This window comes from Bombilactobacillus apium, from assembly GCF_013385145.1.
Taxonomy (GTDB): domain Bacteria; phylum Bacillota; class Bacilli; order Lactobacillales; family Lactobacillaceae; genus Bombilactobacillus; species Bombilactobacillus apium.
The window spans coordinates 115,344-173,014 of record NZ_JABZEC010000001.1; the positions used below are offsets into that span (position 1 = coordinate 115,344).

The 57,671-nt window shown below is 40.8% G+C and carries 51 protein-coding genes, 1 pseudogene and 1 riboswitch (2 of these 53 cut by a window edge); of the genes and pseudogenes, 43 read left to right on the plus strand and 9 right to left on the minus strand.

From position 1 onward, the window contains the following. The 11 genes from lpdA to holA all read left to right on the plus strand — a co-directional run. Positions 1-1,094 carry the 3' portion of a dihydrolipoyl dehydrogenase gene (gene lpdA, locus HU830_RS00585; RefSeq protein WP_176941877.1) on the plus strand. Its footprint begins 328 nt before the window's first position, so the window shows 1,094 of its 1,422 coding nt (coding positions 329-1,422); the start codon falls outside the window, past its left edge; its stop codon occupies positions 1,092-1,094. Positions 1,095-1,262: 168 nt separating this feature from the next. Next, positions 1,263-2,045: an inositol monophosphatase family protein gene (locus HU830_RS00590; RefSeq protein WP_176941878.1), complete on the plus strand. Its 783-nt coding sequence runs from the start codon at positions 1,263-1,265 to the stop codon at positions 2,043-2,045. 65 nt (positions 2,046-2,110) lie between these two features. Beyond that, entirely contained in the window at positions 2,111-3,949 is a 1,839-nt protein-coding gene (typA, locus tag HU830_RS00595; RefSeq protein ID WP_176941879.1) for a translational GTPase TypA, read from the plus strand. A gap of 153 nt (positions 3,950-4,102) precedes the next feature. Then, positions 4,103-5,281 (plus strand): FtsW/RodA/SpoVE family cell cycle protein, encoded by a 1,179-nt coding sequence (locus HU830_RS00600; protein WP_176941880.1) that lies wholly within the window; start codon positions 4,103-4,105, stop codon positions 5,279-5,281. Continuing rightward, the gene (locus tag HU830_RS00605) at positions 5,282-5,569 is read left to right on the plus strand and encodes a YlbG family protein (RefSeq protein WP_176941881.1); all 288 of its coding nucleotides are present in this window, start codon (positions 5,282-5,284) and stop codon (positions 5,567-5,569) included. Continuing rightward, positions 5,560-6,126 carry a 16S rRNA (guanine(966)-N(2))-methyltransferase RsmD gene (rsmD, locus tag HU830_RS00610; protein WP_176941882.1) on the plus strand — a complete coding sequence of 189 codons (567 nt, stop codon included), beginning with the start codon at positions 5,560-5,562 and terminating at the stop codon, positions 6,124-6,126. Before HU830_RS00605 ends, rsmD begins: the two co-directional genes overlap by 10 nt. After that, positions 6,119-6,613 (plus strand): pantetheine-phosphate adenylyltransferase, encoded by a 495-nt coding sequence (coaD, locus tag HU830_RS00615; RefSeq protein WP_176941883.1) that lies wholly within the window; start codon positions 6,119-6,121, stop codon positions 6,611-6,613. Before rsmD ends, coaD begins: the two co-directional genes overlap by 8 nt. Then, a complete protein-coding gene (locus tag HU830_RS00620) occupies positions 6,610-7,635 on the plus strand; it encodes a SepM family pheromone-processing serine protease (RefSeq protein WP_176941884.1) in 1,026 nt (341 codons plus the stop codon). The genes coaD and HU830_RS00620 overlap by 4 nt, the downstream gene beginning before the upstream one ends. A gap of 40 nt (positions 7,636-7,675) precedes the next feature. After that, positions 7,676-8,305, plus strand: a complete 630-nt coding sequence (locus HU830_RS00625; protein ID WP_176941885.1) for a helix-hairpin-helix domain-containing protein — start codon at positions 7,676-7,678, stop codon at positions 8,303-8,305. Beyond that, positions 8,298-10,499, plus strand: a complete 2,202-nt coding sequence (locus HU830_RS00630) for a DNA internalization-related competence protein ComEC/Rec2 (protein ID WP_176941886.1) — start codon at positions 8,298-8,300, stop codon at positions 10,497-10,499. Before HU830_RS00625 ends, HU830_RS00630 begins: the two co-directional genes overlap by 8 nt. Next, on the plus strand, positions 10,496-11,521 hold the full coding sequence (gene holA / locus HU830_RS00635) for a DNA polymerase III subunit delta (protein ID WP_176941887.1): 1,026 nt from the start codon (positions 10,496-10,498) through the stop codon (positions 11,519-11,521). Before HU830_RS00630 ends, holA begins: the two co-directional genes overlap by 4 nt. A 13-nt stretch (positions 11,522-11,534) precedes the next feature. On the opposite strand, the gene rpsT is transcribed toward holA, so the two are convergent. Then, entirely contained in the window at positions 11,535-11,789 is a 255-nt protein-coding gene (gene rpsT, locus HU830_RS00640; protein ID WP_176941888.1) for a 30S ribosomal protein S20, read from the minus strand. A gap of 200 nt (positions 11,790-11,989) precedes the next feature. On the opposite strand from rpsT, the gene rpsO reads away from it, so the two are divergent. The 5 genes from rpsO to tig all read left to right on the plus strand — a co-directional run bounded on the left by rpsO (position 11,990) and on the right by tig (position 17,879). After that, positions 11,990-12,259 (plus strand): 30S ribosomal protein S15, encoded by a 270-nt coding sequence (gene rpsO / locus HU830_RS00645; protein ID WP_176941889.1) that lies wholly within the window; start codon positions 11,990-11,992, stop codon positions 12,257-12,259. 178 nt (positions 12,260-12,437) lie between these two features. Next, a complete protein-coding gene (locus tag HU830_RS00650) occupies positions 12,438-14,141 on the plus strand; it encodes a ribonuclease J (RefSeq protein WP_176941890.1) in 1,704 nt (567 codons plus the stop codon). Positions 14,142-14,146: 5 nt separating this feature from the next. Beyond that, a complete protein-coding gene (locus tag HU830_RS00655) occupies positions 14,147-15,067 on the plus strand; it encodes a hypothetical protein (RefSeq protein WP_176941891.1) in 921 nt (306 codons plus the stop codon). 179 nt (positions 15,068-15,246) lie between these two features. Then, positions 15,247-16,437: an elongation factor Tu gene (gene tuf / locus HU830_RS00660; RefSeq protein ID WP_176941892.1), complete on the plus strand. Its 1,191-nt coding sequence runs from the start codon at positions 15,247-15,249 to the stop codon at positions 16,435-16,437. A gap of 152 nt (positions 16,438-16,589) precedes the next feature. Then, positions 16,590-17,879 carry a trigger factor gene (gene tig, locus HU830_RS00665; protein WP_176941893.1) on the plus strand — a complete coding sequence of 430 codons (1,290 nt, stop codon included), beginning with the start codon at positions 16,590-16,592 and terminating at the stop codon, positions 17,877-17,879. 86 nt (positions 17,880-17,965) lie between these two features. Here the strand turns inward: tig and HU830_RS00670 are convergent, their stop codons facing one another. Further along, entirely contained in the window at positions 17,966-18,886 is a 921-nt protein-coding gene (locus HU830_RS00670) for a lactate/malate family dehydrogenase (RefSeq protein WP_176941894.1), read from the minus strand. Between the two features lie 131 nt (positions 18,887-19,017). Here HU830_RS00670 and clpX point away from each other — a divergent pair, with 131 nt between their 5' ends. Then, complete coding sequence (clpX, locus tag HU830_RS00675; RefSeq protein WP_176941895.1) at positions 19,018-20,298, plus strand: ATP-dependent Clp protease ATP-binding subunit ClpX; 1,281 nt, start codon at positions 19,018-19,020, stop codon at positions 20,296-20,298. After that, positions 20,295-20,882: a ribosome biogenesis GTP-binding protein YihA/YsxC gene (yihA, locus tag HU830_RS00680; RefSeq protein WP_176941896.1), complete on the plus strand. Its 588-nt coding sequence runs from the start codon at positions 20,295-20,297 to the stop codon at positions 20,880-20,882. Before clpX ends, yihA begins: the two co-directional genes overlap by 4 nt. A 45-nt stretch (positions 20,883-20,927) precedes the next feature. Here yihA and HU830_RS00685 read toward each other — a convergent pair whose 3' ends face one another. After that, complete coding sequence (locus HU830_RS00685; protein WP_176941897.1) at positions 20,928-21,080, minus strand: SPJ_0845 family protein; 153 nt, start codon at positions 21,078-21,080, stop codon at positions 20,928-20,930. Positions 21,081-21,200: 120 nt separating this feature from the next. On the opposite strand from HU830_RS00685, the gene uvrC reads away from it, so the two are divergent. The 6 genes from uvrC (at position 21,201) to HU830_RS00715 (ending at position 30,633) form a co-directional block, all read left to right on the plus strand. Beyond that, entirely contained in the window at positions 21,201-23,006 is a 1,806-nt protein-coding gene (gene uvrC, locus HU830_RS00690; RefSeq protein ID WP_176941898.1) for an excinuclease ABC subunit UvrC, read from the plus strand. Positions 23,007-23,214: 208 nt separating this feature from the next. Further along, complete coding sequence (locus HU830_RS00695) at positions 23,215-24,150, plus strand: aspartate carbamoyltransferase catalytic subunit (protein WP_176941899.1); 936 nt, start codon at positions 23,215-23,217, stop codon at positions 24,148-24,150. After that, a complete protein-coding gene (locus HU830_RS00700; protein ID WP_176941900.1) occupies positions 24,150-25,427 on the plus strand; it encodes a dihydroorotase in 1,278 nt (425 codons plus the stop codon). The genes HU830_RS00695 and HU830_RS00700 overlap by 1 nt, the downstream gene beginning before the upstream one ends. 3 nt (positions 25,428-25,430) lie before the next feature. Continuing rightward, on the plus strand, positions 25,431-26,507 hold the full coding sequence (locus HU830_RS00705; RefSeq protein WP_176941901.1) for a carbamoyl phosphate synthase small subunit: 1,077 nt from the start codon (positions 25,431-25,433) through the stop codon (positions 26,505-26,507). 2 nt (positions 26,508-26,509) lie between these two features. Beyond that, positions 26,510-29,683 carry a carbamoyl-phosphate synthase large subunit gene (gene carB, locus HU830_RS00710; RefSeq protein WP_176941902.1) on the plus strand — a complete coding sequence of 1,058 codons (3,174 nt, stop codon included), beginning with the start codon at positions 26,510-26,512 and terminating at the stop codon, positions 29,681-29,683. Between the two features lie 14 nt (positions 29,684-29,697). Beyond that, positions 29,698-30,633 carry a dihydroorotate dehydrogenase gene (locus HU830_RS00715; protein WP_176941903.1) on the plus strand — a complete coding sequence of 312 codons (936 nt, stop codon included), beginning with the start codon at positions 29,698-29,700 and terminating at the stop codon, positions 30,631-30,633. Between the two features lie 80 nt (positions 30,634-30,713). On the opposite strand, the gene HU830_RS00720 is transcribed toward HU830_RS00715, so the two are convergent. Continuing rightward, on the minus strand, positions 30,714-31,775 hold the full coding sequence (locus HU830_RS00720) for a lipoate--protein ligase (protein ID WP_176941904.1): 1,062 nt from the start codon (positions 31,773-31,775) through the stop codon (positions 30,714-30,716). Positions 31,776-31,860: 85 nt separating this feature from the next. Here HU830_RS00720 and HU830_RS00725 point away from each other — a divergent pair, with 85 nt between their 5' ends. Continuing rightward, positions 31,861-32,163 (plus strand): CHY zinc finger protein, encoded by a 303-nt coding sequence (locus tag HU830_RS00725; protein WP_176941905.1) that lies wholly within the window; start codon positions 31,861-31,863, stop codon positions 32,161-32,163. Positions 32,164-32,622: 459 nt separating this feature from the next. On the opposite strand, the pseudogene HU830_RS00730 reads toward HU830_RS00725, so the two are convergent. Further along, positions 32,623-34,169, minus strand: a pseudogene (locus HU830_RS00730) (chloride channel protein). A gap of 492 nt (positions 34,170-34,661) precedes the next feature. On the opposite strand from HU830_RS00730, the gene HU830_RS00735 reads away from it, so the two are divergent. After that, positions 34,662-36,074: an NAD-dependent succinate-semialdehyde dehydrogenase gene (locus HU830_RS00735; RefSeq protein WP_176941906.1), complete on the plus strand. Its 1,413-nt coding sequence runs from the start codon at positions 34,662-34,664 to the stop codon at positions 36,072-36,074. Between the two features lie 150 nt (positions 36,075-36,224). Here HU830_RS00735 and HU830_RS00740 read toward each other — a convergent pair whose 3' ends face one another. Genes HU830_RS00740 through HU830_RS00750 form a run of 3 tightly spaced genes read right to left on the minus strand, consistent with a single transcriptional unit; the run spans position 36,225 to position 39,869 of the window. After that, positions 36,225-38,162, minus strand: a complete 1,938-nt coding sequence (locus tag HU830_RS00740; RefSeq protein ID WP_176941907.1) for a PTS fructose transporter subunit IIABC — start codon at positions 38,160-38,162, stop codon at positions 36,225-36,227. Between the two features lie 32 nt (positions 38,163-38,194). Continuing rightward, complete coding sequence (gene pfkB, locus HU830_RS00745) at positions 38,195-39,115, minus strand: 1-phosphofructokinase (protein WP_176941908.1); 921 nt, start codon at positions 39,113-39,115, stop codon at positions 38,195-38,197. 1 nt (position 39,116) lies between these two features. Beyond that, positions 39,117-39,869: a DeoR/GlpR family DNA-binding transcription regulator gene (locus HU830_RS00750; RefSeq protein WP_176941909.1), complete on the minus strand. Its 753-nt coding sequence runs from the start codon at positions 39,867-39,869 to the stop codon at positions 39,117-39,119. A 175-nt stretch (positions 39,870-40,044) separates the two neighbouring features. Between HU830_RS00750 and obgE the strand changes: the two genes are divergently transcribed. From obgE to rpmF, 5 genes are all read left to right on the plus strand, one after another. Then, a complete protein-coding gene (gene obgE / locus HU830_RS00755) occupies positions 40,045-41,334 on the plus strand; it encodes a GTPase ObgE (protein ID WP_176941910.1) in 1,290 nt (429 codons plus the stop codon). A gap of 17 nt (positions 41,335-41,351) precedes the next feature. Then, complete coding sequence (locus HU830_RS00760; RefSeq protein WP_176941911.1) at positions 41,352-43,262, plus strand: acyltransferase family protein; 1,911 nt, start codon at positions 41,352-41,354, stop codon at positions 43,260-43,262. A 16-nt stretch (positions 43,263-43,278) separates the two neighbouring features. Continuing rightward, positions 43,279-44,220 carry a ribonuclease Z gene (gene rnz, locus HU830_RS00765; protein ID WP_176941912.1) on the plus strand — a complete coding sequence of 314 codons (942 nt, stop codon included), beginning with the start codon at positions 43,279-43,281 and terminating at the stop codon, positions 44,218-44,220. Positions 44,221-44,223: 3 nt separating this feature from the next. Further along, complete coding sequence (locus HU830_RS00770) at positions 44,224-45,030, plus strand: SDR family NAD(P)-dependent oxidoreductase (RefSeq protein ID WP_176941913.1); 807 nt, start codon at positions 44,224-44,226, stop codon at positions 45,028-45,030. A gap of 104 nt (positions 45,031-45,134) precedes the next feature. Further along, on the plus strand, positions 45,135-45,320 hold the full coding sequence (gene rpmF / locus HU830_RS00775; RefSeq protein WP_176941914.1) for a 50S ribosomal protein L32: 186 nt from the start codon (positions 45,135-45,137) through the stop codon (positions 45,318-45,320). A gap of 99 nt (positions 45,321-45,419) precedes the next feature. Here rpmF and HU830_RS00780 read toward each other — a convergent pair whose 3' ends face one another. Continuing rightward, the gene (locus HU830_RS00780) at positions 45,420-45,602 is read right to left on the minus strand and encodes a YjzD family protein (RefSeq protein WP_176941915.1); all 183 of its coding nucleotides are present in this window, start codon (positions 45,600-45,602) and stop codon (positions 45,420-45,422) included. 104 nt (positions 45,603-45,706) lie between these two features. Here HU830_RS00780 and dnaE point away from each other — a divergent pair, with 104 nt between their 5' ends. The 12 genes from dnaE to cmk all read left to right on the plus strand — a co-directional run. After that, a complete protein-coding gene (dnaE, locus tag HU830_RS00785) occupies positions 45,707-49,006 on the plus strand; it encodes a DNA polymerase III subunit alpha (protein WP_176941916.1) in 3,300 nt (1,099 codons plus the stop codon). 101 nt (positions 49,007-49,107) lie between these two features. Beyond that, positions 49,108-50,067 (plus strand): 6-phosphofructokinase, encoded by a 960-nt coding sequence (gene pfkA, locus HU830_RS00790; protein ID WP_176941917.1) that lies wholly within the window; start codon positions 49,108-49,110, stop codon positions 50,065-50,067. A 59-nt stretch (positions 50,068-50,126) separates the two neighbouring features. After that, on the plus strand, positions 50,127-51,896 hold the full coding sequence (gene pyk, locus HU830_RS00795) for a pyruvate kinase (protein ID WP_176941918.1): 1,770 nt from the start codon (positions 50,127-50,129) through the stop codon (positions 51,894-51,896). 95 nt (positions 51,897-51,991) lie between these two features. Beyond that, positions 51,992-52,453: a DUF441 domain-containing protein gene (locus HU830_RS00800; RefSeq protein WP_176941919.1), complete on the plus strand. Its 462-nt coding sequence runs from the start codon at positions 51,992-51,994 to the stop codon at positions 52,451-52,453. Between the two features lie 13 nt (positions 52,454-52,466). Continuing rightward, on the plus strand, positions 52,467-53,336 hold the full coding sequence (locus HU830_RS00805; protein ID WP_176941920.1) for a S1-like domain-containing RNA-binding protein: 870 nt from the start codon (positions 52,467-52,469) through the stop codon (positions 53,334-53,336). A 16-nt stretch (positions 53,337-53,352) separates the two neighbouring features. Next, a complete protein-coding gene (locus HU830_RS00810) occupies positions 53,353-53,721 on the plus strand; it encodes an N-acetyltransferase (RefSeq protein ID WP_176941921.1) in 369 nt (122 codons plus the stop codon). Continuing rightward, positions 53,721-54,461, plus strand: coding sequence for a segregation and condensation protein A (locus tag HU830_RS00815; protein ID WP_176941922.1), 741 nt, complete (start codon positions 53,721-53,723; stop codon positions 54,459-54,461). The genes HU830_RS00810 and HU830_RS00815 overlap by 1 nt, the downstream gene beginning before the upstream one ends. Beyond that, on the plus strand, positions 54,440-54,988 hold the full coding sequence (gene scpB / locus HU830_RS00820; protein WP_176941923.1) for an SMC-Scp complex subunit ScpB: 549 nt from the start codon (positions 54,440-54,442) through the stop codon (positions 54,986-54,988). Before HU830_RS00815 ends, scpB begins: the two co-directional genes overlap by 22 nt. Positions 54,989-54,990: 2 nt before the next feature. Beyond that, positions 54,991-55,716 (plus strand): pseudouridine synthase, encoded by a 726-nt coding sequence (locus tag HU830_RS00825; RefSeq protein WP_176941924.1) that lies wholly within the window; start codon positions 54,991-54,993, stop codon positions 55,714-55,716. Then, positions 55,716-55,837, plus strand: a riboswitch (FMN riboswitch). Its footprint overlaps the gene before it by 1 nt. Positions 55,838-55,917: 80 nt before the next feature. Next, positions 55,918-56,457: an ECF transporter S component gene (locus tag HU830_RS00830; RefSeq protein ID WP_176941925.1), complete on the plus strand. Its 540-nt coding sequence runs from the start codon at positions 55,918-55,920 to the stop codon at positions 56,455-56,457. An 82-nt stretch (positions 56,458-56,539) separates the two neighbouring features. Further along, positions 56,540-57,256: a LysM peptidoglycan-binding domain-containing protein gene (locus tag HU830_RS00835; protein ID WP_176941926.1), complete on the plus strand. Its 717-nt coding sequence runs from the start codon at positions 56,540-56,542 to the stop codon at positions 57,254-57,256. Positions 57,257-57,316: 60 nt separating this feature from the next. Continuing rightward, positions 57,317-57,671, plus strand: partial view of a (d)CMP kinase gene (gene cmk, locus HU830_RS00840; protein WP_176941927.1) — the 5' portion only. The gene runs 311 nt beyond the window's last position; only the first 355 of its 666 coding nucleotides appear in the window; the start codon lies at positions 57,317-57,319; its stop codon lies beyond the right edge, outside the window.

Consider the following 57,671-nt stretch of genomic DNA (forward strand, 5'->3'; position numbering starts at 1 on the left):
TTGAAATTATTGATGGTGAAGCGTTCCTTGATAATAACAATCAATTGCGGGTAATGGCTGTTGGTCCACGTCAATTTATGGATAACGGTGGTGGTCAAACCATTAAATTTAAGAATTTAATTTTGGCTACTGGAAGTCGTCCAATTGAAATTAAAGGTTTCAAGTTTGGCGGTCGAGTTTTAGATTCGACAGGCTTATTGAATGTTAAAGACTTGCCGAAGAAGTTAGTTGTTGTCGGTGGTGGTTATATCGGAACCGAACTAGCAGGAGCCTTTGCTAACTTGGGTACAGAAGTAACGATTTTGGAAGGTACTAAACAAATTGTTGCCAACTTCGAAAAGGCCATGGTCTCAGTTGTTGAGAAGAACCTGAAGAAGAAGGGTGTCAAGATTGTTACTAATGCGATGGCTCAAAATGCCAAAGACAATGGTGATAGTGTAGATGTAACCTATGAAGTTGATGGTAAAGCTACTACTGTTAACGCAGATTATGTCATGGTTTCCGTAGGTCGGAAGCCAAATACCGATAACTTTGGTTTGGAGATGACCGATGTCAAGTTGACTGATCGTGGTTTGGTAGAAACTGACAAACAAGGTCGGACTTCTGTTGATAATATCTTTGCCATTGGTGATATTACTGCTGGACCTGCTTTAGCTCACAAGGCCTTCTTCCAAGCTAAGACTGCTGCTGGCGCAATTTCTGGTGAAAAAACTGAGAATGACTATTTAGGTGTTCCGGCAGTTTGCTTTACTGATCCAGAAATGGCTAGCGTCGGGATTACGGAAGCTGAAGCTAAGGAAGAAAAGCGAGAAATTAAAGTGGCTAAATTCCCATTTGCCGGCAATGCGCGGGCTGTCTCTTTAGATAGTATGGATGGATTTGTCAAATTGATTTCGGACAAGAATACTGGAACTATCTTGGGAGGCCAAGTAGTTGGACCAAGTGCCAGCGACTTAATTTCTGAAATTAGTATTTTGGTTAATTGCCAACTGAATGCGGAAGATGTCGCTTTGACAATTCATCCACATCCAACCTTAGGTGAACCAATTCAAGAAGCTGCTGATATGTTAATTGGTTACCCAACTCATATCTAAAAGTTAAACTCTGAAAAGTCGACGTCCAAAGGCGTCGACTTTTTTGGATTTAACTTTTTAATTATTCATAAGCTTAGCTTTAACTTTGCGTTAGGAAGTTATTAGTTCAAAAGCGATATTTGCTATAATAGTTAAAAAAGGACCGTTCTTGTAGGAGGAATTAATAAAATGATGGATCTCGAATTTATTCAAAACCAGGTCTTAATGATTTTAACTCGGGTTAAGAATCAGTTGCGGCAAGATCCGAGTTTTGAAACCGTTCAAACTAAAAGTAATCGTAATGACTTGGTAACTAATCGAGATCAAGGAATTGAACGGCAGATAGTTGACTTTCTCCGAGAAAAATTTCCGACGGCAAGAATTATTAGCGAAGAAAGTTGGCACCAGCAAGTTAATGATAGTCGGGGATTAATCTTTTTAGTGGACCCGATTGATGGAACCATGAATTTTGTCAAGTGTCGGGATCAATTTGCCTCAATGATTGGTGTTTACGTTAATGGGATCCCACTTTTTGGAGCCATTGTTGATGTGATGCAAAATCAAGTCTACTATGGTGGACCACAAATGGGTGCCTTTTGTGATCAACAGCCCTTAGCTGGACTGCCTGACCCGTCTTTAGCCCAATCCTTAGTAACTATTGGTCAACATCTCTTAATAGACCCCCAGGCACCCTATTGGCCGCTAATTCGCCAAAGTAGTGGTCTACGAGTTTATGGCAGTGCTGGAATCGTGTGGACCCGCTTGTTACAAGGAAAGCAACAAATTTATATTTCCCAATTGCAACCGTGGGATTTAGCAGCAGGGCGAGCAATTGCTGCGGCTTTGGGAATTGTCGTTCGAGCCATTGACGCCCACCCGTTAAATATGTTAAAATCACAACTTGTAATTATTGGGACGAAGTGCGCGACAACCGAGGCTCTTAAAGTAATTTCCAGAGCTCAGGAGCTGTGATTCCAGCTAATCACAGTTTTTTTATACACTTGACCGAGAAGAACTGCACGGAAGGAAGCAAAACTTTGAAAAGAAGAGAAGATATTCGTAACATCGCTATTATTGCCCACGTTGACCACGGGAAAACAACCCTGGTGAATGAGCTTTTAAAACAGTCAGATACTCTTCCTGAGCATATGGAGATCGGTGATCGAGCCTTAGATTCCAATGCAATTGAAAAAGAACGTGGTATCACTATTCTCTCTAAGAATACCGCTGTCGAATACCAAGGTACGAAGATTAATATTTTAGATACCCCAGGACACGCCGATTTTGGTGGTGAAGTAGAGCGGATCATGAAAATGGTCGATGGAGTTTTACTGATTGTTGATGCCTATGAAGGAACAATGCCCCAAACTCGTTTTGTTTTGAAGAAGGCCTTAGAACAACATTTAATTCCTATTGTGGTTATTAATAAAATTGACCGTCCAGGCGCTCGCCCGGAAGAAGTCGTTGATGAAGTGTTGTCCTTGTTTATTGACTTGGGTGCTGACGAAGATCAATTAGAATTCCCTGTCTTGTATGCATCAGCTATTAACGGAACTTCTAGTTATGAATCTGAAGTTGAAACGCAAAAAAACACCATGAATCCAATCTTTGATACTATTTTAAAGACGATTCCGGCTCCAATTGATAATAGTGAAGAACCACTTCAATTCCAAGTGGCAATGTTAGATTACAATGATTACGTTGGGCGAATTGGAATTGGCCGAGTTTTCCGAGGGAAAATTAAGTTGGGCGATCAAGTTTCGGTTTTGAAATTAGATGGTTCGGCCCAAAACTTCCGAGTTACGAAGATCTTTGGTTTCTTTGGTTTGAAACGTGAAGAAATTGAATCTGCCCAAGCAGGTGACTTAATCGGACTATCTGGGATGGAAGATATCTTTATTGGGGAAACTGTAACTCCAGTTGACCATCCAGAAGCCTTGCCAATTTTACGGATTGATGAACCAACCTTGCGGATGACTTTCTTAGCTAATGATTCACCTTTTGCTGGTCGTGAAGGCGATTTAGTGACGGCGCGGAAAATTCAAGATCGCTTGGAACAACAACTGCAAACTGATGTTTCTTTGCGGGTTGAAAATGCCGATCAAGCTGGCGCTTGGGTAGTTTCTGGCCGTGGTGAGTTACATCTTTCAATTTTAGTCGAAGAGATGCGGCGTGAAGGCTTTGAATTACAACTTTCTCGTCCCGAAGTTATCTATCAAGAAATTGATGGGACTGTCTGTGAACCGTTTGAAAATGTCCAGATTGATACGCCTGACGAATATGTAGGTTCTGTGATTGACGCTATGGCTCAACGTAAAGGTGAGATGCAGAACATGGAAAGTAACGGTAACGGCCAAACTCGTTTGACTTTCTTAACTCCTTCTCGCGGATTAATTGGTTATAATTCTGAGTTTATGTCTCAAACTGGTGGTTATGGAATCATGAACCATACTTTTGAAAAGTATTTGCCAGTTATTAAAAATTGGGAACCGGGTCGGCGAAGTGGCGCTTTGGTATCAATTAATCAAGGCCCATCTACGACTTACAGTCTTCAATCGGTTGAAGATCGGGGAAAACTCTTTATTGGTGCTGGTGTCGAAGTCTACGAAGGAATGATTATCGGTGAAAGTAGCCGGGATCAAGATATTGCCGTTAATGTTACTAAAGGAAAGAATTTAACAAACACACGGGCTTCTGGGAAGGATCATGCAGCGGCTATCCGGACTCCGAAGACGATGTCTCTAGAACAATCAATTGAATTCTTAAATGAAACAGAATATTGTGAGGTAACCCCCCAAAGTATTCGCTTACGGAAAAAGATTTTAAATACCAATGAACGTCGTAAAGCAGATAAGAAACGTAAAGTTGCTAAATAGATTTGATTTGGGAAAAAAGTATCTCGTAGTTAGAGATACTTTTTATTTACAAAAAATTTTGATTAAGAAAGAACAATTGAGATTTTGCCCGTTTTGCGTGATAATTAGGAACTAATAAAATAAAAATCTGCTCTAGAAATCGGGGAATTAAGAATGAAGACCAAACTAAAACATCTCGATTATTGGCTCCTAGTTCCGTTTTTACTATTGGTTGCTACGGGAATCGTGATGGTTTATTCTGCAAGCTCAAATGTCGCCGTAACTCAGGGTCTAAATAATTTGGTTTATTTACGGCGCCAAGTTTTGTTTGTCCTTTGCGGTTTGATTTTGGGGGGCCTGGCTTATCTCTTAAAACTTGATAAATTGAAAAGCACAAAATTAATTGCCGGCTTGTTATTGTTGGTAGTGCTTTTATTACTTTTTTTACTAGTTCGCCGCCATTTTGATCCTAGTTCAGAGATCAATGGGGCATCCTCTTGGATTAAAATTGGGCCGATTAATATGCAACCCTTAGAACTAGCCAAGTTGATCTTGATTTTATATTTGGCTAAAATTTATAGTCAACGTTGGTTTAATTTTTCCCAGCAAGGTTTGCGGAAATTTTGGCATGAATTATGGCCACCGATTATTGTCGCTATTTTAATTATTTTTTTGACAGCGCTCCAGCCGGATTTGGGAGGAGCGGCAATTTTAGCGACAGTCTTGGTCTTGATGTCCTTTGCTTCGGGGATTGACTTAAAGTATGTGATCGTGATTGGAATATCTTTAATCGCTTTATTTACTAGTGTTTATTTTTATTTTCAAAAGGAATCGTTAACTTTAGGACACTCTTCTTATCAATTACGCCGTTTGATGGCTTTTTATCATCCTTTTGAATTGGAAAAATCAGGAGGATCGCAACTAGTTAATTCTTATTATGCGATTAATAATGGTGGTCTGTGGGGCCGTGGATTAGGGAACAGTATTCAAAAACTGGGTTATTTACCGGAACCACATACTGATTTTATTTTGGCGATTATCGCCGAAGAATTGGGAGTTATCGGTGTTATCATTATTTTAACAGCCTTATTTTTCCTAATCGCTCGAATTGTGTACCTAGGGGTGCTTGCTCCGACGGTTTATCTTTCTTTATTAAGTTATGGGATCGCGGGGGTTATTTTTATCCAGAGTTTTTTTAATATTGGTGGAATGTTGGGTATTCTTCCGATCACTGGAGTTACGCTCCCCTTTATTAGTTATGGGGGTTCAAGTATTATTATCTTATCAATCTGTATGGGAATTATGTTAAATGTTTCTATTAATTTACGTCAATCGGGAAAGGAAACGACTTAAATGGAGATTACTTCACGGCAAGAACTCATCGTTTGGTTGTCCAATTGTCGTTTGAGCAAAAAGCTCCGACGCTTTGGGACGGTGATTTATGTCTCTTTCAAAATGAATTATGTCATTTTATATGTCGATCAAGCCGATTTGGAGACTACAGTGGCTCAAATTCAGGCTCTAAAATTTGTTACGGAAGTGCAGTTATCGCCCCGACAGGAATTATTAACTAATTTTGATGGGGCTACCAGTTCGCTGCTTTCAAAAATACAATCTGATGAGGCCGATTTATGCGAGTAGTTGGTGGTCAATTTCGCGGCTTAAACCTTCAAGCAGTTAAAGGGCAACAAACGCGTCCGACGAGTGATAAAGTTAAAGAATCGATTTTTAATATTTTAACGCCTTACTTACGAGCTGATATGACAGGACTGGACCTCTTCGCAGGTACTGGTGCTCTAGGGATTGAGGCTTATTCACGAGGAATTAAAGACGTTTACTTGGTGGATAAAAGTTCACGGGCGATTGCGGTAATGACTGCTAATGTTCAAAAGACCCATCAAGAAGTTGATTTTACAATCTGGAAACAAACAGCAGCCCAGGCTTTAAATCACTTGGCACAAGAACAAGTTAAACTTGGTTTACTGTTATTGGATCCACCCTATCGTTTACGAATTACACCACAAATAGTTGAGAATTGTTTACAACAGGGACTCTTAAAGCAGGGGGCCTTGATCATGTTGGAAACTGATTACTTACTGCCTGAGACCAGACCCTCACAGTGTCAGCTGGTAACTAGAAAGCAATATGGGCAAACCTTTGTTGAAATTTGGCAGTATCAAGGAGAAGAAGATGACTAAAGTTGGATTATTTGCAGGGAGTTTTGATCCTGTAACTCTAGGACATATTGATTTGATTCAGCGGGCTAGTCGCTTATTTGATCACTTATACGTGGTGATTATGACTAATTCTAGTAAGAATTATCTATTTTCTTTTGTAGAAAAAGAAAACTTACTGCAACAAGCTTTAGCGGCGGTTGATTGTCCTAATGTTACGGTCTTAACGGCAGCTAATCAATTAGTGGTTACGGTTGCTCAAAAGGTCCAAGCTCAATTTTTAGTCCGGGGATTACGGGGGAGTGCGGATTTAGATTATGAGCTAGCAATGCAAGAGATTAATCATCTCCAAGATCGCCAATTGGAGACGGTTTATTTAGTTGCTCGACCGCAGTATGCTCATATTTCTTCCAGTATGGTTAAAGAAGTCGCCCATTATGGTGGTCAAGTCGCAGGTCTTGTACCTCCCGTTGTTGCAACTGCCTTAGCCCAGAAGAAGGCTGAACGATGATGAAGAAAAAAACAAGTAAGATTCTGGGACTAGTTGTTTTAGTGGTTGTTCTTTTAGGAATCTGTTTGTGGCCGTGGTCCGGAGTGATTGAGGCTCCGGGAACGGCAGATGCAGTTTCTAGTGTGGTAAAAGTTAAAAAACATGGCCCCCATGATTCTGGTCGTTTCTTGTTTACAACCGTTACTTTAAAACGTTTAAATCTCTTAACTTGGTTGCAGGCTCGAAATAATCCTTTTCAAACGCAGCAAACTCAAAAGGAAATTATGGGACATAATACGCGGCAAGAGTATACGCAAGTTCAGAGTTTTTGGATGGATAGTTCGCTCCAAAATGCAACTATTGCTGCTTTTAAAGAGGCTCATCACAAGTATCGCCGAAAATATGTGGGAGCTTATGTAACAGATGTTTTACCCCAATCGCATTTTTTTAAGAAATTACGAGTGGGAGATAATTTAATTGCTTTAAACGGACAAAAGATTCATAGTGTCCAAGGGGCTATTGGTTATTTAAAGAAGCAACCCCAAGATAAAAAAATTAAAGTTACTTATCGCCGGGATAAACAGCGACATATAGTTTATGAAAAATTAACTTTTTTGAAGACCCAAAAACGTTTCGGTCTAGGTCTTAGTTTGGCGGATAACTTTAAAATGAAAACCAAACCGGATGTTCTCATGGAAGCTGGAAATATTGGTGGTCCTTCAGCGGGGTTAATGTTTGCCCTGCAAGTTTACCAACAAGTAAGTTCGCATAATTTAACCCAACAACGTTTAATCGCCGGAACTGGAACCATTGATCCCCAAGGTCAGGTAGGACCAGTAGGTGGAATTGAAAAGAAGGTTTATGCTGCTTGGCAACAACGAGCAAAGATTTTCTTTACACCGGCACCCCAGGCCCAAGAAAAGAAAACAGAGACTAATTATTATCAAGCCCAAAAGGCGGCTCAAAAACTCCAAGCTTCAATGAAAATCGTTCCTGTTCATAATCTAAATGAAGCCATAAATTATTTAGAAACACACCACTAGTTGGTGTGTTTTTTTTGTAATTTAAATTGAGGTGAGAATAGTGGCAGATATTAAATTATGGCTAATAGAGCATCGGTCACTTCTGATTACAATAGTGATCATTATCTTTGGCGGCTGCTGGTGGTGGCAAAGTCAACACCAGGAAGTTACGCAGACAGAAGTCCAATTGCCGCAGACAAGTAAGAAGAAGGGAGCTGTAACCAAGAAAGAACGGTTAACAACAGCAGTGGTAGTAGATGTTCAAGGAGCAGTTAAAAGACCAGGAATCTATCATTTATCCGCCCAACAGCGAGTTTATGATGCTTTGCAGCAGGCTGGCGGAACTACGGATCAGGCGCAATTAAAAGGGCTCAATCAAGCTCAAAAAGTCAAGGATCAGACCCAGATTTATGTTCCTAATAAAGATGAGGCTCCTATTAGTTCAAATACCCCCTCTTCCAACAGTACGGCAACGGGGAAGGGCAGTGGAACCGATGCTAAGCAAGTTAATTTAAATACGGCTAGTTTGGAAGATTTACAAAATGTTACTGGAATCGGTCCCAAAAAGGCCGCGGCCATTATCGATTATCGCCAAAATAACGGGACTTTTAGTAAAGTTGAAGATTTGAGTAAGGTTAAGGGTATTGGGACAAAAACTGTGGATAGTATTAAAGACCAACTGTGTGTTTGAGCCGGGCTGGTATATTTTCGTAGCCTTGGCTTTGCAACTAGCAATCACCTTTTGGACGGGAACAAATCGTTGGCTTTGGTTAGGGTTATTTCTGGGGCTGATAGTGGTGGTCTTAAGAGCCCATCAAGTTTTTTGTTTTTTAGTAATGGGGGGCTGTTTTTGGGGTGGGCAATTATTAACTTTCCCTCAACCCCCAAAGCCACCACTGGTCCAAGAAGTGCGAGTTGCTGCTGACCAAATCAAAATTCACGATCAGTGGTTGTCTGGTCAAGGAAAATTAGCTGATGGCCGGGAAATTTTATGGGGCGGACCCTTACCAGCCCATTTCAGACCTTCGGGACAGACACTAATTATTCGAGGAGATTTTACGACTGAAAGAATAACACCCGCAACTAATCCCGGTGAATTTGATTTTCGAAAATATTATCATTACCAAAGAATTGACTTTCGGGCTACGGGAACTAAGCTGAGCTGTCGAGTTGCCACGCAGATGACGGGACTTGAACTTCTGCATAGTTGGCGTTGGCATTGTTTACAGTTTTTAGAGAAGTTCCCCCATTGGCTCCGAATCAATGCTGCCAGTCTTTTATTAGGAGAATTTGATAATCAAGAAACTCAATTGCGACAAGGATTAACCAATCTCGGAATTATTCATATCTTTAGTATTTCGGGGCTCCATGTTTATCTCTTGATAGCCTGGTTGAAAAAAATAGCCTCACGTTTGCGCTACCCCGTGGAATATTTAGAACGAGGACTGCTTTTAGTTTTACCCTTGCTAGGAGTTTTGGCTGGGGGAGGAGTCGGGATTTGGCGAGCTTGTGGCCTAGCGCTACTGCAAATTCTCCGACGCCAGTTAGCTTGGAAGCTATCGCGGCATGACTGCTTCGGACTAGTCTTATTAGGACAAACTTTATTTGAACCTTATGTCTTATTTTCTCTAGCGGGACAATTAAGTTATCTCTTATCTTATGGCCTCTTGGTGATTAAAGTACCACGAGCTTGGCAACGATCCTTATTAATTAATTTTTTAAGTATTCCGATTTTGATTTATCATAACTTTAGCTTTAGTTGGTTGACGGTGGGGGCCAATTTATTAATTACTCCTATTTTTGAAAGTCTAATTATTCCAGTAACAGTGGGAACTTTATTGTTACAGCCCTTTCCGCAAAGCTTATCTTTTTTAGAACAGTGTTTTCAGTTAATCTACCATCCAATTCAAGATTTGGCTGCTGCTAGTTGGTCGCAAATCACGATCGGACAAGTGAATATTGTTTTAATTTTATTTTTATTGGGTTTGACTTTAGTCTGGTTACAACTTTTTCCCAAACCGCTTTGGTGCTTGATTTTAATCTTATATCTTTGTATTTGGGCAGGAAATCGTTATCCTTTACAAGGTGAAGTGAGCATTATTGATATTGGTCAAGGAGATAGTATCTTGATCAGTAGTCCTTATCATCGCTATACTTGCTTAATTGATACCGGGGGAAAGTTGAATTTTGGCCACCGAAATCCTGATAATAATCGAGTCGAACAAATTACGATCCCTTATTTACGACATCAGGGAATTACTCATCTGGATGCGGTTTTTTTGTCACATCAAGATGCTGATCATATCGGTGATTTAGGTGTTTTATTACGTAACTTTCCCGTCCGAAAAGTATATTTTGCTGCGGGAATGGAACGAAATAAAGCCGTAGGTCGGCAATTAAGACCGTTTATTCATCGAGTTAAATATAGTAAACTAAGACTAAATAATCAAAAAAAAGTTGCTCCGCAGTTGAATTTTCGGGTGGTTTGGCCCCGGACACTTTCCCAAGGGCGCAATGAAGATTCTCTCAGCTTGTTATGGACAATTGGGCCAACTAGCTGGTTATTTACCGGGGATTTAAATCGAGTTAATGAACGTCGTCTGTTTCGTTCTCCCGTGAAATTAGACTATTTAAAGGCTGGGCACCATGGCAGTAAGACGGCTAGTGATCCGCAATTTTTAGCGGCAAGTCATCCTCGACTGGTTTTAATTTCGGCAGGACGAAATAATCGCTATGGACATCCTAATCAAGAAACTTTGGCCAATTTAAACCGGCTAGGTATTCCTTATTGGAATACGGCGGAGCATGGAATGTTGACTTATCGTTACTTACCGGAAAAATCAGGACATTGGCAACTTTTTTATAAAGGAAAACTTAAATCATGAATATTAAAGAATTAAAACAGGCTTTACAAACGGAAGTTAAACCCCTTTATCTAGTTCAAGGAACTGAGCAACGTTTATTGCAAGATATTCGTCAATTATTTTTTCAGTTATTAACTCCAGAGGAACAGGAAATGAATTTTGCGGAGTTTGACCTGAATCAGGTCGATATTGAAGAAGCTGTTGGCGAAGCTAATTCGCTCCCTTTTTTTGGCCGGTATCGCTTGATTTTTGTCAATAATCCGGGATTTTTGACCGGTCTACGCAATAGTAGCAGTAGTGAACAAAACCTTACTGTCTTTGAACAATATCTGCAAACTCCCCAAGAAACGACGATCCTAGTTTTATTTGCTCCTTATGAAAAACTGGATCGGCGAAAAAAAATTACCAAGCTCGTTCAAAAACAAAGCTGTGTAGTTGATGCGACTAAGTTGCAGCTATCGGAAATGAAGCAATTGCTAAAGCAAGAATTACAACAAAATGGTCAAGTTATTACTTCTGCAGCTTTGGAACAGCTGGTTTTACGAACCAATGGGGATTATTCATTGGCGACTAATGAAGTCCACAAACTCCAAACTTATAGTCAAAAAAAACCGATTACTCTGGAAATGGTTCAGAACCTGGTTCCCCAAACTTTGGATGATAATGTTTTTGATTTACTAGACGCTATTTTGCAGGGGAATTTGGCGCAGGCAGAAAATTACTATCAGCAGTTGTTAATTTTAAAAAACGATGTGTTAGGTTTGACCGCTTTAGCTCAAAGTCAAATCCGACTTTTATTACAAATTAAGATCTTAACGCAGCGGGGGATGTCACCGGGAAAATTAGCCAGTTATTTACAGGTTCATCCTTATCGGGTTAAATTAGCTTTGCAGAGAAGTCACCACTATCAGGTTCAGCAGTTAAAAAAAGCCTTGCTCAGTCTCATTCAGATTGATTACCGAATGAAAACTGGACAAGGCCAAAAGGAACGGTTATTCGAATTATTTATGATTAATTTTATAACAAATAAAAAGACGGCCTAAGAAGGACGTCTTTTTATTTGTTAATCTTATGAGCTAAACGAGATTTGTCTCGCGCAGCTTTATTTTTCTTAATCAAGCCTTTAGACTTGGCCATATCAATGGCACGAGTTGCTTGGCGATATAAATCTTGAGTATTAGAATCGTTATTAGCAGCAGCTTGTTCAAACTTCTTCATGGAAGACCGCATTGCACTGCGTTGGGCAGTATTGCGTTCGTTAATTTGAGCTGATGTTTTAACACGTTTAATAGCTGATTTGATTTGTGGCATACTATTCACCTCCGTACCAGTTCTCAATACCTTAAAAGTATACAAGAAGCTTCTTCACTTTGCAATATGCTTGCTGGATTCTTCTTGCATTTTTCTAATAGATAAGTTATATTCAATTGTGTGGTTAGCTCAGCTCAGTTGTTCGTCACACCAACGCCAGCTTAGTTGAGCTGAATAATTAAAAAAAGGTGGTAGCGCAAATGGCTATTAGTAAAGAACAAAAGCAAGAATTAATTAGCAAGTATGGACGTAAACCCGGAGATACAGGTTCACCAGAAGTCCAAATCGCAATCTTAACTACTGAAATTAACAGTTTAAATGACCACTTGAAAGCTAACAAGAAAGATCACCATTCATACGTTGGCTTATTAAAGAAAATTGGTCATCGGCGGAATTTGTTGGCTTACTTGCGGAATAATGACGTTAATCGTTACCGTGATTTAATTAAGAGCTTAGGCTTACGGCGTTAGTTTTCTATCTGAAAGGTCCTCTTTTAGAGGATCTTTTTTTTTACCTAAAATTAGTTCTGCCAAGAGTAACAATATAAATTTTCCTTAAACTGTGCTACAATGATTTCAAATTGTCGCCAGTTAGTCAACTTTGACAGTAAATAAAATGAATATTTTAGTAAGTAGAAGGGTGAAAAATTTGGAAAGTTTGAAAATTATTCCGCTCAGTGGTTTGCGGGAAAATGGAAAGAATCTTTACGCAGTGGAGTATGGATCCGAGATTATTCTTTTGGACTGTGGTTTACAGTACCCAGAAAGTGAATTCTTGGGAATTGATGTTGTGATTCCTGATCTAACTTATATTCAAGAAAATATTGATCGGGTGCAAGGAATCTTTTTGACCCATGGTCATGCTGATGCCATTGGCGCTCTCCCGTATTTAATTGGAAATTATGATATTCCAGTCTTTGGTTCAAAATTAACTTTAGAATTAGCCAAAATGGTTATTCGTCATGATAAACGCAGTCGAAAATTTACCGATTTTCATGTAGTTGATGCGCAAACAGCAATTGATTTTCAAAATTTAAGTATTTCGTTCTTTAAAACGACCCATTCAATTCCTGATTCTTTGGGAATTGTTGTCCAAACGCCGGTTGGACAGGTGGTTTATACAGGTGATTTTAAATTTGATCAGTCTGCTTTACCGGCTTATCAAAGTGATTATCAACGTCTAGCTGATATTGGTCGCGAACCAGTCGTGGCTTTATTAAGTGATTCTGCTAATGCTGAGTCACCATATCCGGCGGCAGATGAGCGCGATATCTACACTTATATATTAGAAACTTTTGAGGCCCATACGGGAAGAATTATTGTGGCTTCGGTAGCTTCTAATATTCAACGGATGCAACAGATCTTTACGGCAGCAACCAAAACTGACCGGAAGGTAGTTTTGACAGGACAAGATGCGATTCGGATTGTTCGAGTAGCCATTAAATTAGGTTATCTTCAAGTTCCCGAGGAACTCTTAATTACTGCTCGAGAAGCGGAAAAGATGGCTAAAGATAAGATCGTGATTGTGGAAACCGGCCGGATGGGGGAACCAATTAAGATTCTTCAAAAAATGGCGCACAGCCATCATCATTTTTACCATATTGAGACTGGTGATTTAGTCTTTATTACCACGACTCCTTCACATGCCATGGAGACAACGGTCGCTAAAACTCGGGATGCTATCTTCCGGGCGGGCGGTGAAGTTAAAGCTTTGGCTGATTCCAAGATGTATACTTCCGGACATGCTTCTAAAAACGATCTCCAATTGATGATTAATCTATTACATCCCCAAAATGTAATCCCAGTTCAAGGAGAGTATCGTTTACTGAATGCTCACGCGCAGATTGCTCAAGAAGTGGGACTAGATAAAGAACATATCTTCATTTTGAAAAATGGAGATGTTTTAAGTTGGGAAAAAGGTGAATTTCATTTAGCTCCAGCAGTACAAGCTGGGAATACGATGATTGATGGAATGGGAATTGGCGATATTGGCACCATTGTCTTACGTGATCGGCAATTGTTGTCGCAAGATGGAGTCTTTGTAGCCGTAGTAACCATCGATCGTAAGAAGAGGAAGATCATTTCCCGTCCCAAAGTTACGGCCCGTGGTTTTGTCTATCTCCGCGATAACAAGCAATTATTAAATGATAGTATTGAAGTTGTTACCAAGGCAGTTCAAAATAATTTGGAACATAAAGATTTTGATTGGGCGGAATTAAAACAAGATGTCCGTGAAGATGTGAATCACTTTCTTTGGGAGCAGACTAAACGGCATCCGGTAATTTTAACCGTGGTAATGGAAGTAAATCAAAATCGCCATCGAAATCATAATAAACCCCAGAAATCGAAGTAAAATAGATGGAACAAACTAAATTAAAACAATTAATAACCGCTGCGAAAAAGGCTGAAGCTCAACGCCAATATTCCGCGGCGGTTATTGCTTGGGAACAAGCTTATTTGTTGGAACCTAGCCATCATCTACAATGGAAGTTATTTCGGGTTTTGCACGCCACTGGACAAGACCAAAAAGCGCAAGAACTGGTTAAAGATGATTATGCGGCCTACTTCCAGAAAAAGGAGGAAGGGCAGCTTTTACTCCAAGTATTACTTGCCAATCAAGAATTTATTTGTTACCGTCAGCTCTTGCAGGAACATCAGTTACGGACCGCAACTAATTTAGCAGCTGTAGAATTTCAAGAACAGTTTTTTCGCCAACTAGAGGGTTCACTAATTAAACAACGCCGTCAAGAAGTCTTGGAGTGCGTGACTTTCCCCTTGGCCCGTCAGGTAGAACTAGTTGGTCAACTAAAACATTTGCCGCTCCAAGAATTTCGGGAATTTTTACGGATCTTAGCTTTAAATCCGTACTTTCACCCCTTATTAAAAGCGACTTTATTAGAAGAAGCGGTGAAATTAGCAGAAACAAAGCTCATCAAGGTCAGTTTTTATGGTAAAGTACGTGATTTTTATCCCTCTCAAGCTGTAACTATTAATGCTCTGCCAATTCGTCAACAGCTTCAGGATCAATTGCTTCAACAAGCGCCGGAATTATTAGATGAGGCCCTTGCTAGTATCGGTGCCGAAATTAATTTATTCGTGGCTTTAGTCTATCCGTTTACAGAAGAAGTAATCGGAGATCCTCATTTATGGATTCAAATAATTTTAGAACGCCAAGGTTACCTAAAAAAGCGGCAAACACTTGAAAAAGATCTAAAAGCTGTTAAAGTAGGTAACTGGTTGGATGAATTTAGTCATTTATTAAGTTTATTCAATTTATGAAAAGTGGTTTACATTCCGGTGCAAGCTTTGTATACTACTAAGGGTATATTTTTGGCCGGTAGAACTTTTTTTTTAGAGTCAAAAGTAGTATAATTTCTGCATAAAGAGTTGGTTCGTGCAATGCTCTTTATATTTTTTTGCATTGACAACTCGTTAATGACAAACAGGAGGTTTTTTTAATGGCAGAAAAAGAACATTATGATAGAACTAAGCCCCATGTTAATATTGGTACCATTGGCCACGTTGACCATGGTAAAACCACTTTAACCGCCGCAATTACGAAGGTATTAGCTGACAAAGGTTTGGCTAAGGCAGAAGATTATTCTGATATTGATAAGGCTCCAGAAGAAAAAGAACGTGGGATCACAATCAATACTGCTCACGTTGAATATGAAACTGAAAAGCGTCACTACGCTCATATTGATGCTCCAGGACATGCTGACTATGTTAAGAACATGATTACTGGTGCTGCTCAAATGGACGGTGCAATTTTGGTTGTTGCTGCAACTGATGGTCCGATGCCTCAAACTCGGGAACATATCTTGTTAGCTCACCAAGTTGGTGTTGACTATATAGTTGTCTTCTTGAACAAGACTGACTTAGTTGATGATGATGAATTAGTTGACTTAGTTGAAATGGAAGTCCGGGACTTATTGTCTGAATACGGTTACCCTGGGGACGATGTTCCTGTAATCCGTGGTTCTGCTTTGAAGGCTTTGGAAGGTGACCCAGAACAAGTTAAGGTCATTGAAAAGTTAATGGATACCATCGACGAATATATTCCAACTCCAGAACGAAGCAAGGACAAGCCATTCTTGATGCCTGTTGAAGATGTCTTCACAATCACTGGTCGGGGAACTGTTGCTTCTGGTCGTATCGATCGTGGTGAAGTTAAGATTGGTGACGAAGTTGAAATCGTTGGTTTGCATGATGAATCCAAGACAACAACAGTCACTGGTTTGGAAATGTTCCGGAAGACTTTAGACTTAGGTGAAGCTGGCGATAACGTTGGTGCCTTACTTCGTGGTATTAATCGGGATCAAATCGAACGTGGTCAAGTTTTGGCAAAACCAGGTTCTATCCAAACTCACAAGAAATTCAAGGGTGAAGTTTATATCTTGAGCAAAGAAGAAGGTGGCCGTCATACACCGTTCTTCTCCAACTATCGTCCACAATTCTACTTCCATACCACTGATGTTACTGGTGTGATTGAATTGCCAGATGGCGTTGAAATGGTTATGCCAGGCGATAACGTTACTTTCGAAGTTGACTTAATTGCTCCAGTTGCGATCGAAAAGGGTACCAAGTTCACGGTTCGTGAAGGTGGCCATACGGTTGGTGCTGGTGTTGTTACGGAAATTTTAGATTAATTTTTACGTAACAAACAAAATGGGAGGTCTGGTAAAGCCAGGCTTCTTTTTTTATGGCAAATGCAAGAATCAGAATGGTTAACATTTACAAGCTATTTTATTTAAGGTAAGATAGCTAAGTATGTAGAGATGATCAGTACCGGAGGGATATTATGGCTACGCAAGCTAAATGGACGAAAAATAAGGATCAAGATGGAGAATTATTATTCGAAATCGATGCAGCAACAATTAAGCAAGGCTTAGATACAGCTTTCAAAAAAGTACGGAAGACTTTGAACGTTCCCGGCTTTCGAAAAGGTAAAGTGCCACGAGTAATGTTTGATCAAATGTATGGTGAAGAAGCACTTTACAATGATGCTTTAAATGCAGTCTTACCGCAAGCTTACTCTGATGCTGTTGCTGAAGCAGAAATTAAACCTGTTGATCAACCCCAAATTTCTGTTGAAAGCATGGAAAAAGATCAACCTTGGCAAATTAAGGCTACCGTGGCTGTAGAGCCCGAAGTTAAATTAGGTGATTACAAGGATCTAGAAGTTAAGAAGCAAGATAGTAGTGTCAGTGATGCTGATGTAGATGCTGAAATTGAAAAATTACAGAAGCAACAGGCTGAATTGGTCTTAAAAGAAGACGGAAAGTCAGAAGCTGGCGATACCGTTGTGATTGACTATAAGGGGAGCGTTGACGGCGAAACCTTTGATGGTGGAAGTGCCGAAAATTATTCCTTAGAATTAGGTTCTAATTCCTTTATTCCTGGTTTTGAAGATCAGTTAATTGGTCACCAAAGTGGTGATGATGTGGAAGTTAAGGTAACTTTCCCGAAGGATTACCAAGCTAAGGAATTAGCTGGAAAAGAAGCTCTTTTTGAAACTAAGATTCATGAAATCAAAACTAAAGAATTACCAGAATTGGATGATGATTTTGCCAAGGATGTTGACGAAGATGTTGATACTTTAGCAGAATTAAAAGAAAAGACTAAGAAGAGCTTAGAAAAACAAAAGCAACAAGCTGCTGAAGATGCTGTTGAAAACGAAGCAATTCAAAAAGCGGTTGATAATGCAAGTTTTGAGAAACTACCCCAAGCAATGTTGGATAGTGATATTCAAAGCCAAATCGATCAGTATTTGGGTAACTTACAACGTCAGGGAATTGATCCGAAGATGTACTTCCAGATTACTGGAACCACAGAAGCTGATTTGAAGAAACAATTCAGTGAAGGTGCCGAGAATCGGGTTAAGACTAGCTTGTTATTAGAAGCTATTGTCAAGGCCGAAGATATTAAAGTTACACCTGAACAACGTGAAGCTGAAGTTCAACAATTGTCTGAAGAATACGGAATGGAACCTAAGGCTGTTCAGCAAGCTCTGTCAGATGAAATGTTAGACCATGATATTGCAGTGAAGGCAGCAATTGACTTGATTACAGATTCTGCAGTGCAAAAATAAAATAAGCCCTGTGGCCGTTGCTTCTTTCAAAAATGAGAGAAGTAAAGCCATAGGCTTATTTTTTTAGATTTAATTTTGAAAACAAATTAGTGAACCTTATCATAGTTTGCTTTAATAGCAGCGGCTGATTTATCAAATAATTCTTGTTCAGATTCATTGAGCGGTACAGGAACAACTTTCTCAATGCCATGACGACCGAGAACAGCCACTTGACCGACGAATAGTCCCTTGGCTTCATCGTACGCACTAACTGGAATAGCACGGTGAGAATCGTTTAAAATGGCCTCTGCGGTGACATTTGCTCGAGTAGCAATCCCGTTATTGGTATAAGCTTTCCCCCGATAAACTAAGTAACCGCCGTCGACAATCTTAGCGGTGAGATCATCGAGAGGAAGCTGAAAGTCGGTGATTGGCTGACCGGCAACCTTGACACTTGACCAAACAGGAAACATGGTATCTCCGTGTTCGCCGAAGACATAACCTGTGATATCATGGTAGTTATAACCTGTAGCTGTGGCAACAGCATGTTTCATTCGAGCAGTCTCTAGACCAGTCCCTGTTCCCACAACTTGACTTTTATCTAGACCAATCTCTTCTTGTAAGATTTGGGCAATAACATCACAAGGGTTAGTGATGCTGACAATAACGCCATTAAAGCCAGATGCTTTCACCTTGGGAGCAATCTCGCGGGCAATTTTGCTAGTGACTTGGAGTTCATAGTCACGTTGGCCGCCATGATCGGCTAAAGCTTCGATTTGACCGGCAGAAAAAATAATGACGTCGGCATCTTGCAATTGATCCCAACTTTCGGCATCATAGTCTTGAACGGTAATTGTGGTATCTGTGTCGAGAATGGCAATTTGATCTTGTAAGTCAGCTTGCTCGGCTTTCACTTTGGCCTCTTTTTTATCGACTAGGACAATTTCACCAACATGACCGCGTTGAGCCATGATTAAAGCAGAAGTAGCGCCGACGTGACCAATACCAATAATTCCAACCTTGTTCATTGTAAATTACTCCTTTTCAATATTTTATTGGAGAAAAGCAATTATATGAGTTTTTTTTTACTTTTCTATGACTGTATGCTACTCTTTTTAATACTAAAATGATAGTTTAAATCCCTTTTTGGAGGAAAAATATGTTCGACAATACCGATGAAAATAGTTCCATTGTTTGTTCTTTTTGTGGTAAAAGCCAAGCGCAAGTCAAGCAAATTATTGCAGGGCCTGGGGTTTATATCTGTAATGAATGTGTCGATTTGTGCCAACAGATTATCGCTGATTCGGATGATGACCGCACAGAAGCTCCCAGGGTAGAAGATTTATTGACACCAATGGAAATTATGCAAACTTTAAATCAATATGTGATTGGTCAGGCAGAGGCGAAAAAAAATCTTGCCGTGGCGGTTTACAATCATTATTTAAGAATTAATAATTTAGCAACTAGCTCCAAGGAAGATGCTGCTGAAACCGTGACGATGCAAAAGAGTAATATTGCTTTAATTGGTCCCACCGGTTCCGGGAAGACCTATCTAGCCCAGACCTTGGCCCGGATTTTACAAGTGCCCTTTGCGATTGCTGATGCAACAACTTTAACGGAAGCCGGCTATGTGGGGGAAGATGTCGAGAATATCTTGCTAAAGTTACTCCAAAACGCTGATTTCGATGTTGAAAATGCCCAACGGGGAATTATCTATATTGATGAAATTGATAAGATTTCTAAGAAAAGTGAGAATGTTTCTATTACTCGGGATGTCTCCGGTGAAGGGGTTCAGCAAGCCTTACTAAAGATCTTAGAAGGAACCACCGCTAGTGTTCCGCCTAAAGGTGGACGGAAACATCCCCAACAAGAATTGATTCAAATTGATACCACCAACATTTTATTTATTGTTGGCGGAGCTTTTGACGGAATTGAAGAAATTATTAAAAATCGTTTAGGCGAGAAGACAATTGGTTTTGGAACCGATGATGATCAAGCTCAAAAATTAAATTTAACGGATCACGATAGCATTATGGAACATGTCATTCCGGAAGACTTGATGAAGTTTGGTTTAATTCCTGAATTTATTGGGCGAATTCCGGTAATTACTACCCTAAATGAGTTAACAGCCCAAGATTTAATTGCGATTTTAACGCAACCGAAGAATGCCTTAGTTAAACAATATCAACGACTGTTTTCCTTAAATGATGTTCAATTAGAATTTGAACCAGCCGCTTTACAGGCCATGGCTGACTTAGCAATTGAACGCCATACTGGAGCTCGAGGCTTACGGTCAATCATTGAAACTACTTTGATGGAAACTATGTATCGCATTCCGAGTCGCGACGATGTTAAAAAGGCAGTCGTAACCACAGCTGCGGTCAAACAAGAGCAGGCCCCAAAACTGTATGATAAAGATGGTCAGGTTGTTGCCGCATGAAAATAACTGACGTAACCATGAATCTTAGTGCGGTTAGTGCCCAGCAATATCCAGAACAAGGTTGGCCAGAGATTGCCTTGGCTGGCCGTTCCAATGTTGGAAAGTCATCCTTAATTAACACCTTATTGCAAAGAAAAAATTTTGCTCGAACTTCGAGTACCCCGGGAAAAACTCAAACTCTGAATTTTTATGGAGTTAACGAAGCTTTTTATCTGGTTGATGTTCCCGGCTATGGTTACGCTAAGGTTTCCCAAAAAAAGCGCGCCGAATTTGGCCGAATGATTGAAGAATATTTAACCACGCGCCAGCCCTTAAAGGGGATTGTCATCTTGGTAGATGGCCGCCATCAACCAACGGCGGATGATATTTCTATGTATCAGTTTGTTAGCTATTACCATTTACCAATCTTAGTTGTAGCGACGAAAATGGATAAAGTGAAGAAGAGCCAGTACAATAAGACTTTAAGCCAAATTAAGCAGGGATTGGATTTAAATCAAACGGATCAAATTCAACTTTTTAGTTCGCAGACTAAATTAGGTCGAGAAGAAGTTTGGCAATGGATTGAAAAGCAGATGAAGCATTAAAAAATAGTGAAGCCCAACTAGAAGGACTTCACTATTTTCATAATTTTATTTTGTGGGCGATGATTGCTCTTTTTTAGCCGCCTGAGTTTTTTTAGTTTTGTCTACTGCTTCGACAGTTTGCTTCAAATCTTCCGGTAGTGAGGCAAATTTATCGAACAAGCTGCCAAAATCATTTTCGCGTTTTACAGTTAGTCCCATGGGAATCAACTCCTTTAAGCGTTATTATAAAGACTCCGGGAAAGAATTGCAAAGTTTGCCGATCAGCGAAACTTCTTCGGGGTGTAAAATAATTTTCGAAGACTAGAAAGAGGGATTTTGATGGCTACCGAATATTTAGAGCATAAGTTAAAGTTACTCCCGGCCCGTCCGGGATGTTACTTGATGAAAGATCTTAATTCCCGAATTATTTATGTTGGTAAAGCCAAGAACCTAAAAAATCGGGTTCGGTCTTATTTTAAAAGCGAGCATGAAGGTAAGACCGCCAAGTTAGTTAGTCAAATTCGCGACTTTGAAACGATTGTCACGACGACTGATAAGGAAGCTTTTTTATTAGAAATCACCTTGATTCAAAAGCATCAGCCCTACTTCAATATTAAGTTGAAGCAAGGAACGGGGTATCCTTATATTAAGATTACCGCTGATCGTGATCCGCAACTTCTAATTACGAGTCAAATTAAAAAAGATGGTGGTTTTTATTTTGGCCCCTATCCCAATATTTATGCGGCTCAAGAAACGCTGCATTTCTTACAAAAGGTTTATCCCTTACGTCGTTGTAATGGTTATGCAGGACGACCGTGCTTGTATTATCATATGGGTCAATGTTTAGGAGCCTGTTTTCAGACTGTTCCCGTCGAAAAGTATCAAGCTCAAATCGCGAAGATTAAAAGCTTTTTAAACGGACAAGTGGGACCAGTTAAACAGAGTCTAACGAAGAAGATGGCCACGGCAGCTAAAGAATTGAAATTTGAACGCGCGGCTGAATTGCGGGATCAAATTAAATATATTGAACAAACGGTTGAGAAACAAAAAATTATTTCACATGATCATACACCACGCGATCTTTTTAATTATTATATAGATAAAGGTTGGATCTCTATTCAGGTCTTCTTTATTCGTCAAGCCCGTTTGATGAAGCGAGAACAGCGGATTTTTCCCTGTATCAATACTCCAGAAGAAGAGCTAGCAACCTTCATTCTCCAATTCTATAATCGTAAGAACCGGGTTTTCCCGAGAGAAGTTCTGGTTCCGAGAGGGATGGCGGCAACAACTTTAGCTGAGATTTTACAAATTCCCGTTCGAACACCCCAACGAGGTCAAAAAAGAGATCTTCTAAAGATGGCAGGGGATAATGCCCAGTTAGCCTTGGAAGAAAAATTCCGTCTACTGGAACTAGATAATCGGCAGACAGTTGGTGCTCAAAAGCAGATTTTTGAAGCTCTTGGGGTGCCTTATGGATCGACCATTGAGGCTTTTGACCATTCCCACTTACAGGGAAGTGATGCAGTTTCGGCCATGGTTTGCTTTGTCGATGGGAAGCCGCAAAAATCTAATTACCGAAAGTATAAAATTAAGAACTTACTGGAAGAACATAACGGGGCGGATGAAGCTGCCAATACACGTGAAGTTATTTACCGACGCTATTCGCGACTATTAAAAGAAAAAAAGCCTTTACCGGATTTGATTTTGATGGATGGGGGCTTGATTGAGGTCCGTGTTGCCGAAGATGTTTTGAAAAATGAACTGGGTCTAAATTTGCCCGTCGCCGGAATGGTTAAAGATAATCATCACAATACTTCACACCTCATCTTTGGCCCAGAAGAACAGGTAATGTCTTTGGAGCGTCGTAGTCAAGGTTTTTACCTCTTACAAAGAATCCAAGATGAGGTTCACCGTTTTGTTATTAGCTACCATCGCCAGACTCATAGTAAGAACGCTCTTTCTTCCCAGCTAGAGAGTATTAAGGGGGTCGGCCCTAAAACTCGGATTAAGTTGCTAAAAAAATATAGCTCTGTGAAAAAGATTAAAGAGGCTCCTGTGGCAGATTTAATGGAGTTGGGTTTATCTCAGATGTTGGCGCAGACGATTAAATTAAGTCTTTCGGCGACAGCTTCTCGGGAGCACTAAATTAAATTGACAGCTACAAATAAATCAAGTAGAATGAAACCAATTTAAAACATTTGAATAGTTGAAACCAATTAATTGTTTCCCGTGAGGAACAGATGGTTTTGAAGCCCTAGTCGGAAAACACCGCAGGTCTTTGCAAACAATAATTGGCGAAGACTTGGGGTGTTTTTTATTGAATTTAACTTTGGGAAGAGGAGTGTTATCTCTGATGGAACATGATTTAGTTAGTGTTCAACAATTAACCGCTCAAGATATTACCGCATATTTACGTTTAGCCCAGGCCTTTAAACGAGGTGCGCAAATTCAACTGCTGCAGCCAGCCTTTGCTATGAATTTATTTTTTGAAAATAGTACCCGGACCCATACCAGTTTTGAAATGGCTGAACGCCGCTTAGGAATGCAAGTTTTAAATTTTGATCCCCAAGCTAGTTCCTTGAGTAAGGGTGAAAGCTTATTGGATACTCTGAAGACAATCCAAGCAATTGGCGTGAATATTGCCATTATTCGTCACCCCCAAACTAATTATTATCAACCACTCCTAGAGGCAAATTTAAAGCTCAGTCTGGCCAATGCTGGTGATGGTCAAGGACAACACCCTTCCCAATCTCTCTTAGATATGTTAACTATTTACGAAGAGTTTCAACATTTTGCGGGTCTTAAAGTCGGGATCGTAGGTGACCTCGCTCATTCACGAGTCGCCCGTTCAAATGCTCAGCTTCTCCAAACTTTAGGGGCTGAAGTTTACTTCGGTGGACCAAAGACTTGGTTCCCAGAAGACCTCCAAGCTTTGGGAAGTTATTGTGAGTTAGAACAGCTTATTCCGCAAGTTGACATTTTAATGTTACTTCGGGTCCAACACGAACGATTGAAAGCTCAAAGTGAAGAAGAATTTTCTTCAAAACAATATTACCAACATTTAGGATTAACCCCTGAGCGTTATCAACTTTTACAATCTCAGGCAATAATTATGCATCCAGCTCCGGTTAACCGGGACGTTGAGATTGCCTCAGAATTAGTTGAAGCTCCCAAGTCGCGAATTTTCACCCAAATGGAAAACGGTGTTTATGCGCGGATGGCAATTTTAACCCACCTGTTAGTTAGCCAAGGACTAGTCACACCCCAACAATTGGAGGAATTAAGTTAATGGCAATGATAATTAAGGCTCCCCAAGTTTTAATCAAAGGGCAATTTCAGCCAGCTGAAATTTTAATTAAGGCTGGAAAAATTGCACAAATTGCTCCCCAAATTGCCGGTGGTTCCAAGCCGGTTGTGGAGTTTTCTGATAAGGTAATTGTTCCCGGATTGGTTGATGTTCATGTTCACTTGCGAGAACCCGGACTGACTGATAAGGAGACCATTCACACCGGAAGTTTAGCGGCTGCTCATGGAGGCTATACCACAATTGCCGCCATGCCGAATGTTGATCCGGTTCCGGATACGCCAGAGCGAATTGCCCAGATGCAAGAGTTGAATCAACGAACTGGGGTCGTGCATATTTTACAATATGCTAGTATCACCAAGCGGCGGCAAGGTCATGAACTGGGAGATTATCCCCAATTAAAAGCTGCGGGAGCTTTTGGGTTAAGTGATGATGGCTCGGGAATTCAATCTGCTCAAGTTATGTATCAAGCAATGCAGGCAGCTGCTCAAGCTGGGTTGCCTTTAATGGCGCATGTGGAAGATCATAGTTTACTCAATCAAGGAGTAATGAATGCTGGTCCAATGGCCCAACGCTTGCATCTACCAGGAATTCCAGAAGTCAGTGAAACGGCTCAGTTAGCTCGAGACTTAGAGTTGGCAGCAGCTACCGGAGTTCACTACCATGCTTGCCATCTGTCAACCGCTCGGAGCGTTGAACTGGTTCGCGAGGCCAAGCGGCGTGGAGTGGCAGTCAGTGCGGAAGTTACTCCCCACCATTTATTGTTAGATGACAGCATGATTACTGACGATAACCCGCTTTGGAAAATGAATCCACCCTTGCGAACATTAGCCGATCGTCAGTCCCTTTTAGGGGGATTATTCGACGGAACCATTGATATGATCGCTACCGACCATGCGCCACACACCGCAAGGGATAAGGGTGATTCAATGATCAATTCAGCCTTTGGAATTACCGGTTTAGAAACTAGTTTTGCCTTGTTGTACACTCATTTAGTTCAACCAGGAATCTGTAGTTTAGAGCAACTAATTCAATGGATGAGTACCAATCCCGCTCAAGTATTTAATTTAACTGATGCAGGTCAAATTGCGGTTGGTCAGCCAGCCGATTTAACGGTTTTAGATCTGCAAAAAACCACAACCATTAAAGTATCCGAAATGAAATCCAAAGGAAAGAATACACCCTTTGCTAATGTGCCAGTGCATGGTCAAGTGGTTCGCACCATGGTTGCTGGACGTTGGGTTGATTTGGAGGAGGAATAAAAGATGAAGCGCTATTTAGTTTTGGAAGATGGCACTATTTATCCAGGAACGGCTTTTGGAGCTGATTGTTCAGCAGTTGGCGAACTAGTTTTCAATACGGGGATGTCCGGTTATCAAGAATCAATCACCGATCAGTCTTACAACGGAGAAATTCTGATGTTCACTTACCCCTTAATTGGAAATTATGGGATTAATTGTGATGATGATGAATCGTTAATTCCGACTTGTCAGGGAGTTGTCGTTCATGAAGTAGCTCGTCTGGCCAGTAACTGGCGGCAAAATCTTAGTTTAGCCGAATTTTTACGGCGACACCAGATTCCTGGAATTACTGACATTGATACGCGGGCAGTAACCCGGCATATTCGACAAAAAGGAGCTTTGAAAGCTACCCTAGTAGATGAAGTAACTCCCCAAACTGTTGCTCAGTTGCAACAAGAAGAGTTGCCCCATGATCAAGTTTTAACCAGTACTACCAAAAGTCCTTATCCCGGTCCTGCCACTGGTTTAAAAGTAGTAGTCATCGATTTCGGTCTTAAATTATCAATTTTACGGGAATTAGCACAACGAAATTGTAATTTTACTGTTTTACCAGCGACAGCAACGGCAGCTGAAATTATGGCTTACGATCCTGATGGGGTTCTTTTGAGTAATGGACCAGGTGATCCGCAAGATTTAACGGCTTGTTTGCCAGTAATTCGGGAAATTCAAAGCCAATGTCCTTTGATGGGAATCTGTTTAGGTCATCAACTGTTTGCCTTAGCCAATGGGGCTCAAACCTATAAATTAAAATTTGGTCATCGTGGCTTCAATCATCCGGTACGAACTCTAGCAACTGGAAGAATTGATTTTACTTCCCAAAATCATGGTTATGCTGTTGACCGAGCTTCGGTTGCCCAGACCTCTTTAACGATTACGCAAGAAGAAATTAACGATCAAACGGTTGAAGGGTTACAGCATCAAGATTATCCAGCCTTTTCAGTTCAATATCATCCTGATGCTGCTCCTGGTCCGCATGATAGTGCCTATTTATTCGATGATTTCTTAAAGCTAATGACTCAGTATCATGAAAGGAAGGCTTAACAATGCCCCAACGGACAGATATTAAAAAAATTATAGTAATTGGCTCTGGCCCAATTATTATTGGTCAAGCAGCAGAATTTGATTATTCTGGAACCCAAGCTTGTTTAGCCCTCAAAGAATTAGGTTATCAAGTTGTCTTGGTGAATTCTAATCCCGCAACAATTATGACCGATAAAGAAATTGCCGATCGAGTCTATCTAGAACCTTTAACCCGTGAGTTTGTGAGTCAAATTTTACGGCAAGAACGTCCTGATGCCTTGTTACCCACCCTAGGGGGACAACAAGGTTTAAACATGGCAGAAGAACTGGCCCAAAGTGGGATCTTGGATGAATTAAATGTCGAACTATTAGGAACCAAGTTGAGTGCGATCGATCAGGCAGAAGATCGAGAAAAATTCCGTGATTTAATGCAAGAGTTAGGTGAGCCAGTACCTGATTCCGCGATTGCTCATAATTTAGCCCAAGCCCAGGCTTTTGTGGAGCGAGCTGGCTACCCGGTAATCATTCGCCCAGCCTTTACCATGGGGGGAACTGGTGGGGGGATTGCCCACAATGATCAAGAATTTACTGAAATTGTTGAAAATGGGCTTAGTTTATCGCCCGTGACCCAGATTTTAGTTGAACAAAGCATTGCTGGTTTCAAAGAAATTGAATTTGAAGTGATGCGGGATCATGCTAATCATGCTTTAGTGGTCTGCAATATGGAAAATTTTGACCCCGTAGGAATTCATACGGGAGATTCAATTGTCTATGCTCCTGTCCAAACTCTTTCAGATCGAGAAGTTCAGATGTTACGTGATGCATCTCTTAAAATTATCCGGGCGCTCAAGATTGAAGGGGGCTGTAACGTTCAACTAGCTTTAGATCCGCATAGCTATCAATATTATGTGATTGAAGTTAATCCACGGGTTAGCCGTTCTAGTGCCTTGGCTTCCAAAGCCACGGGTTATCCAATCGCTAAAGTGGCTGCGAAAATTGCTGTTGGCCTTACTTTGGATGAAATTGAAAATCCAGTAACCCAAACAACTTATGCTCAATTTGAACCAGCTTTAGACTACGTGGTCTGCAAGATCCCCCGCTGGCCTTTTGACAAATTCACCAAGGCTGATCGCCGTTTAGGTACGCAAATGAAAGCCACTGGCGAGGTGATGGCTATCGGTCGCAATATCGAAGAAGCGACGATGAAAGCAGTACGTTCTTTAGAGATTGGAACTTTAGATTTGGACTTGCCAAGTTTGCATGACTTGGGGAAAGAACATTTGGAAAAGGGACTAGTTCAGGCGCAAGATGATCGGCTCTTTTATTTAGCCGAAGCTTTACGGCGAGGTTATTCACTGGCAAGATTACAGGAACTAACCCAGATTAATTTGTTCTTCTTAGATAAATTACAACATTTACAAGAAATTAGCCAAGCTTTAGTAGAAAATCCGCAAGATTTAACGATTTTAAAGCTTGCTCGAAAGAATGGTTTTCCTGAAGCAACTATCGCTCGTTTATGGCAGACAAGCTCCGAAAAAGTGCATGAGTTAATTGAGCAAGCACATTGCCAGCCGGTTTATAAAATGGTTGATACTTGTGCCGGAGAATTTGCGGCCCAAACGCCTTATTTCTATAGTACTTCTGGTCAAGAAAATGAAAGTCAGCCGACTGAACGTCCTAGTATTTTGGTTTTAGGTTCTGGTCCGATTCGCATTGGTCAAGGGGTAGAATTTGACTACGCAACTGTGCACTGTGTTCAAGCTATTCAAGCTGCTGGTTATGAAGCGATTATTATTAACAATAATCCTGAAACTGTTTCAACCGATTTTTCAATTTCGGATAAATTATACTTTGAACCTTTGACTTTAGAGGACGTTTTGAATGTTGTTCATTTAGAAAAACCTCTGGGAGTAATTGTTCAATTTGGGGGACAGACGGCGATTAATTTAGCGGCTGGCTTAGCTAGTCAGGGCGTAAAGATTTTAGGAACCAGTGTTGAAGATGTCAACCGAGCAGAAGATCGCGATGAATTTAACCAAGTAATTCAAGCCGCAAAAATTCCTCAGCCAGCTGGGGGAACCGCTAATGATGCCGCAACGGCTTTAAAGATTGCGGCCAAAGTAGGCTATCCAGTCTTAGTTCGACCCAGTTATGTTCTAGGCGGTCGGGCGATGGAAATAGTCCAACGTCCCGAAGACTTGGATTATTACATGCATAATGCTGTGCAAGTTTCCCATCAACATCCCGTTTTAATTGATCATTATTTAGTTGGTCGAGAATGTGAAGTTGACGCCATTAGTGATGGTCAAGATGTTTTGATTCCCGGAATTATTGAACATATTGAACGTTCTGGAGTTCATTCCGGAGACTCAATGGCCGTTTACCCTTGTCAAAATCTTTCAGCCTCGGTTCAGCAACAAATTGTTCAATATACCCAACAACTAGCACACGACTTAAATTGCCGGGGAATGATGAACATCCAATTTGTCATTCAAAATGAGCAAGCCTACGTGATTGAAGTTAATCCCCGGGCCAGCCGGACGGTTCCTTTTTTAAGTAAAGTTACCGATATTTCGATGGCCCAAGTGGCAACTAGAGCTATTCTTGGCGAAAGTTTACATGATCAAGGATATGAGAACGGCTTAGTGACACCTGGAAACTTAATCCATGTTAAGGCGCCAGTCTTTTCCTTCTCCAAACTTAACCATGTTGACAGCTTGTTAGGACCTGAAATGAAGTCAACTGGGGAAGTTATGGGTAGTGATAATAACTTGGCCAAGGCTTTGTATAAAGCTTTTGAAGCAACTAAAACTCATGTTCCTCAACATGGGACAGTTCTTTTCACGGTGCGTGATAGTGATAAAGAAGAAGCCGTGGCCTTAGCGCGCCGCTTCTATCATTTAGGCTATCAATTGGAAGCCACCGCAGGAACGGCTAAAGCTTTCCAAGATGTCCAGTTGCCTGTACAGGTCGTGGCCAAAGTGGCGGAAGGCGAAGGACTCCTCGAAGAATTAAGTCAACAAAAAATTCAAGTTGTTGTGAATACTTTGTCGGCTGATCGAACCAGTGCTCAAGATGGGGCTCTGATTAGAAGCCATGCGATTGCCCATGCAGTTCCTTTATTTACCGCTTTAGATACTGTTGCCGCAATTCTCCAAGTCTTAGAATCGCGATCCTTTTACACGCGTCCATTATAGAAAGGAGCCAGTCAATGGCTGATTTGAGTGTTCATTTACCAGAAGTTACCTTACAAAATCCGGTGATGCCGGCCAGTGGAACCGCCGCTTATGGGCAAGAGATGGCGCAAAGTTTTGATTTACAGCAATTAGGAGCTTTCGTAATTAAATCGACCACCTTGGAGACGCGTGCCGGAAACCCACGGCCAACCACGGCAGAAACTACGGGTGGTTGGTTAAATGCGATTGGTTTAAAAAATCCCGGATTAAAGGCAGTTTTATCCGAAAAATTACCTTGGTTAGCGCAGACCGTCCCGCATTTGCCGATTGTGGCCAGTGTTGCGGGAGCAACCGAAGCTGAATATTTAACCGTTGCTGAAAAATTAGCAGCGGCCCCGCAAGTGTCTTGGCTAGAAATTAATATTTCTTGTCCAAATGTCGATCAAGGAGGGTTGGCTTTTGGGACTAATCCGCAATTAGTCGAAGATTTAACACGGCAGATTGTTCAAAGAGTTCAAAAACCGGTCTTTATGAAATTAACTCCTAATGTGACAGATATTGTTCCTATCGCCCAAGCAGCTGAACGTGGGGGAGCTGCGGGCTTAACGATGATTAATACTCTGACTGGTTTAGGTTTTGATTTAAGTACCCGCCAGCCCGTTTTGGCTCACGGAACTGGCGGCTTATCTGGTCGGGCGATTCATCCTTTGGCGATTCGAATGATCCGTCAGGTTCGAACAGTCTCTCGTTTACCTATTATTGGGGTCGGAGGAGTCTTCACAGCCGAAGATGTTTTAGAAATGTTTATCGCTGGGGCTAATGCCGTTCAAGTCGGGGCCGCATCTTATGGTCAAGGAGATGCTTGTTTACGAATTATTCAAGATTTACCGCCAGCGATGGCGCGCTACAATATTACTAGCTTACAAGGATTAGCTGATCAGATTTTAGATCAGGTTGGACCAAAGGCTTAATCTGGAAGAAAATAAAGGGCAGTTAGGTTAATATTAACCTAACTGCCCTTTTGATTGAATTCTCCAAAAAATACGGCTTCTTAATCTTTAAAATTGGAAGTGTTCAAAATGGTTGGCGTTTTTTGTAGTAAAAGTTGCGCTAAATCAATAGCGGAAACAGCTCCCAGATTAGCGGTCAGATCAACTCGTTGGAGCGCTTGAATAAGTTCGGGTAACTGTAAGGGAACCCCCAGTAAAGCTTGTTCAACTTGATGAAGGTTACCTTTGCTAATAAAGTCACCAAAGATTTTAAGAGCCGTAATCCGCTGATCAGTAAGTGAGTAATTGAAGCTAACAGTGCCAATTGGAAAGTGTTGGCTGACGTAGTATTTAAAACCCGGGTTAGTACCATAATTCCAGGCCTCAGTTCGATATTTCCCGGCTAGACGCTGGTCGATAATTTTCCAATCTTTAGCACTTAGATGATAAGTTTCAATTTCATCGAGGCGAGAAACACGGAAGATCTTTTGCAAAAGGGCGGTTCGAAATTGTTCTGGTGTATAACTGGCATAAGGTTCATCTAAAAAAGGTTTCAAATTAGTAACCCGAGCTTGGACGGAGGCGATGCCTTTGGAAGCCAGTTTGGACTGATCAGGAGTTAAAACACGAGTTGCAACGCTTTGATTTAAGTCAAACAACAAGGTTCCACCAGCAGCCGCGGAATTACCCACTTGAAACATAGTCATTCCTGAAAATTTTTGTTGATTAATAACCAAATCGTTGCGTCCGTGGAGTTGAGCACCTTTGACCCCCATCTCATGAAGTGCTCGCAAAATTGGTTCCGCAAAATAATTATAGTCACCAAAATGGGTCTCCGTATCAATCATGATATTTTCAAAAACTAAATTGCCGTAATCGTGATAAACAGCTCCGCCACCAGACGACCGCCGAACTAATTTGATATGATGATCATGTAAGTAGGGTAAATCGACTTCCTGGTAGGCATTTTGATGAACACCAATAATTACTGCCGGCTGATTAATGTAAACCATCAGTCCATGGCCAGGTAAACGTAAATCATTGACTAAATAGTTATCTAAAGATTGGTTGACGATTGGATCATAGACAGCTTGGCCCTCCCGGGAAGTATCAATCAGAAACATAGAGATCACTCCTTTACTTTTAGTATACTGCTAGTTAAGAGCTGAAGAGATTAATTATTGTGAAAAAAATTACAGGGAGCTAGAAATGGAATCGATTTTAGGTTTAGAAGTCGACCAAGATGGTCGTTGTCTTCACTATCATCAATCAACAGATATTGTCGGCCTTTACTGTTCACAGTGTCACCGATATTATGCCTGTTACTTATGTCATCAAGCTTTGTGTCAACATCCGTTTTGTCCTAGTTCTAAGACGAGTGGCTGGCCGGTTCTTTGTGGATCTTGCCGCCAGCGCTTAACTTTTGAACAGTATCAAAAGGGGTATTGCCCCTTTTGCCAAAGTCCTTTCAATCCTCGTTGCCAACTGCATGAGGAGATTTATTTCTGTTAAGACAAATTAAAAACCCTAAAACTATCAAGTTTATTACTTATTTGCTGGTGGCGTTTGGCAGGTTATTAATGTTTGGTTAAGTCAAGATAATCCGGAACCACCAGAGGCTATGGGTCAAATCTTAAAGCAATCTTTACAGAATCTAGACTTTACTTGAGTTTCTTATTTTTAGAAGGAGAGAGAAGCTAAAAACTTTGGGAGCTATATTTGTCCAAAATCAAGGCAATTCTGATAAGAAATCACTTATTTTATAAGCTATGAGAACTATTGTGGAACATTTAAAATCCTGATTTTAAGATCAATTAGTTTCATAGGGTTATATTTCAATTACTTAATGGTTAGTGAAAAAAGAAAATAGTCAGATATCTGTTTTTGAGATAAGGAATTTTAAAAATCATTCAGATAAAATAACAGCTTACAATTTCCGTAGAGGACTTAATCGTAAGCCGTTATTTATATTTAGGAATTTAAATTGATAACTCCTTGGGCAGCATGTTTAACCTGTTGTCGAACTAGCGCTCGTTGTTTAGTGTCAGTTAAGAGGACCAGAGTATCACCGGCCAAGATGATGGTGTCTCCGTGGGGCAAGATATTACTTTCTCCGCGGCGAATGATCATCAATAAGGCTTCTGGTGGCCAAGAGAAGTTTCGAACCGGAAGATCCTCTAGTTGACTGCCAGCAAAGACGGGAATTTCTAATTGATCGAGATGTTTGATTGTCTGGATTTTTTGGGAAATTGTCATTCGTTGAAGCAGTGTAGCATAAATTGGAGCACCTCCGCAAAGATCAACGACTACATAAGCTGTTAAGACGAGAACGGCCATCGCCATTAAGTTAGTTAAAGAACCGACCATTTCGGTAATTAACAAGATAGCCGTAAAAGGGGCCTTACCGATTCCCGCAAAATAGCCGGCCATGGCGAAAATAATCAAGTTTTGCGTATAAATTACTGGAAGCCAGCCCACTTTGACCATCAAACTAGCATAAAGAGCACCAATTAGGGCTCCTAAAGTCAAAATCGGTAGAAAAATCCCTCCCGGCAGTCCCGAACCATAAGAAATCATTGAAAATAAAAAACGGACTCCAAATAAAATCAGCAGGGCTAATAAAGCAGGCTTTTGTTGACCTAACTGTAAAATTAATTGATTGCCGCCACCTAAGATATTTGGTTGCCAATGACCAATAGGAATAACGAGTAAAAAGGGAATCAGGCCTTGGAAGGCTCGAGGAAGATGAGTATAAGTATAAATTTGCGGCATTTTTAAAAGGACCTGTTGATACAAGACTCCCAGAAGTCCAAGAACAATTCCTAATAAAATAAGATGCCGATATAGTTCAACTGGTAAAGTGTGGTGATAAACCAGATGGAGAATTGGTGTCGCTCCAAAAACTTTCAAGGAGACGAAATTTGCTCCTAAGGCACTAGTGAGACTCGTTAACCAAACTAACGGACTGAAGTTGTGGTAGATTTCTTCCAGGACAAACATCGTGCCCGCTATTGGGGCGCATTAAAGGCAGCGGCCAGTCCCCCTGCAGCCCCCGCGGCAATCATCACTCGTTGGGAAGATCCCTTTTGTTTCCAGCCAGTAGCTACTCCTTGGCCAACCCCGGCCCCCAGTTGAATTGAAGGTCCTTCACGCCCTAAGAAAAGTCCTGAACCAATGGCTACAATTCCCGTAACGAATTTTTTCCACAAAATTGGCCACCAATTGAAAGCAAAATTACCTTGGAGTTGGCCTTCGACTTCCGGAATTCCGGAGCCAGCAATATGCGGTTCTGTCTTTAAAAAGTATCCCAAGCAGATAGCTAAGATCAAATTAAAGATTCCTAGAACGATTAATTGCGAAAAAGTAGCCTGAGTGTAGATTTTTTGGACTAGCTTTAGAGTCTGACCAATGATCAAGCGAAAGCTGGAAATTACAGCACCAGTCAGAAGGCCAATAATTAATCCTTGAAGAACGGCTCTAAATCGAGCTGTTATAAATATTTGTCGAAAAAGTTTCAAAGTGCCACCTCGAAAACTAAGATTATAATTAACTTTATTTTACAACACTTTAGCTGAAACGAAACGATAAAGATGAAAGAAACGGTTCTTAGTTAACAGATGTTAACTTGAAAAATTAAATCATCTTTGAATAGTAGTTAAATTGGAAGATGATAACTAAATAACAATTATTTTTAATATTGGTCTAGTATTTAAAAAGAAATAATTTAGAGGAAAATCAAGTCTCTAATCCATTTAGATATAGATGATCAAGAGACTGATTAGATAATTTTAATATCTTTTAAATGACTGATATTACTAGAATATTAGACTGGTTATTCTGAATAGGAACAGAAAAATAATTCATTTTTCTTTTCGCTAGTCTTTTGGATGAAAAGGGTTTATATTTGATCTATAGCTTCTTTAATTGAAATTGATCTAGGTTATGTTGCAAGCTTTGGCCAAGAAGAAACTGGATTCCAGCTTTTAATCGATCGAGGAGGAATTTTAAGCATGGCCTATCAAACTGTCAATCCGTATACCAATCAAGTGGTTCAGACTTATACCAACGCAACGGCGACTCAAATCGAAGCGACGTTGCAAGTGACGCATGCTTTGTATAAAAAGTGGCGTCAAGAAGAACCAGCAAGTCGAACTGCGGTATTACACCGAATCGCAACCTTGTTGCGCCAAAATAAGATTGAGTTGGCAAAAATTGTAACCATCGATATGGGAAAGTTATTGTCCGAAGCCAAAGGAGAAGTGGAATTATGTGCGATGATTGCCGATTATTTTGCTGATCATGGCCCCCAGTTATTAACGGCTACACCACTGGCAACTCAAGCTACTGGTGCCGCGGAAGTTGAAAAGCAAGCGGTGGGGGTAATTATGGCTGTAGAGCCGTGGAACTTCCCGTACTACCAAATTATGCGAGTTTTTGCGCCTAACTATCTGGTGGGTAATCCGATGATTTTGAAACATGCTTCCAATACTCCGGGTTCAGCTGCCGCTTTTGAAAAGCTTATTTTACAGGCCGGAGCGGCAAAAGGAAGCTTAGTCAATTTATTTCTCAGTTATGATCAGGTGCAAACAATCATCGCTGATCCACGAATTCAAGGAGTTGCTCTAACGGGATCTAAGCGTGGCGGTCAAGCTGTAGCGCGAGCTGCTGGTGAAAATCTTAAAAAAAGTAGCATGGAATTAGGCGGAAGTGATGCCTTTGTTGTCTTGAGCGATGCTGATCTTGATCAAGCAGTTGAGTTAGCTTGGCGAGTTCGTCTTTACAATGCGGGTCAGGTTTGTACTTCTGCGAAGCGTTTTATTGTTGCTGATAATTTATATAATGAGTTTTTGCAACGGCTCCAGCAACAACTGGCCACTTTACATCCAGGCAATCCCTTGGATCCACAAACGACTTTAGCACCTTTAAATTCCCAGCGTGCTAAAGAAAAATTGGAAAAGCAGGTTCAAACTGCCATTACTGGTGGAGCCCAAGTTTATTATCAATTTCCAGAGATCAGTTTACCCGGGCAATTCTTTGCTCCAGTAATTTTGACCGATATTGCGCCAACTAATCCGGTCTTTTATGATGAAATGTTTGGACCGGTGATTCAGGTTTTTGCGGTTCATAGTGATCAAGAAGCAATTGAATTAGCCAACGATTCCCAACTGGGCTTGGGAGGAATCGTCGTATCTAAGGATCCTCAACACGGAAAGACTGTCGCTCAAAAGATCGAAACCGGAATGGTTTTCGTTAATACTTTCTTGAGTTCTTTGCCAGAATTGCCTTTTGGTGGTGTTAAGGGCTCTGGTTACGGTCGGGAACTTAGTGAATTAGGTTTAATGGCCTTTGTGAACGAAAAATTAGTTGTTACTGCTCAAAAACCGGATTATCAAAATCCCGCTGGCGGCTTAATCGTTCTATAAAGTAACTATTTTTAAATGAAACTGTAAAAGATCAACAGATCATCTTTGGGATAGTTTGTTGATTCTACTTAGTGAGAGAATTTAGAATAAATAAAAAGCACTGATGAAGTAATTTTCATCAATGCTCAATAATCATTAGTTGGAGTAAGTTTAAGCAGCAGCTTTTTCCGGAGTTGGTTTCCAAATTCCGTAAATAACTCCGGCAATTACGGCCCCGGTAATTACGGAAAGAAGGAACATGAGGGGATGGTTGGAAAGAGCAGCTACGAAAATTCCTCCGTGAGGTGCCGGAACATTAACATGCCAAAGTTGTGTTAAACCTCCACCGATGGCTGCTCCAATGACACTAGAAATAATGACGTGGAGTGGATCACCAGCGGCAAAAGGAATAGCTCCCTCAGTAATGAAGGCTGCACCTAAAACGTAGTTACTCAAACCAGCTTGGCGCTCATCATTAGTAAACTTATGCTTCCAAATTGTGGTGGCTAAAGCAATTGCTAGAGGAGGAATCATCCCGCCAGCCATAACTGCGGCCATTAGGGAACCATCATGGTTGTTGCTGGTAAAGATCCCGATCGCAAAAGCATACGCAGCTTTGTTGAAAGGACCACCCATATCGATCGCCATCATTCCGGCAAGGACAGCACCAAGTAAAACGGCATTTCCAGTACCCATGGTACTTAAAACGTTGGTGATGAATTTATTAACGACCGCAAAGATTGGGTCGATGGCAAAGAACATGATTGCCCCAACGATTAGTAAGCCAAATACTGGGTAGAGCAGCATTGGTTTCATACCCTCTAAGGACTTTGGCACCTTAACAAAGGCTTTTTTCAGAAGAATCATAACGTAACCGGCAATGAATCCTCCGAAAAGACCACCAATGAAACCAGCTGGACTATCAGAATGAATAAAGCTAGCAGTTGCTTGAGAAGCCATATAACCAGCAACGAAACCAGGCATCAAGGCTGGAAGATCGGCCATTGAAACCGCAATATAAGCCGCTAAAATTGGAATTAAGAAGGTAAAGGCATTATTCCCGATACTGTTAAGGAAGAGGAAGGTTGTCGATTTTGCGCCTACCATATTTTCAAGCAGGAAGGAAATCGCCATTAAAATTCCCCCACCGACAACGAATGGTAACATATGGGAAATCCCGTTCATTAAATCAGCGTAGACCCGATTCCACAAAGATTTTCCTTCGTCAGTATCAACCGCTCCGGCTCCCATTTCACTAGGGTCAGCGTGGTAAATCGGTGCTTCGCCAGCCTCAACCTTTTCGATCAATTCACTGGCTTTATTAATTCCATCGATTACGGGGCGATTAAGCAGGGGTTTGCCGTCAAAGCGGGGCATATCAACCTTTTTATCAGCTGTTAAAATAACTCCGTCAGCACGAGCAATTTCTGCAGCAGTTAATTTATTTTTAACTCCTTCGGAACCGTTAGTTTCGACGCGAATGTCAACGCCTAGACGTTCAGCCTCTTCTTGGAGTTTAGCTTCGGCCATGTAGGTGTGGGCAATTCCATTTGGACAAGCTGAAACTGCGACAATGAAACCTTTTTTGCTTTCTTTTGGTGCCTGAGCTGCAGCGGCTTTCTTTTCTTGGTCAGCTTTTTCCTTGGCTTCCTTTTCAGCTTGGGCTTTAGTAAATAAATCTTGAACTTCGGCTGGAGTCTGAGCTTTTTTAAGAGCCGCGACCAGTTGAGGATTAATTAAAAGTGCGGATAGGGCAGCTAAAGCTTGTAAGTGTAAACTGTCGGCACCGTCTGGAGCAGCAATCATGAAGAAAAGATGAACTGGTTGGTTATCTAAAGCTGCGTATTCAACCCCAGCTTCACTTTTAGCAAAAAGAACCGTTGCGCGTTGGACAGCTTTGTCACGCGCATGAGGCATGGCGATACCATCGCCAATTCCGGTGCTGGTTTCGGCCTCTCTTTTAAGAATATCGGCTTTAAAAATCTTGGTGTCATTGATAACGCCTTGTTCGTAATACTTCGCTACCATTTCATCAATGACAGTTTCTTTAGTAGTTGCTTTTAAGTCCATGATCATGACTTCTGGACGAAGCAATTCTTTTAAATCCACAGTAAAATTCCTCCCTTAATAATGTAGTAATTCTAAGACAATTGGGTGACCATGATTTGTTGATAAACTGTCTTGATTTTGTCTAAAGTGGCTAAATCTTGACTGAAGGCAGTTGCCGAACCACAAGCTGCGCCTTGGTGGAAACTTTCCAAAGCATCCTGAGTCTGCATGTAAGTGCCGACAAAACCAGCGATCATTGAATCTCCCGCGCCGACAGAATTTTGGACAGTGCCTTTAGGTGCATTGCAACTAAAAGCATGTTCTGGCGTGATTAATAAGGCTCCGTCACCGGCCATCGAAACCAAAGCGTGTTTGGCTCCCAAGTCCAAAAGTTTCCGAGCAGCGGTGATAATTTCGGAAACGTCTTGGAAACTAGTATGAAATAGATCGGCTAATTCGTGGTTATTAGGTTTGACAACTAAAGGATGCAAGGGCAGGGTATCCAATAAAGCTTGTCCCGTGGTGTCAATCACAAATTCTGCGCCTTGTTGGGTCACCATCCGGGCAATTTCAAGATAAAAATCATTATCTAATTGACGAGGCAAACTGCCGGCCATTACAATAACATCGCCTTTTTGAATCTTTTTGACTTGGTCAAGAAAAGCCTGCTTCTCAGCGGGGGTAATTGCCGGTCCTTGACCGTTAACTTCGGTTTCTTCATTATCAGCCTTAATTTTGACATTAATTCGCAGATCGTCTTGAACGGGAGTAAATTCAGTGTGCAGCTGGTGTTGTTGCAATAAATTCGCAAACATCTTACCAGTTGCTCCACCTAAAAATCCCCAAACGGTTGAATCAAAACCTAATTCTTGAAGAATTCGTGAGACGTTAACACCTTTACCTCCGGGTAATTTGACGTCATTTTGAGCTCGATTCACGGCCCCTAGATCTAGAGTTTGATCTAATTGTAAAACATAATCAATTGCGGGATTGACCGTAATGGTATAAATCATATTAAACCTCCATTATTTGTGTTAGTTGTGCTAGTTGGTTGCTGACTGAGCGCGGAAGCTGATCGGTAATCAAGGTTGCCGCACTTAAATCAGCGAATTTACTGAAACGAATTTGTTGATATTTAGAGGCATCTGTTAAGACATAAGCCTTCTTTGCTTGACGAATGGCTAAGCGTTTGACAGCTGATTCCTCGGGATCAGGAGTGGTATAACCCGCTTGAAAATCGAAACCGTTAGTTCCCATAAAAGCCCGATCCAGATGACAATTATTGAGATAGTCAGTAATGCTTTGACCGACGACAGCTTTGGTTGAATTACGCAATTGACCGCCTAAAACGATGGTGCGGATTTGCGCTTCTGCCAAGCAAGATGCCGTATCAACACCGTTAGTTAAAACTAATAGTTGATGATAGCGACTTAAATGAGGAATCATCGCTCGGGTTGTCGTGCCAGAATCCAAAAAAATAACATCGTCATCTTGAACTAAATTAGCAGCACACTGAGCAATTGCTTGCTTTTGGAAAATATGCAATTGCTCGCGTTGGGCAACTTTAGGTTCCATTTGTAAAGTTAAGTCCAAAGCCTTTGCTCCTCCATGGACGCGACAAAGAAGGTGTTGTTGCTCTAATTCGTCTAAGTCTCGGCGAATGGTCGAGGCTGAAGTGTTAGTCAGCTGCATTAAGTCGTGAATATTGACGATGGTTTGAATTTGAACTTGGTGTAAAATCAGTTGGCGACGCTTCTCTGTAATCACTTACATCTCACCTCAATAAGTATAATACAGCATTATTATTCAAAAGCAATCTTTTTCAATCAAAAACCTTTAAAAATGAGCAAAAATCATTCAAGTGAGTTTTAGAGATTCAGTCATACTTTCCGGAATAAGTGTGATAAAATAATGTTTTGATGAAAAGCATTGGAGGATCATCATGTTTGTAGATAACGTCAAAATTACAGTAAAAGCTGGGGCTGGCGGCGACGGGGCCGTGGCTTTTCGACATGAAAAATTTGTTCCGAACGGTGGTCCTGCCGGAGGAGATGGCGGCAACGGTGGCAGTATCATTTTGTGCGTTGATCCAGGTTTAAGAACCTTGATGGATTTCCGTTACCAAAGAAATTTTAAAGCACCTGCTGGTGGCAAAGGTATGATTAAAGCCATGCATGGTGCAAATGCGCAAAATGTTTATATTAGCGTACCTCCGGGGACAATTGTTTCAGACTGGGATACCGAGCAAGTTCTAGGTGATTTAACCACTGAGGGCCAGGAATTAGTAGTCGCTCAAGGTGGTCACGGTGGGCGAGGTAATATCCACTTTGCTAATTCCCGGAATACGGCTCCTGAAATTGCTGAAAATGGGACCCCTGGGCAGGAACTAACTTTAAAATTAGAATTAAAATTATTGGCGGATGTTGGGCTGGTTGGCTTTCCGTCTGTAGGAAAATCAACCTTATTATCTGTGGCGACAGCTGCAAAACCCAAAATTGCCGCTTACCAGTTTACGACTTTAAAGCCTAATCTAGGGATGGTTCGTTTAGACGACGGCCAAGATTTTGTCTTAGCTGATTTACCGGGCCTAATTGCTGGAGCTTCTCAGGGAGTTGGTTTAGGATTCCAGTTTCTGCGCCATGTGGCTCGGACGCGAGTTTTATTACACTTGGTGGATATGGATCCTAATAATGGAAGAGATCCAGTAGAGGATTATCAACAAATTCGCCAAGAATTGGCTAACTATGATTCGCAATTGTTGCAACGACCACAAATTGTTGTCGCAACAAAAATGGATCTTCCGGGAACTAAGGAACGGTTGGATAATTTTATCCAAACCCTAACTTTAGATCCCCAAGAAGTTTTCCAAATTTCGGGTATTCAGCATGATGGAGTGACTAACTTATTGCGGAAAACGGCTGCTGTCTTAGCAGATACACCGGTCACTCCAATAGTTGAAACCACAACAGCTAAGAATGATGAAAAAATTTATCAATATCAAGCAGAAAATGACAGTAAAATTGAAATCAAGCGTCTAGATGAGAACGTCTTTGAAATTATTAGTCCAGCGGTGCTGGCTTTATTCCAACGGAGTAACTTAAATTATCAAGATGGAATTATGCGTTTTGCGCGTAAATTAAAAGGCATGGGTGTGGATGAAGCTTTGATTAAGGCCGGTGCAAAAATTGGTGATACTGTTTTGATTGGAGACTTTGAGTTTGAATTTATGTAAGGGTTGGATCTTATTAGATGAAGAAAGCAACTAATTCCAAACGTTATATTACCGGCTTTAACGGGCTGAGAACGCTTGGGGTTGTTGGCGTCATTTTGTATCACATTAATCCCAATTTGTTCGCGGGGGGATATTTAGGGGTTCCGATCTTCTTAGGTTTAACCGGTTATCTAATTAGTAATCAAGTTTTGAGTTCATTAAATAAAACCGGGACTTTCCAATTTAAGGATTACTATATCAAGCGTTTTAAACGTTTGTATCCTAATCTCTTATTGATGTTATTTAGTGCCAGTGCCTATATTGTTTGTTTCCAAAGGAATCTCTTGGGACATTTATGGAGTATCTTTTGGACTAATGTAGCTAACGTCTATAACTTTTGGCAAATTATTCATGGACAATCTTATTTTGAACGTTTTGCTAATAATGAATCTCCTTTTACCCATATGTGGACTTTATCCATTCAGGGCCAGTTTTATTTTTTAGCACCTTTGTGCTTGTGGTTTTTGTTCCGTCGGTTTTCTCGGCAACAATTAGCGGGATTTTTGGCTAGTGTGACGATTTTATCAGCGGTTTTGATGGCTTTTTTGTATCAGCCGCAAGTCGATCCCAGCCGAGTTTACTATGGAACGGATACCCGACTTTTTTCCTTAACATTGGGAAGTTTGTTAGCCGTTATCTGGCCACTGAATAAGCTAAAAACTAAGTTAGAGTGGGGGCAGCGTTGGTGTCTCAATCTGATTGGAGCAGTTTGTTTTGCCAGCATGCTCTATTTAATGTTTAAGCTCAAGGCAACTTCAGGAGGACTCTACTACGGAGGGATGTTTCTTTTCTCCTTAGTAACAATGATCTTGATTGCGATCATTGCTCATCCAGCATCTATCTGGAATCGCTTATTGAGTAATCCTTTTTTTGATGAGATTGGTAAATTGAGTTACGGAATTTATTTATATCAATTCCCAGTTATGATTTTTTTCGAATCTAAAGTCCATAACATTGCGGATCACCCATATTTATATCCGATAATTGAAATTTTATTGATTTTGTTAATCAGTATTTTAGCTTATAATTTAGTTGAAGCTCCTTTGGCTCGGAAAAATTGGCATCTCTGGGGGCAGCAATTATTACACTTTAAATTACCCCGTTGGGAGTCCTATTTAACGGGAGGAGTTTTGGTGATTATGACCTTGGGAACTTGTGGCTTAGTGCAATCCGTGCAAGCTCAAGACCAGCCTGATGCTAATCAAAGTAAATTGGCACAAAATATTAAAAAGAATAAGACAAAGAATGAGAATGAAAATAAAAAAGCTTTAAAAAATCTAAAAAAACACCATTCAACTAAAGAGCAACGGGCGCAAATTGCTCATTGGAAAGAAGAAGCCCGAATTAATCCGGTTAACCAAAAGTATCAAAAATTGGGAATTAGTCAATTTGATTTGCAACGGGCCCAGAGTATCTCCGCTTTGGCAATTGGAGATTCAGTGATGGTTAATGGATCTAGCGGTCTACGGGAAATTTTTCCTAATTTGATTATCAATGCGGCTGTAAGTCGACAAGCAGATGCAGCTTTACCAATTTTACAAAGTTATCAGACCCAGGGTATTTTACCAGCAACGGTGGTTATCGGTTTGGGAACTAATGGTCCGGTTAGTGAAAGCCAGATTAAAGAAATTATGACCACTGTGGGACCTAAGACGACAGTTCTCTGGATCAATGTCCATGTACCAACGCGAACTTGGGAACATAGTGTTAATGCTACTTTGCAGCGGCAAGCGCAACGTTATTCAAATCTCAAGGTCATTGATTGGCAAAATTACAGTGCTAAACATTCTGAGTGGTTTTATACTGATTCGGTGCATACCAATCCTCAAGGAACTCAGTATTATAGTATTCTTGTCGCCCGGGGGATTTTAAAAGCTGTAAAATATTAAATGGAAGCGAGAAGCCATGGAATTAGAATTTCTAGGTACCGGTGCAGGAGTACCTTCAAAAGGCCGCAATTTATCTAGCTTGGCTTTGAAATTACTCAATGAACGAAATGAAATCTGGCTCTTTGATGTTGGCGAAGCGACGCAACAGCAAATTTTAGAAACTACAATTCGGCCACGAAAAATTAATAAAATTTTTATCACCCATTTACATGGCGATCATCTTTTTGGTTTGCCGGGATTATTGTCTTCCCGTTCTTTTCAAGGCGGGCAGACACCTTTAGATTTGTATGGTCCTCGTGGAATTAAGCGTTTTGTTCAGACGACCCTGAAATTATCTGATAGTCACTTAACTTATAAGATTAATTATCATGAATTGCAGGCTGGAGGAGTGATTTTTGAGGATCAAACCTTTCGGGTGATTTGTGGCCAGTTAGAGCATCGAATTCCCTGTTACGGTTATCGAATTGAGGAGAAACCTCATGCCGGGGAGCTTTTAATGGAAAAGCTAGAACGCTTTAATGTCCCCAATGGTCCCTTGCTGGGTCAGTTAAAACGGGGCCAAGAAATTACTTTAGCAGATGGTACCGTGCTTCGAGGAACTGATTTTATTGGTCCAAGCCGTCCGGGGCGAGTTGTTACGATCCTAGGAGATACTCGTTATTGTTCTGAAAGTATTAATTTAGCTCGCCAAGCAGATGTTTTAGTTCACGAAAGTACTTTAGCTCATGCAGAAGAGAAGATGGCTTGGCAACATTATCATTCTACCAGCCGCCAGGCAGCGCAAGTCGCTGTTCAAGCCCAAGTTAAACGGTTATTATTAAATCATATTTCAGCCCGTTATTTTGGAAATAGTTTTTATGAGTTACTTAATGATGCTCGGAAGGTCTTTTCTAATGTTTATGTTGTAAAAGATTTTGATCAGATTGAAGTCAAGTTTGCGCCAGCAGAGGAGGATTAGAAGATGCAGATTGCTGCCTTAAAACATCTACAGGGGCAAAATATTATGATCACGGGAGCTTCGTCTGGGATTGGCCGGCAACTGGCACTACAGTTAGCTTACCATCAAGCTAATTTGATTTTAATTGCGCGCCATGAAGAAGCCCTTAAAAAATTACAAAGACAGTGTCAAGCTCTGACTGCTGGACAAGTGGTAATTTACCCTTTGGATGTGGGGATTGCTAAACATGTCCAAACAACGTGTGCAGCCGTCTTAAAGCAATTTCCCCAAATTGGAATTTTAATCAACGCGGCGGGATTTGGCGATTTTGATAACTTTTTGAAAACGGATTATGCCCTTTGGCATCGAATGTTTAAGGTCAATGTTTTAGGAACTATGTTAATGACGCGCTTGATTGCTTCAACGATGGTCGAACAGGGTCAGGGACATATTATTAATATTGGTTCGATGGGGGGAAAGATTCCCACTCCTAAATCAGCTGTTTATTCTGCAACTAAGGCTGCTGTAATTGCTTTTTCTGATGCTCTGCGTTTAGAGCTGAAGCCGCTCAATGTCCAAGTTACAACTGTTAATCCTGGGCCTGTGGCAACTAATTTCTTTAAGACTGCGGATCATAATGGTCGCTACTTACAATCGGTGGGAGCGATTATTTTACCGGTTGAAGAGGTGGCACAAAAGATTATCGCTAAAATTGGCCTGCCGGTTCGAGAAATTAATTTACCGAAGTTAATGGCTGCTGGTTACGTTTTATATCAACTATGTCCTTATCTGGGTGATTTTGTAACCCAAAGATTGGGCAATAAAAAATAATTAATTAAAAACTCTTGCCCTGTTTCCCGATTGATAGTAACATGTTAGGGGTACTTGTAAAGATAGTATTTATATCAGTTTAATCAGAAAAGGAGAATCATTACATGGCAGTTCCAGCAAGAAAGACTTCAAAACAAAAGAAACGCCAACGTCGTGGCCATATTAAATTAAGTCAACCTAATATTCAATTTGATGCTACTACAGGTGAATACCGAATGAGTCATCATGTTTCAGCTAAAGGCTACTATAAGGGTCAACAAGTTGTTGCTAACCAAACTAATAACGATTAGGCTTAAAACAAAGTGAGGACAGACTAGATTTTATAGTCTGTCCTCAGTTAGTTTTTAAAGAAAATGTGTTGGAATCAAAAAAGGATAACCTCGAAATGGTTATCCTTTTTTACTTGTTTGTGGTTGTAAGAGTTTGGGAAGAATGCAAATAATCAAACCAACAACTACGGAGACACCAAGGGCTAATCCTGGTTGATCTGAGCGTGAGGTTAAGGCGGCTCCAATATAGCCTAAGATTTGACCATAAACAATTGTCCAAAATAAAGTTACGAGATACTTCATGTTCGACCATCTCACTTTCATGGGAAATTCTAACATACAACGAGGATGAAGGCTATAAATTATTCTGAGTTTTGTTGTAAAATATGAGACACGAGGAGGTAGATATGGCCACACAATTACAAGTTATCAGCAGTTATACTTTACTCCAGAGTACAATCAGCTTACCCAACTTGTGTCAACAAGCACGAGAGCAAGGCTATCAGGCCTTAGCATTAACTGATATTAATGTTACTTATGGCTTAGTTGATTTTTACCGCTTGGCGAAAAAATATCATCTACAGCCGATTTTAGGTTTGACCTTGGAAGTGGCAGGATTAATTAATCCTGCCCAACAATATCCCTTGTTGCTGCTGGCACGTAATGATCGAGGTTATCATAATTTATTACAGCTATCGACGTTAGTTATGACTTCCTCCGAGTCTTTGGAAATTAGTGATTATCCCCAATTTCTCAAAGACTTGATCGTGATTGCTCCTGATCAAGGTGAATTGCAGACTTGTCTAAAAATGACTCCTGAAATTGTCCAAAAATGGGTGCAACAATTTCAAAATTTACCGGGAGATGATCTTTATCTTGGAGTTAGTATCCGCGATCATCATCAAGTTCAAGCCCAAACGATTGCGCAATTGGCTAAGCTTCATGACTTGCCAGTTGTTGCTTTGGGCGACGTTCAGTATTTAACCCCCAAAGCGGCTTTTGCGACCGAAGTTTTACGGCAAATTGGTGCAGGGGGAAAAATTGAAAGTTACCAAGCTCGCGGCGACCATTACTTACAGTCCTTAGCTGAGTTTACTGAAACTTTTCAAGCAGCTGGACTTGAAGAAGCCTTAGAAAATACGGATCGGATTGCGGCTCAGTGTCAAGTGGAAATTAATTTTCAAAGGACCCAACTTCCCAAGTACCCAACTCCCGAAGAATTCAATGCGCAGACTTATTTACAACACTTAGCTAGAAGAGGCTTAACGCAGCGTTTTTCTCAACAAGTTCCGGGAGTGTATCAAGAACGCCTAGAACATGAATTAAAAATTATCGCGCAGATGGGTTATGATGATTACTTTTTAATCGTCTGGGATGCTGTTCGTCAAGCCCATCATCTAAAAATTTTAACAGGCCCAGGGCGAGGATCGGCAGCGGGTTCCTTAGTTAGTTATGCTTTAGGAATTACTCAGGTTGATCCCTTAAAATATGATTTACTCTTTGAACGCTTTTTAAACCCTGAACGAGTTGATATGCCCGATATTGATCTAGATATTCCGGATGATCGTCGTGATGAATTAGTCCGTTATTTGCATCAGAAATACGGCGCCCACCATATGGCCCAAATTATTACTTTTGGAACTTTTGGTGCCAAACAGGCTTTACGGGATGTCGGACGGGTTTTAGCTTGTAGTTCTAGTGAATTGGGACGCTGGTCCAAAGCTATTCCCGCACAATTAGGAATTAGCTTAAAAGAGGCTTACCAAAATTCGCCGGCTTTGCAAAATTTGTATCGTGCTTCCCGGCGAAATCAATTGCTCTTCCAAACAGCCTTGCAATTAGAAAATTTGCCGCGTCATTTTTCAACGCATGCTGCGGGTGTGGTTTTGGGACAACAAAACTTGGAAGAAACGGTGGCTTTGCAAAAGGGAAGTAGCGAGCAGGTCTATTTAACGCAGCAACCTAAGGGTAATATCGAGGCCTTAGGTTTATTGAAAATTGATTTTTTAGGACTAAAGAACCTGACGATCTTAAATACGACTTTACATTTGGTTGATCCCCAAAAGCCAGCCCAAGAGCAATTGAACCAAATTCCCTTGGATGACGCGGCTACTCTAAAATTATTTCAAGTTGGCGATACTGAAGGGATTTTCCAATTTGAATCGGCAGGAATTCGTTCAGTTCTTCGTCGGATGCAGCCGACCAGTTTTCTGGATATTGTGGCAGCTAATGCTTTGTATCGACCAGGGCCAATGGAAAATATTGGCCATTATATTCAAAGAAAACATCAACAAGAAGCCATTAGTTATCCGGATCCTTCCTTAGAACCAATCTTGCAGCCAACTTATGGAATCTTGGTCTATCAAGAACAGGTAATGCAAGTAGTTTCCCAAATGGCTGGATTTAGCTTGGCAGCCGCAGATTTATTACGGCGAGCAGTTTCCAAAAAAGATCGGACAATCATGGAGCAACAAAAGGCGACCTTTATTCAACAAGCGGTGGCTCGGGGCCATCGAAAAGAAAATGCTCAACAAGTGTTTCGTTATATTGAACAATTTGCTAATTATGGTTTTAATAAATCACACGCTGTAGCTTACAGTCAGTTAGCCTATGATTTAGCCTATTTGAAGGTTCACTTTCCCCGCGCTTTTTTTGTCGCGCTCTTAAATGCTAACGCTAATAATGACGCCAAAGTAGTTAAGTATTTTCAGGCTCTAAAGTTACGCCAAATCAAAATTTTACGTCCCGATCTTAACCGAAGTGATCCCTATTTTCGGATTGAGAAGGCTAATCTGCGGACTGGTTTTTTCTTTATTAAAGGCTTGCGCCGAGATTTAGTGAAAAATATTTTAGAAATGAGGCAACAAGGCTCCTTTTCTGACTTGGCGAACTTCTTGCGACGCCTAGAAACAAGATTTTTAAAGAAGGATTTTTTGCTGCCCTTAATTTATAGTGGGGCCTTAGACGGATTTAATAAAAATCGCCATCAGCTGACAGTTGATTTAGAAGGGCTGATTGAAAGCCTTAGTTTGGCCGGTCAAAGTGTGGCTTTATTTGATGTTTTGGCTCCAAAATCACAAAAGGTTCCTGATTATAGCGCAACTGAGAGGCTAGAGCAAGAACAGAAATATTTGGGGGCTTATGTTTCGGGACATCCTGTAGACTATTATTACAAAAGAATTTTTCAACCTCAGTTCCAAAGGGCTCTCTCCTTGAAATTAGGAGATGTGGGGACGATTTTATACTTTGTAAAAAAGATTAAAGTCATTCGGACAAAAAATGGTTCGCAAATGGCTTTTATCGAAGGGGGAGATGAGCTTGGCGACTATAATTTGACAATCTTTCCCAGTTTGTATCAAAGGGTCCAACTAGAAGAACAGCAAGTCTATGTTATTCAAGTCAAGGTTTCTTTAAATCAAAGGCAGCAACCAGAATTAGTAGCCGAAAAATTAGTAGCTGCCCAACAGGTTTTACAAGAACAGCCCCAACATCGCTTATTTATCCGAATTATGAAACAAAATTCACAGATTTTGCAGCAATTATTGGCTTTAACTTTGAAATTTTCGGGCCCAATTCCCGTCGTAGTTTATTTCGCTGATAGTGATGAAAAATTTTTACTAAAAAAACAAAATTGGGTCCAAGATAATTCACAGTTTCGGATCCAATTACAGCAGTTGGTGGGAACAGATAATTTTGTTTATAATTAGATCTGCTTTTCATGAATTGTTCCTGATTTTTCAGTAAATTAATGTTATATTCTATAGTGTAGTATTTTTCCAGAAGCTAACAAAAGTATTGAGGTGTAGTCATGAAGAAAATTGGTATTATGACCAGTGGTGGAGATGCCCCTGGAATGAATGCAGCGGTTCGGTCTGTGGCTCGGCGGGCAATGTCGCTTGGAATTGAAGTTTGTGGAATTAATTACGGTTATGCAGGCTTAGTTGCAGGTGATATTTTTCCAATGAATCGTTCCGATGTCGGGGGAATCATCAACCGTGGCGGTACCAAATTGTATTCTGCTCGGTATCCAGAGTTTGCCCAAGAAAGTGGTCAATTAAAGGGAATTGAGCAGTTGAAAAAGTTTGGCATTGAAGCTTTGGTCGTAGTTGGTGGAGACGGTTCCTATCATGGAGCTTTACGGTTAACTGAGCATGGTTATAATGCCATCGGTTTGCCGGGAACGATTGATAATGATATTCCTTATACCGACTTTACAATTGGTTTCGACACTGCTGTGAACACGGTCGTAGAATCAATTGATAAGATTCGAGATACAGCTGCTAGTCACGAACGAATTTTTGTGATTGAAGTTATGGGTCGCGGAGCTGGGGATATTGCCTTATGGGCTGGAGTTGCTAGTGGTGCTGATGAAATTGTGGTTCCGGAACGTGAATTTAAGGTGGAAGACATTGCTCAAGATATCCGTAATTTACGGTCACGGGGCAAGAAGCACACAATTATTGTCTTGGCCGAAGGAGTCATGCATGCCGACGAATTCATGCAAAAATTAAAGCAATACGGTGATTTTGATGCCCGAAGCACAGTTTTAGGACATGTTCAACGGGGAGGTTCACCCACTGCCCGGGATCGAGTTTTAGCTAGCAAGATGGGAGCTTATGCTGTCGACTTATTGAATGAGGGTAAAGGTGGAATTGCGATTGGAATTGAAGACAATCAGCTAACTTACCACAATATTTTAGACCTCTTTGATAGCAAGCATAAACCAGATTTAAGTTTATATGATATAAACAAGTCTTTAGCTAAGTAGTTGTTTCTGTTATACTGTTGGAGTTGTGTTTTCAATTTATTCCTTAAGGAGAGACATTAATGAAAAGAACCAAGATTGTTAGTACCTTAGGACCTGCTAGTAACGATATTGATACAATTGTTAAATTGATCAATGCCGGAGCTAATGTTTTTCGCTTTAACTTTTCACACGGAGATCATGAAGAACATCTTTCACGGATGAACATGGTTCGGGAAGCTGAAAAGATTACTGGAAAAACAGTCGGAATTGTTTTAGACACCAAAGGAGCTGAAATTCGGACCACTGATCAAGAAGGTGGTAAATTTGAGGCTCATACAGGTGAGACAATTCGGGTTTCCATGGACGCTAGCTTAACGGGTAATCCCCAAAAGATCGCGGTTACTTATCCAGGCTTGTATGACGATACCCATGTTGGTGGTCATGTCTTAATCGATGATGGTCTAGTAGATTTAAAAATCGTTGAAAAAGATGAAGCTCACAAGGAATTAGTAACGGAAGTTCAAAACGACGGTCTAATTGGTTCCAAGAAGGGTGTCAATGCTCCGGGCGTTGAAATTAAATTGCCAGGTATTACAGAAAAAGATGCCGAAGATATTAATTTCGGTTTGGATCACGAAATCAACTTTATTTCCGCTAGTTTTGTACGGAAAGCCCAAGATGTTTTAGATATTCGGGAATTATTAGAAGCTAAGCATATGGATCATGTGCAAATCTTCCCAAAGATTGAATCTCAAGAAGGTATTGACAATATTGATGATATCTTGAAGGTTTCTGATGGTTTAATGGTTGCCCGGGGCGATATGGGGGTTGAAATTCCGTTTGAAAACGTACCTTTCGCCCAAAAAGAATTAATCAAAAAGTGTAATGCTTTAGGTAAACCAGTTATCACTGCTACCCAAATGTTAGATTCCATGCAAGAAAATCCTCGTCCAACTCGTGCAGAAGTAACTGACGTTGCTAATGCTGTTTTAGACGGTACAGATGCAACCATGTTATCTGGTGAAAGTGCGAATGGTGATTATCCAGTTGAAGCTGTTTCAGCAATGAGCCGAATTAACTTGCGGACTCAAGCTCAATTAGATGATTCCAACACTTTGGCTTTGCAACGGTTTGAAGCTTATAAGGGTTCTAACGCAACTGAATCAATTGGTGAATCTGTTGTGCGGACAGCCCAGGAATTAGGAATTCATACCATTGTAACAGCAACCAAGTCTGGTTATACTGCACGCATGATTTCTAAGTATCGTCCAAGTGCTGATATCTTGGCAATAACTTTTGATGAACGGACCCAACGTGGTTTGACCATTAACTGGGGTGTTACACCAATCATCGCTGATCGTCCACAAAGCACCGATGCAATGTTTGATTTAGCAACCCAAAAGGCTCAAGAATTAGGTTTGGCTAAAGAAGGCGACTTGATCTTAATCGTTGCTGGAGTTCCAGTTGGTGAAAGTGGAACTACTAACTTGATGAAGATTCAATTGATCGGTTCCAAACTCGTTAAGGGTCAAGGAATTGGTGATGAAACCTTAGTTGGTAAGGCAGTTATTGCTCACAGTGCGCAAGAAGCAGCTGAAAAAATCAATGACAAAGATATCCTAGTTGTTGAAAATACCGATAAAGATTATTTGCCAGCAATTGAAAAGGCTAGTGCCTTGGTTGTCGAAAATGGTGGTTTAACTTCTCACGCTGCAGTAGTTGGAATTGCAATGGGAATTCCGGTTATTGTTGGCGCAGAAACTGCTACTTCCGTCATTAAAGATGGTGAAGTGATTACGGTTGATTCTCGTCGTGGTAATGTTTACCGGGGAGCTTCCAACTCACTATAAAACAGTAAATGATCAGAGTTTTTCTAAGGTCGAGGTCTCCTCGACCTTTTTTATATGGTAAGATGGTGGTTAACAAAAAAGGGAGATTAAAATCCATGGAAAGTTGGCTATTTCTGCTGATTATTTTACTAGTGGCAACTTTTAGTAAGAACCGTTCACTGCAAATTGCTGCCGTAGTAACTTTAATTTTAAAATTAATCCCGCAAACGGATAAATTAATGCAGCTTGTTCAAAGTAAAGGAATTAACTGGGGAGTAACTGTAATTTCACTGGCAATTTTGATGCCAATTGCCTTGGGGCAAATTGGATTTCAAGATCTGCTCAACGCTTTTAAGTCTCCTGCCGGTTATGTTGCCGTCGGTTGTGGAATTTTAGTCGCAATTTTATCGGCCAAAGGTGTTGGCCTATTGACATCATCACCGGAGATGACGGTGGCTTTAGTTTTGGGAACCATTATCGGAGTGGTTTGTTTTCGAGGAATTGCCGCTGGTCCGGTGATTGCTTCGGGAATGACCTACTGTATTGTCACATTATTAGCATCATGGGGAATTAAATAACGAAGGTGGATTTATGAATTTACACGAACTGCTAGGAACGATTCAAACAGGAACAATTATTGATCAAAATACGCAAAATTATGCGGTTTCAATCTCTGGCTGGACTTTTCAAGTTTCTAAGAAAGAAGTTACCCCTGGTCAAACCGAAATCCGCGGCTTTGTCTATCAAAATTCACATCAGCAACTAGTGCTAACCTCTAAAATTCCAGAAATCGGAATCGGTCGTTACGGCTTGGGGGAAGTAGTTGCTGTGCAGCCTAAATTAGGAGTCTTTTTAAATATTGGCTTACCCGATAAGGACTTGGTGGTTTCCTTAGATGATTTACCAGAATTAAAGTCTCTCTGGCCCCAAAAGGGTGATCATCTTTTAGTTACTTTGAGCGTTGATAAAAAAGATCGACTCTGGGGAAAATTGGCTGATGCTCATGTGATTCAACAACTAAGTCGCCCCGTGGACAAAAAGTTACAAAATAAAAATTTGCAAGCTTTAGTTTATCGCCTGAAATTAAATGGAACTTATGTCTTAACTAATGATTATCATTTAGGTTTTATCCATCCTAGTGAACGAGAAAGAGAACCGCGCTTAGGAGAATTGGTTCAAGGACGAGTAATTGGGATGAGCTTTGATCATCTGAATTTATCACTCAAGCCGCGAGCTTATGAAGAAATTAGTGATGATGCCGCAATGATCCTCGAAGTTTTAAAGCGCCAACCGCAACATCAATTAGCTTTTAATGATAAAAGCGATCCTCAGGCTATTAAGCGTTACTTTGGAATCAGTAAGAGTAGTTTTAAGCGAGCCTTGGGAAATCTGTTAAAACGGCAGCTAATTAGTCAAAATAAAGCGGGAATTCAGTTGACGGAAACTGCCAGCAAATCTTAAAACTAGTGGAGTGATAATGATGCTAGTCAGATATAATCAAAATTATCAAAAAATCACGATGGGTTTCCTATCTTATTTACCGGAGTTAAAAGACTGGGAACATCTACAGATGGAATTGAACTTGTATACGCACGATGATTATCATCAGTTGTTTTTATATAAAAAACAAAGTGATAATTTTTTAGGAATTGTAGCGGTAGAGTTACAGGATAAATTGGTGATGGTCCGCTATTTCTCGCTAAATCCTGCTTATCGCAAAGAAAGTGAATTATTTGAAATTTTAGATGAATTGCAAGCCTATTATCCCCAATCGAAGTTAATGGGGACGATTTCTCTAACACCTCTAATTCAAAGTTGGCTCCATCGAGCGAAGGAGGAGCAGTAATGGCACCTCTGGAACTGGTTCTGGCTGATTTTCAAGGACCGCTCGATTTGTTATTGCATTTAATTCGGCAGTCCAAAATTAAAATTTACGATATTCCAATTGCCCAAGTGACCCAGCAATATCTGGATTATTTACAGCAAATGCAATCTTTACAACTTGATATTGCAGGGGACTATCTGGTAATGGCGACGACCTTGATGCGGATCAAAAGTCAGATGCTGTTGCCCCAGGCGCCAGTCCTTGATGAATTAGCTGCTGAGGATGAGGGGGGCGATCCCCGCAGTGACTTGGTCGCCCAATTACTAACTTATCAGACCTTTCAAAATATTACCCAAACTTTACAAGACTACGAAAAAAAGCGGCAGTTGTTGCATGCTAAGGCGGTCACTACAGTAGCTAATCCCGACCGGATTCCCCTGCGACCGGGAGTCAAAGTAGCTCGTGATTTGGCTTTGAGTTTTCGACAACTTCAAGCTAGACAGCAGCCGGTGGATTTAGTTTTTCCAGGAACGATAGAGACCATGTCGCTAGAAGCTGCTACTGGAATCATTTTAGAAAAATTGGCCCAGCATCCAGTGACTACTTTTGGGCAATTATTACAAAAGTCAGCTTCTAGTGAGGAAGTAGTGACGAAGTTTATGGCCTTATTGGAACTAACTCATAATAGTGTAATTCAAATCCAACAATCAGATTATCAAGCAGATATTGAGGTGAAATTGTGGCAATCGAAACAACCTTAATGGCTTTACTCTATGCTGCAGGTGAACAAGGAATTGAACTAGCTAAGGTTGCGGCAGTTTTGCAGGTTGATACTGCGGCGATTCGCGAGCAGTTACAATACTTACAAGATCGCTTGAGTGATCCCCGGTCACCTTGGACCTTACAGCAATATGGAGACAGCTATAAGTTATTGACCAAAGCTTCGTTGCATAAAGTAATTGAAGAGTATTTGCAACTCCAACAAGCAGCGACTTTGAGTCCAGCAGCCACGGAAGTCTTGGCAATTATTGCCTATCGCCAGCCAATTACGCGGATTGAAATTGATGCAATCCGCGGGGTGAAAAATAGTAGTGGGACTATTCAGGCTCTCTTAGCGCGGCAATTAATCAAAGCCAACGGGCATAAGAAAGCTCCCGGTCGTCCCTTAGTCTATGTAACAACAGAGTTTTTTTTAGATTACTTTGGTTTGCAGTCACTAATGAATCTGCCCGACTGGCAGGAATTCGCCTCAGTTACAGATCCAACGACGGAATTCGAAGAGGAGTAAGAATGGAAAATAGTAAACAAAGATTACAAAAGTTAATTGCTAATGCTGGAGTGACCTCTCGGCGCAAGGCAGAAGATTTAATTACCGCCGGTAGAGTTCGGGTCAATGGAAAAGTCATCCGTGAATTGGGCTCTAAATTTACACCGCATGATTTAATTGAGGTGGACGGCTTGCCTATCGAACGCGATCCCAAAATTTATATTTTATTTTACAAGCCTCGGGGAGTAATCACCGCCGTTAGTGATGATAAGAAACGTCCGGTTGTGACCGACTACTTTAAAGATATTATTAATGCGCGAATTTATCCGGTTGGACGATTAGATTATGATACTTCAGGTTTGTTAATTTTAACTAATGATGGTGATTTAACTAACCGTTTATTACATCCTAGTCATCAAGTCGATAAAGTTTATGTAGCCAAATTACAAGGATTAGTGGAGTCAAAGGCGCTTGAGAAGTTGCGTCATGGGGTAGTCGTGCATCATAAGAAGACAGCTCCAGCTAAAACTGAGATCTTAACTCGAGACCCCAAGCGGCAAATTTCTATTGTGAGAATTACGATTCATGAAGGAATGAACCATCAAGTTAAAGAGATGTTTCACACAGTTGGTTATGATGTGTTAAAATTAAAACGTGAGCAGGTCAGTTTCTTGAATTTAGCCGGTCTAACTTCTGGTGAATGGCGTTTTCTCAACCAAAAAGAAATTATCACACTTAAAAAATTATAAATCGTTTTCGAGGTAGGGTGTAATTCCCAACCGGCGGTTAAAGCCCGCAACCCACTTTTTGGTGGCTGATTTGGTGAAAATCCAAAGCCGATGGTCAGAGTCCAGATGAAAGAAAACGTACTAATCTTTACAAACTTTCAATTTCTTTAGTATTTGTGAGATTATACTTTGCCTCGCGACGGTTTGTTGGAGGCTTTTTTGATGAAATTTTTGAAAGTAGCATCGAACCGAATTGTCGGTGGGGCAGTTTTAGCTGCTTTGGCAACTTTGGTAATGCTAGTTGCGGTGCCACTATTACCCGGTTTTACTTTTTTAAAATTGGATCTCAGTGACATTGTAGTTTTGTTGGCTTTCTTTGCCTATGGGCCTGCAGTGGGAGTTCTAGTGGCTTTTTGTAAAGTCTTATTAGCTTGGTTATTGACAGGTTTAAGTTTGGGCGGACTAGTTGGTAATTTTGCCGCCTTAATATCGACTTTGTCCTTTTGTGGTCCTATTTATTGGCTTTGGAATAAGGATCGCTGGCATGGACAGGCCTTAGTGACGGGAATTATTAGTTTAACTATCATGATGGCCCTAGCTAATTATTACTTTTTACTTCCCGTTTATATGCAAGTCATGGGCTGGCAAATTAATATGAGTTTAAGCCATTATTTAATGTGGGGCGTTGTTCCCTTTAATCTGATCAAGGGGGCCATCAATTCAAGTTTATTTTTGATATTGTGGCAGCGAATTAAGGCTTAAATATGAACTTCCGAAGTGATTTTACTGAAATTTTGACGAACAACTGGTAAAATACTTATAGTTATATTTAGGGGTGAATTGTATGGATGATAAAGATTCTAAACTTTGGGAATCTAAATTTGATGGTAGTGCCGACGACCTCGACGACGATCAAGTGTCTGAGTCAGGTGAGTCTTTATCAAGGATTGATCGTACCAAGCGCCATAATAACAAGCTCTTGGTAGGTGGTTTAGTTGCCTTCTTATTGGTGGCCATGTTTGTACCGGTAGTTTGGTCGACCTTGATTTCTGGTCATGAAAAGTCGGCTATTAGTAACTCTGAGCGAGTTTCGGTGAGTTCCAAGCCAAAAAAGGTTGTGACCCATAAAAAAGCCAAGTCTGAAAAGAAGACTGCAGCTAAGAAAACGCAAAAGTCAAAAGAAGACCAGTCAAATTCTAAGAGTGGACCTGAAGTCGGAGATTCACAAAAAGATAATTCGACAACAACTGATACCGATGCGAATAATCAAGCTCCAGCGGCTAATAGTCAGAATAATGGAACCGAAGTCGGAAGTTCACAGAAAGATAATTCAGCAGCGGCTGATACTGATGCGAATAGTCAAGCTCCAGCAGCTAATAACCAAAATAACAATTCCACGACAACAGCTAATAATTCACCAGCAGCTAGCAATATCTACACCGTTCAACCGAAGGACAATGCTTATCGGATTGCGGTTAATCATGGAATGAGTCTGGATGATTTTTACCGTTTAAATGGTCGGGTTGCTTTACATCCGGGAATGACGGTCAAAGTGAAATAAGTTTGGAATAAGAAATAAAGAAAACAGGCGCGGGCCTGTTTTTTAGTTGGAGGAAGAAATATGCAAATTGCGATTGATGGTCCTGCTTCGTCAGGAAAGAGTACCATCGCCAAAATTATCGCCCAACAATTAGGTTATCTCTATATCGATACTGGGGCTATGTACCGTGCTGTAACTTTGATGGCGCAACAAGCAGGAGTTGCTTACGGAGCAGAAGCTGAAATTGTCCAACAAATGGGCCAACAAACAATTAGTTTTCAACTGATTGCGGGCCAGCAGCATACTTTTTTAGGCCCGCAAGACGTGACCGAACTAATTCGAACGCCTTTGGTAGCTAATAATGTTTCCGAGGTTTCCGCTCTGGCAAAAGTCCGGCAATTACTGGTCAAACAGCAACAAGATTTGGCAGCAACCC

Excerpts from the sequence above, each read along its gene's own strand:
- HU830_RS00590 (WP_176941878.1), top strand. The coding sequence starts at position 1,263 with ATGATGGATCTCGAATTTATTCAAAACCAGGTCTTAATGATTTTAACT.
- HU830_RS00600 (WP_176941880.1), top strand. The coding sequence starts at position 4,103 with ATGAAGACCAAACTAAAACATCTCGATTATTGGCTCCTAGTTCCGTTT.
- HU830_RS00605 (WP_176941881.1), top strand. The coding sequence starts at position 5,282 with ATGGAGATTACTTCACGGCAAGAACTCATCGTTTGGTTGTCCAATTGT.
- rsmD (WP_176941882.1), top strand. The coding sequence starts at position 5,560 with ATGCGAGTAGTTGGTGGTCAATTTCGCGGCTTAAACCTTCAAGCAGTT.
- coaD (WP_176941883.1), top strand. The coding sequence starts at position 6,119 with ATGACTAAAGTTGGATTATTTGCAGGGAGTTTTGATCCTGTAACTCTA.
- HU830_RS00620 (WP_176941884.1), top strand. The coding sequence starts at position 6,610 with ATGATGAAGAAAAAAACAAGTAAGATTCTGGGACTAGTTGTTTTAGTG.
- holA (WP_176941887.1), top strand. The coding sequence starts at position 10,496 with ATGAATATTAAAGAATTAAAACAGGCTTTACAAACGGAAGTTAAACCC.
- rpsT (WP_176941888.1), bottom strand. The coding sequence starts at position 11,789 with ATGCCACAAATCAAATCAGCTATTAAACGTGTTAAAACATCAGCTCAA.
- rpsO (WP_176941889.1), top strand. The coding sequence starts at position 11,990 with ATGGCTATTAGTAAAGAACAAAAGCAAGAATTAATTAGCAAGTATGGA.
- HU830_RS00655 (WP_176941891.1), top strand. The coding sequence starts at position 14,147 with ATGGAACAAACTAAATTAAAACAATTAATAACCGCTGCGAAAAAGGCT.
- tuf (WP_176941892.1), top strand. The coding sequence starts at position 15,247 with ATGGCAGAAAAAGAACATTATGATAGAACTAAGCCCCATGTTAATATT.
- tig (WP_176941893.1), top strand. The coding sequence starts at position 16,590 with ATGGCTACGCAAGCTAAATGGACGAAAAATAAGGATCAAGATGGAGAA.
- HU830_RS00670 (WP_176941894.1), bottom strand. The coding sequence starts at position 18,886 with ATGAACAAGGTTGGAATTATTGGTATTGGTCACGTCGGCGCTACTTCT.
- clpX (WP_176941895.1), top strand. The coding sequence starts at position 19,018 with ATGTTCGACAATACCGATGAAAATAGTTCCATTGTTTGTTCTTTTTGT.
- yihA (WP_176941896.1), top strand. The coding sequence starts at position 20,295 with ATGAAAATAACTGACGTAACCATGAATCTTAGTGCGGTTAGTGCCCAG.
- HU830_RS00685 (WP_176941897.1), bottom strand. The coding sequence starts at position 21,080 with ATGGGACTAACTGTAAAACGCGAAAATGATTTTGGCAGCTTGTTCGAT.
- uvrC (WP_176941898.1), top strand. The coding sequence starts at position 21,201 with ATGGCTACCGAATATTTAGAGCATAAGTTAAAGTTACTCCCGGCCCGT.
- HU830_RS00695 (WP_176941899.1), top strand. The coding sequence starts at position 23,215 with ATGGAACATGATTTAGTTAGTGTTCAACAATTAACCGCTCAAGATATT.
- HU830_RS00700 (WP_176941900.1), top strand. The coding sequence starts at position 24,150 with ATGGCAATGATAATTAAGGCTCCCCAAGTTTTAATCAAAGGGCAATTT.
- HU830_RS00705 (WP_176941901.1), top strand. The coding sequence starts at position 25,431 with ATGAAGCGCTATTTAGTTTTGGAAGATGGCACTATTTATCCAGGAACG.
- carB (WP_176941902.1), top strand. The coding sequence starts at position 26,510 with ATGCCCCAACGGACAGATATTAAAAAAATTATAGTAATTGGCTCTGGC.
- HU830_RS00715 (WP_176941903.1), top strand. The coding sequence starts at position 29,698 with ATGGCTGATTTGAGTGTTCATTTACCAGAAGTTACCTTACAAAATCCG.
- HU830_RS00720 (WP_176941904.1), bottom strand. The coding sequence starts at position 31,775 with ATGTTTCTGATTGATACTTCCCGGGAGGGCCAAGCTGTCTATGATCCA.
- HU830_RS00725 (WP_176941905.1), top strand. The coding sequence starts at position 31,861 with ATGGAATCGATTTTAGGTTTAGAAGTCGACCAAGATGGTCGTTGTCTT.
- HU830_RS00735 (WP_176941906.1), top strand. The coding sequence starts at position 34,662 with ATGGCCTATCAAACTGTCAATCCGTATACCAATCAAGTGGTTCAGACT.
- pfkB (WP_176941908.1), bottom strand. The coding sequence starts at position 39,115 with ATGATTTATACCATTACGGTCAATCCCGCAATTGATTATGTTTTACAA.
- obgE (WP_176941910.1), top strand. The coding sequence starts at position 40,045 with ATGTTTGTAGATAACGTCAAAATTACAGTAAAAGCTGGGGCTGGCGGC.
- HU830_RS00760 (WP_176941911.1), top strand. The coding sequence starts at position 41,352 with ATGAAGAAAGCAACTAATTCCAAACGTTATATTACCGGCTTTAACGGG.
- rnz (WP_176941912.1), top strand. The coding sequence starts at position 43,279 with ATGGAATTAGAATTTCTAGGTACCGGTGCAGGAGTACCTTCAAAAGGC.
- HU830_RS00770 (WP_176941913.1), top strand. The coding sequence starts at position 44,224 with ATGCAGATTGCTGCCTTAAAACATCTACAGGGGCAAAATATTATGATC.
- rpmF (WP_176941914.1), top strand. The coding sequence starts at position 45,135 with ATGGCAGTTCCAGCAAGAAAGACTTCAAAACAAAAGAAACGCCAACGT.
- HU830_RS00780 (WP_176941915.1), bottom strand. The coding sequence starts at position 45,602 with ATGAAGTATCTCGTAACTTTATTTTGGACAATTGTTTATGGTCAAATC.
- dnaE (WP_176941916.1), top strand. The coding sequence starts at position 45,707 with ATGGCCACACAATTACAAGTTATCAGCAGTTATACTTTACTCCAGAGT.
- pfkA (WP_176941917.1), top strand. The coding sequence starts at position 49,108 with ATGAAGAAAATTGGTATTATGACCAGTGGTGGAGATGCCCCTGGAATG.
- pyk (WP_176941918.1), top strand. The coding sequence starts at position 50,127 with ATGAAAAGAACCAAGATTGTTAGTACCTTAGGACCTGCTAGTAACGAT.
- HU830_RS00800 (WP_176941919.1), top strand. The coding sequence starts at position 51,992 with ATGGAAAGTTGGCTATTTCTGCTGATTATTTTACTAGTGGCAACTTTT.
- HU830_RS00805 (WP_176941920.1), top strand. The coding sequence starts at position 52,467 with ATGAATTTACACGAACTGCTAGGAACGATTCAAACAGGAACAATTATT.
- HU830_RS00810 (WP_176941921.1), top strand. The coding sequence starts at position 53,353 with ATGATGCTAGTCAGATATAATCAAAATTATCAAAAAATCACGATGGGT.
- HU830_RS00815 (WP_176941922.1), top strand. The coding sequence starts at position 53,721 with ATGGCACCTCTGGAACTGGTTCTGGCTGATTTTCAAGGACCGCTCGAT.
- HU830_RS00825 (WP_176941924.1), top strand. The coding sequence starts at position 54,991 with ATGGAAAATAGTAAACAAAGATTACAAAAGTTAATTGCTAATGCTGGA.
- HU830_RS00830 (WP_176941925.1), top strand. The coding sequence starts at position 55,918 with ATGAAATTTTTGAAAGTAGCATCGAACCGAATTGTCGGTGGGGCAGTT.
- HU830_RS00835 (WP_176941926.1), top strand. The coding sequence starts at position 56,540 with ATGGATGATAAAGATTCTAAACTTTGGGAATCTAAATTTGATGGTAGT.